Annotated in this window: 55 protein-coding genes and 1 pseudogene; 27 read left to right on the top strand and 29 right to left on the bottom strand. The window is 44.7% G+C overall.

The window, feature by feature from the left end:
• The 10 genes from A3762_RS14495 to A3762_RS14455 all read left to right on the top strand — a co-directional run.
• Positions 1 to 849: site-specific integrase (locus tag A3762_RS14495; protein ID WP_156493475.1), on the top strand; the 849-nt coding region annotated here is incomplete at its 5' end.
• A gap of 5 nt (positions 850 to 854) precedes the next feature.
• Positions 855 to 1,688, top strand: a complete 834-nt coding sequence (locus tag A3762_RS14490; RefSeq protein WP_068756243.1) for a hypothetical protein — start codon at positions 855 to 857, stop codon at positions 1,686 to 1,688.
• A gap of 193 nt (positions 1,689 to 1,881) precedes the next feature.
• A complete protein-coding gene (locus tag A3762_RS27650; protein WP_082869152.1) occupies positions 1,882 to 2,133 on the top strand; it encodes an AlpA family transcriptional regulator in 252 nt (83 codons plus the stop codon).
• 1 nt (position 2,134) lies between these two features.
• Positions 2,135 to 2,425: a helix-turn-helix domain-containing protein gene (locus tag A3762_RS14480; RefSeq protein ID WP_068756241.1), complete on the top strand. Its 291-nt coding sequence runs from the start codon at positions 2,135 to 2,137 to the stop codon at positions 2,423 to 2,425.
• Positions 2,425 to 3,321, top strand: a complete 897-nt coding sequence (locus A3762_RS14475; protein WP_068756239.1) for a toprim domain-containing protein — start codon at positions 2,425 to 2,427, stop codon at positions 3,319 to 3,321. Before A3762_RS14480 ends, A3762_RS14475 begins: the two co-directional genes overlap by 1 nt.
• Positions 3,318 to 5,177, top strand: a complete 1,860-nt coding sequence (locus A3762_RS14470; protein WP_082869151.1) for a DUF927 domain-containing protein — start codon at positions 3,318 to 3,320, stop codon at positions 5,175 to 5,177. The genes A3762_RS14475 and A3762_RS14470 overlap by 4 nt, the downstream gene beginning before the upstream one ends.
• A 161-nt stretch (positions 5,178 to 5,338) precedes the next feature.
• Positions 5,339 to 5,488, top strand: a complete 150-nt coding sequence (locus tag A3762_RS26540) for a hypothetical protein (RefSeq protein WP_156493375.1) — start codon at positions 5,339 to 5,341, stop codon at positions 5,486 to 5,488.
• Positions 5,489 to 5,623: 135 nt separating this feature from the next.
• Positions 5,624 to 6,655, top strand: coding sequence for a DUF262 domain-containing protein (locus A3762_RS14465; protein WP_068756237.1), 1,032 nt, complete (start codon positions 5,624 to 5,626; stop codon positions 6,653 to 6,655).
• 1 nt (position 6,656) lies between these two features.
• Complete coding sequence (locus tag A3762_RS14460) at positions 6,657 to 7,274, top strand: hypothetical protein (RefSeq protein ID WP_068756235.1); 618 nt, start codon at positions 6,657 to 6,659, stop codon at positions 7,272 to 7,274.
• Between the two features lie 1,057 nt (positions 7,275 to 8,331).
• Positions 8,332 to 8,796 (top strand): hypothetical protein, encoded by a 465-nt coding sequence (locus A3762_RS14455; RefSeq protein ID WP_156493474.1) that lies wholly within the window; start codon positions 8,332 to 8,334, stop codon positions 8,794 to 8,796.
• A 104-nt stretch (positions 8,797 to 8,900) separates the two neighbouring features.
• On the opposite strand, the gene A3762_RS14450 is transcribed toward A3762_RS14455, so the two are convergent.
• Positions 8,901 to 9,164 (bottom strand): DUF3081 family protein, encoded by a 264-nt coding sequence (locus A3762_RS14450; RefSeq protein WP_068477973.1) that lies wholly within the window; start codon positions 9,162 to 9,164, stop codon positions 8,901 to 8,903.
• A gap of 143 nt (positions 9,165 to 9,307) precedes the next feature.
• Between A3762_RS14450 and A3762_RS14445 the strand changes: the two genes are divergently transcribed.
• Together A3762_RS14445 and A3762_RS14440 are read left to right on the top strand one after the other, a co-directional pair.
• A complete protein-coding gene (locus tag A3762_RS14445) occupies positions 9,308 to 9,754 on the top strand; it encodes a DUF3429 domain-containing protein (RefSeq protein ID WP_068477597.1) in 447 nt (148 codons plus the stop codon).
• A 19-nt stretch (positions 9,755 to 9,773) separates the two neighbouring features.
• Positions 9,774 to 10,091 carry a DUF6482 family protein gene (locus A3762_RS14440; RefSeq protein ID WP_068756230.1) on the top strand — a complete coding sequence of 106 codons (318 nt, stop codon included), beginning with the start codon at positions 9,774 to 9,776 and terminating at the stop codon, positions 10,089 to 10,091.
• 32 nt (positions 10,092 to 10,123) lie between these two features.
• On the opposite strand, the gene A3762_RS26535 is transcribed toward A3762_RS14440, so the two are convergent.
• From A3762_RS26535 to A3762_RS14420, 5 genes are all read right to left on the bottom strand, one after another.
• Positions 10,124 to 10,291, bottom strand: coding sequence for a hypothetical protein (locus A3762_RS26535; RefSeq protein WP_156493473.1), 168 nt, complete (start codon positions 10,289 to 10,291; stop codon positions 10,124 to 10,126).
• A complete protein-coding gene (locus tag A3762_RS14435; RefSeq protein WP_068756228.1) occupies positions 10,288 to 10,539 on the bottom strand; it encodes a hypothetical protein in 252 nt (83 codons plus the stop codon). The genes A3762_RS26535 and A3762_RS14435 overlap by 4 nt, the downstream gene beginning before the upstream one ends.
• 254 nt (positions 10,540 to 10,793) lie before the next feature.
• Positions 10,794 to 11,549 carry a MipA/OmpV family protein gene (locus A3762_RS14430; RefSeq protein WP_068756249.1) on the bottom strand — a complete coding sequence of 252 codons (756 nt, stop codon included), beginning with the start codon at positions 11,547 to 11,549 and terminating at the stop codon, positions 10,794 to 10,796.
• Positions 11,550 to 11,678: 129 nt separating this feature from the next.
• Positions 11,679 to 13,184 (bottom strand): AbgT family transporter, encoded by a 1,506-nt coding sequence (locus A3762_RS14425; protein WP_068477971.1) that lies wholly within the window; start codon positions 13,182 to 13,184, stop codon positions 11,679 to 11,681.
• Positions 13,185 to 13,358: 174 nt separating this feature from the next.
• Positions 13,359 to 15,122: an ABC transporter transmembrane domain-containing protein gene (locus tag A3762_RS14420; RefSeq protein WP_068756226.1), complete on the bottom strand. Its 1,764-nt coding sequence runs from the start codon at positions 15,120 to 15,122 to the stop codon at positions 13,359 to 13,361.
• Between the two features lie 445 nt (positions 15,123 to 15,567).
• Between A3762_RS14420 and A3762_RS14415 the strand changes: the two genes are divergently transcribed.
• The 3 genes and pseudogenes from A3762_RS14415 to A3762_RS27645 all read left to right on the top strand — a co-directional run bounded on the left by A3762_RS14415 (position 15,568) and on the right by A3762_RS27645 (position 17,668).
• Positions 15,568 to 16,047, top strand: a complete 480-nt coding sequence (locus A3762_RS14415) for a helix-turn-helix domain-containing protein (RefSeq protein ID WP_068756224.1) — start codon at positions 15,568 to 15,570, stop codon at positions 16,045 to 16,047.
• A 122-nt stretch (positions 16,048 to 16,169) separates the two neighbouring features.
• A pseudogene (locus tag A3762_RS28390) lies at positions 16,170 to 17,168 on the top strand (MASE1 domain-containing protein).
• The gene (locus A3762_RS27645) at positions 17,060 to 17,668 is read left to right on the top strand and encodes a GGDEF domain-containing protein (protein WP_231878819.1); all 609 of its coding nucleotides are present in this window, start codon (positions 17,060 to 17,062) and stop codon (positions 17,666 to 17,668) included. Before A3762_RS28390 ends, A3762_RS27645 begins: the two are co-directional and overlap by 109 nt.
• On the opposite strand, the gene A3762_RS14395 is transcribed toward A3762_RS27645, so the two are convergent.
• The 6 genes from A3762_RS14395 to A3762_RS14370 all read right to left on the bottom strand — a co-directional run bounded on the left by A3762_RS14395 (position 17,655) and on the right by A3762_RS14370 (position 24,052).
• On the bottom strand, positions 17,655 to 18,623 hold the full coding sequence (locus A3762_RS14395) for a fatty acid desaturase family protein (RefSeq protein WP_068756215.1): 969 nt from the start codon (positions 18,621 to 18,623) through the stop codon (positions 17,655 to 17,657). The two genes, A3762_RS27645 and A3762_RS14395, sit on opposite strands and share 14 nt — an antisense overlap.
• A 50-nt stretch (positions 18,624 to 18,673) precedes the next feature.
• Positions 18,674 to 19,030 (bottom strand): aspartate 1-decarboxylase, encoded by a 357-nt coding sequence (gene panD, locus A3762_RS14390; RefSeq protein ID WP_068756213.1) that lies wholly within the window; start codon positions 19,028 to 19,030, stop codon positions 18,674 to 18,676.
• Positions 19,031 to 19,104: 74 nt separating this feature from the next.
• Positions 19,105 to 19,440 (bottom strand): zinc ribbon domain-containing protein YjdM, encoded by a 336-nt coding sequence (locus A3762_RS14385; RefSeq protein WP_068756211.1) that lies wholly within the window; start codon positions 19,438 to 19,440, stop codon positions 19,105 to 19,107.
• Positions 19,441 to 19,574: 134 nt separating this feature from the next.
• Positions 19,575 to 21,737 (bottom strand): acetyl-CoA hydrolase/transferase C-terminal domain-containing protein, encoded by a 2,163-nt coding sequence (locus A3762_RS14380; RefSeq protein WP_068756209.1) that lies wholly within the window; start codon positions 21,735 to 21,737, stop codon positions 19,575 to 19,577.
• Between the two features lie 196 nt (positions 21,738 to 21,933).
• Positions 21,934 to 22,278: a carboxymuconolactone decarboxylase family protein gene (locus A3762_RS14375; protein WP_068756141.1), complete on the bottom strand. Its 345-nt coding sequence runs from the start codon at positions 22,276 to 22,278 to the stop codon at positions 21,934 to 21,936.
• Positions 22,244 to 24,052 (bottom strand): thiamine pyrophosphate-binding protein, encoded by a 1,809-nt coding sequence (locus A3762_RS14370; RefSeq protein ID WP_068756207.1) that lies wholly within the window; start codon positions 24,050 to 24,052, stop codon positions 22,244 to 22,246. The genes A3762_RS14375 and A3762_RS14370 overlap by 35 nt, the downstream gene beginning before the upstream one ends.
• Before the next feature lie 183 nt (positions 24,053 to 24,235).
• Here A3762_RS14370 and A3762_RS14365 point away from each other — a divergent pair, with 183 nt between their 5' ends.
• Positions 24,236 to 24,862: a TetR/AcrR family transcriptional regulator gene (locus A3762_RS14365; RefSeq protein WP_068477951.1), complete on the top strand. Its 627-nt coding sequence runs from the start codon at positions 24,236 to 24,238 to the stop codon at positions 24,860 to 24,862.
• Between the two features lie 16 nt (positions 24,863 to 24,878).
• Here the strand turns inward: A3762_RS14365 and A3762_RS14360 are convergent, their stop codons facing one another.
• A complete protein-coding gene (locus tag A3762_RS14360; RefSeq protein WP_068756205.1) occupies positions 24,879 to 26,057 on the bottom strand; it encodes an FAD-binding oxidoreductase in 1,179 nt (392 codons plus the stop codon).
• On the bottom strand, positions 26,050 to 27,633 hold the full coding sequence (locus tag A3762_RS14355; protein WP_068756202.1) for an NAD(P)/FAD-dependent oxidoreductase: 1,584 nt from the start codon (positions 27,631 to 27,633) through the stop codon (positions 26,050 to 26,052). Before A3762_RS14355 ends, A3762_RS14360 begins: the two co-directional genes overlap by 8 nt.
• A 168-nt stretch (positions 27,634 to 27,801) precedes the next feature.
• On the opposite strand from A3762_RS14355, the gene A3762_RS14350 reads away from it, so the two are divergent.
• Both A3762_RS14350 and A3762_RS14345 read left to right on the top strand, forming a co-directional pair.
• Complete coding sequence (locus tag A3762_RS14350) at positions 27,802 to 29,283, top strand: cryptochrome/deoxyribodipyrimidine photo-lyase family protein (RefSeq protein WP_068756201.1); 1,482 nt, start codon at positions 27,802 to 27,804, stop codon at positions 29,281 to 29,283.
• A 196-nt stretch (positions 29,284 to 29,479) separates the two neighbouring features.
• Positions 29,480 to 30,205 carry a PEP-CTERM sorting domain-containing protein gene (locus A3762_RS14345; RefSeq protein ID WP_068756151.1) on the top strand — a complete coding sequence of 242 codons (726 nt, stop codon included), beginning with the start codon at positions 29,480 to 29,482 and terminating at the stop codon, positions 30,203 to 30,205.
• Positions 30,206 to 30,227: 22 nt separating this feature from the next.
• Here the strand turns inward: A3762_RS14345 and A3762_RS25995 are convergent, their stop codons facing one another.
• From A3762_RS25995 to ahpC, 7 genes are all read right to left on the bottom strand, one after another.
• On the bottom strand, positions 30,228 to 30,356 hold the full coding sequence (locus A3762_RS25995; RefSeq protein WP_231878817.1) for a DUF2256 domain-containing protein: 129 nt from the start codon (positions 30,354 to 30,356) through the stop codon (positions 30,228 to 30,230).
• 22 nt (positions 30,357 to 30,378) lie between these two features.
• The gene (locus A3762_RS14340; RefSeq protein WP_068756199.1) at positions 30,379 to 31,947 is read right to left on the bottom strand and encodes a cryptochrome/photolyase family protein; all 1,569 of its coding nucleotides are present in this window, start codon (positions 31,945 to 31,947) and stop codon (positions 30,379 to 30,381) included.
• Complete coding sequence (locus A3762_RS14335) at positions 31,940 to 33,400, bottom strand: deoxyribodipyrimidine photo-lyase (RefSeq protein WP_068756197.1); 1,461 nt, start codon at positions 33,398 to 33,400, stop codon at positions 31,940 to 31,942. The genes A3762_RS14340 and A3762_RS14335 overlap by 8 nt, the downstream gene beginning before the upstream one ends.
• A 173-nt stretch (positions 33,401 to 33,573) precedes the next feature.
• Positions 33,574 to 34,215, bottom strand: a complete 642-nt coding sequence (locus A3762_RS14330) for a PEP-CTERM sorting domain-containing protein (RefSeq protein ID WP_197469272.1) — start codon at positions 34,213 to 34,215, stop codon at positions 33,574 to 33,576.
• Between the two features lie 206 nt (positions 34,216 to 34,421).
• Complete coding sequence (locus tag A3762_RS14325; protein WP_197469271.1) at positions 34,422 to 35,084, bottom strand: cupin domain-containing protein; 663 nt, start codon at positions 35,082 to 35,084, stop codon at positions 34,422 to 34,424.
• Positions 35,085 to 35,177: 93 nt separating this feature from the next.
• Entirely contained in the window at positions 35,178 to 36,782 is a 1,605-nt protein-coding gene (gene ahpF, locus A3762_RS14320) for an alkyl hydroperoxide reductase subunit F (protein ID WP_068477917.1), read from the bottom strand.
• Positions 36,783 to 37,346: 564 nt separating this feature from the next.
• Entirely contained in the window at positions 37,347 to 37,910 is a 564-nt protein-coding gene (gene ahpC, locus A3762_RS14315; protein WP_068756191.1) for an alkyl hydroperoxide reductase subunit C, read from the bottom strand.
• A gap of 159 nt (positions 37,911 to 38,069) precedes the next feature.
• On the opposite strand from ahpC, the gene A3762_RS14310 reads away from it, so the two are divergent.
• A complete protein-coding gene (locus A3762_RS14310; protein ID WP_068477914.1) occupies positions 38,070 to 38,978 on the top strand; it encodes a hydrogen peroxide-inducible genes activator in 909 nt (302 codons plus the stop codon).
• Here A3762_RS14310 and A3762_RS14305 read toward each other — a convergent pair.
• Entirely contained in the window at positions 38,961 to 41,264 is a 2,304-nt protein-coding gene (locus tag A3762_RS14305) for an EAL domain-containing protein (protein WP_068477913.1), read from the bottom strand. The two genes, A3762_RS14310 and A3762_RS14305, sit on opposite strands and share 18 nt — an antisense overlap.
• 245 nt (positions 41,265 to 41,509) lie before the next feature.
• Here A3762_RS14305 and A3762_RS14300 point away from each other — a divergent pair, with 245 nt between their 5' ends.
• On the top strand, positions 41,510 to 42,550 hold the full coding sequence (locus A3762_RS14300; protein ID WP_068477912.1) for an AraC family transcriptional regulator: 1,041 nt from the start codon (positions 41,510 to 41,512) through the stop codon (positions 42,548 to 42,550).
• A gap of 10 nt (positions 42,551 to 42,560) precedes the next feature.
• Here A3762_RS14300 and lnt read toward each other — a convergent pair whose 3' ends face one another.
• The 3 genes from lnt to A3762_RS14285 form a co-directional block, all read right to left on the bottom strand.
• Positions 42,561 to 44,126 carry an apolipoprotein N-acyltransferase gene (lnt, locus tag A3762_RS14295; protein WP_068756189.1) on the bottom strand — a complete coding sequence of 522 codons (1,566 nt, stop codon included), beginning with the start codon at positions 44,124 to 44,126 and terminating at the stop codon, positions 42,561 to 42,563.
• 15 nt (positions 44,127 to 44,141) lie between these two features.
• Positions 44,142 to 44,891: a hypothetical protein gene (locus A3762_RS14290; protein ID WP_156493471.1), complete on the bottom strand. Its 750-nt coding sequence runs from the start codon at positions 44,889 to 44,891 to the stop codon at positions 44,142 to 44,144.
• Positions 44,892 to 45,002: 111 nt separating this feature from the next.
• Complete coding sequence (locus tag A3762_RS14285) at positions 45,003 to 46,307, bottom strand: pectin acetylesterase-family hydrolase (RefSeq protein ID WP_068756184.1); 1,305 nt, start codon at positions 46,305 to 46,307, stop codon at positions 45,003 to 45,005.
• A gap of 307 nt (positions 46,308 to 46,614) precedes the next feature.
• Between A3762_RS14285 and A3762_RS14280 the strand changes: the two genes are divergently transcribed.
• The 4 genes from A3762_RS14280 (at position 46,615) to A3762_RS14265 (ending at position 50,799) form a co-directional block, all read left to right on the top strand.
• Positions 46,615 to 47,670 carry an AraC family transcriptional regulator gene (locus A3762_RS14280; protein WP_068756182.1) on the top strand — a complete coding sequence of 352 codons (1,056 nt, stop codon included), beginning with the start codon at positions 46,615 to 46,617 and terminating at the stop codon, positions 47,668 to 47,670.
• Between the two features lie 129 nt (positions 47,671 to 47,799).
• Positions 47,800 to 48,276: an arsenate reductase ArsC gene (locus tag A3762_RS14275; RefSeq protein WP_231878818.1), complete on the top strand. Its 477-nt coding sequence runs from the start codon at positions 47,800 to 47,802 to the stop codon at positions 48,274 to 48,276.
• 24 nt (positions 48,277 to 48,300) lie between these two features.
• Entirely contained in the window at positions 48,301 to 49,317 is a 1,017-nt protein-coding gene (arsB, locus tag A3762_RS14270; protein WP_068477903.1) for an ACR3 family arsenite efflux transporter, read from the top strand.
• A gap of 276 nt (positions 49,318 to 49,593) precedes the next feature.
• The gene (locus A3762_RS14265) at positions 49,594 to 50,799 is read left to right on the top strand and encodes a fasciclin domain-containing protein (RefSeq protein WP_068756172.1); all 1,206 of its coding nucleotides are present in this window, start codon (positions 49,594 to 49,596) and stop codon (positions 50,797 to 50,799) included.
• A 153-nt stretch (positions 50,800 to 50,952) separates the two neighbouring features.
• On the opposite strand, the gene A3762_RS14260 is transcribed toward A3762_RS14265, so the two are convergent.
• Genes A3762_RS14260 through A3762_RS26530 form a run of 4 tightly spaced genes read right to left on the bottom strand, consistent with a single transcriptional unit; the run spans position 50,953 to position 53,405 of the window.
• Positions 50,953 to 51,261 carry a response regulator gene (locus A3762_RS14260; protein ID WP_068756169.1) on the bottom strand — a complete coding sequence of 103 codons (309 nt, stop codon included), beginning with the start codon at positions 51,259 to 51,261 and terminating at the stop codon, positions 50,953 to 50,955.
• Between the two features lie 46 nt (positions 51,262 to 51,307).
• A complete protein-coding gene (locus A3762_RS14255; RefSeq protein WP_068756167.1) occupies positions 51,308 to 52,135 on the bottom strand; it encodes a DAHL domain-containing protein in 828 nt (275 codons plus the stop codon).
• On the bottom strand, positions 52,135 to 53,148 hold the full coding sequence (locus A3762_RS14250; protein WP_068756165.1) for a cytochrome-c peroxidase: 1,014 nt from the start codon (positions 53,146 to 53,148) through the stop codon (positions 52,135 to 52,137). Before A3762_RS14250 ends, A3762_RS14255 begins: the two co-directional genes overlap by 1 nt.
• Positions 53,115 to 53,405 (bottom strand): hypothetical protein, encoded by a 291-nt coding sequence (locus A3762_RS26530; RefSeq protein WP_156493470.1) that lies wholly within the window; start codon positions 53,403 to 53,405, stop codon positions 53,115 to 53,117. The genes A3762_RS14250 and A3762_RS26530 overlap by 34 nt, the downstream gene beginning before the upstream one ends.
• Positions 53,406 to 53,673: 268 nt before the next feature.
• On the opposite strand from A3762_RS26530, the gene A3762_RS14245 reads away from it, so the two are divergent.
• From A3762_RS14245 to A3762_RS14235, 3 genes are all read left to right on the top strand, one after another.
• Positions 53,674 to 54,066, top strand: coding sequence for a hypothetical protein (locus tag A3762_RS14245; protein ID WP_156493469.1), 393 nt, complete (start codon positions 53,674 to 53,676; stop codon positions 54,064 to 54,066).
• Positions 54,035 to 55,318: a hypothetical protein gene (locus tag A3762_RS14240; RefSeq protein ID WP_068756163.1), complete on the top strand. Its 1,284-nt coding sequence runs from the start codon at positions 54,035 to 54,037 to the stop codon at positions 55,316 to 55,318. The genes A3762_RS14245 and A3762_RS14240 overlap by 32 nt, the downstream gene beginning before the upstream one ends.
• A gap of 14 nt (positions 55,319 to 55,332) precedes the next feature.
• The coding region (locus A3762_RS14235; protein WP_068756161.1) for a diguanylate cyclase domain-containing protein at positions 55,333 to 57,329 on the top strand (1,997 nt) is incomplete at its 3' end.

The following is a 57,329-nucleotide window of genomic DNA, read 5'->3' as shown; positions in this document are numbered from 1 at the left end:
TATATTGATAACTACATGACCCCCTACATCGGCAAGCGACCAATAAAAGAAATCACCGCACCAGAATTATTGGCGGTTTTACGCCGAAAGGAATCACAAGGTTATATTGAAACCGCAAACCGCATGAAGCAGATCGCCGGGCAAATATTCAGATATGGCATCGCCACTGGCAGAGCCGAGCGCGATCCATCGCGCGATCTTGTTGGTGCATTGGCTAAACCAAAAGAGAAACACTTAGCCTCAATAACAAAACCATCGGAAGTGAAAGTATTACTTAATGCCATTGATAGTTTTCAAGGATCTAAGGTCGTTGAAGTCGCACTTAAGTTATCGCCATTACTATTTGTGCGCCCTACTGAATTACGCCACATGGAATGGGACGAACTAGATCTTGATGATGGCCTTTGGTCCATTCCCGCCGAAAAAATGAAACTACGCGAGCCGCACTTAGTACCGCTATGTACCCAAGCCATCGCCCTGCTTGAGGAAATACAACCTTTAACTGGCAGAGGTAAATATGTTTTTCCTAATGCACGCGGGCCAAGCAGACCATTAAGTGACAACGGCGTGAGGGTCGCACTTAGAACACTTGGCTTTACGAATGAGCAAATGACGCCGCACGGATTTAGAGCGATGGCGCGAACTATTTTGGACGAAGTTTTATCGTTCCGAGTGGACTGGATCGAGCACCAATTAGCACACGCAGTAAAAGACTCAAATGGTCGAGCATATAACCGCACTACGCACATAGATGATCGCAAAGGAATGATGCAGACATGGGCCGACTATTTGGACAGCCTGAAAAATGATGACAACGTGATCGTTGCGAACTTCAAACACAGAGCATAATAAAAATGATGGAAACACCCTACTTCAATCTATTTGAATTGGCCGAGAAATGGTCCAAAGACTATGACGAGTCAATCACCGTGAAAGACATTCTGAAACTTGGATCGAGCAATAAGCTGGTGATACAACTATCTGCACGAGGACTATTCAGGCACTACAACAATCACCCGGACCTTTTCATAAGTTATGACGAAATCGACTTAGCCGAGCCCGAAGAAACCACTACAGTTGCAGAAATATCGCCAAAGAGATTTGAACCATTGGCCGAGAACATTCTGCAAACTCTTGAAGATCTAAAAGTAACCGATGACACCGTTATCGAGTTTGAAGCCATTCATGTAGATAACACAGACTACAACAGGCAATATGAAAAGCAGCGGATTGGTTTAGAAAAAATGCAGGCCCTATCTGAAAAAATGGGAGCAGAACTTACCGAAAAATTATTCACCACAAAAGACATTGTGAGCGTACAAACGCTATTCAATAAAGCGGGAAAAATACGCTTTTCGTTAGCCGACCTTTACGTCATGGCCGATGAAGTCGCTCGCTACGAAAACAAAAAAGACGGTGTAATGACATTGCCGCAAGCATTATCCGGACTACCTGAATCGATCCAGATTGCCGCCGATGTTTACGAACAATGTTGGCATGACCTACCAAGTGAGATGAAACGTCCATCGAAAAAAGATTTGCATGACTATATTGAATCGCGCCATAAGATTAACCAAAAAAGCGTAATTGATGCGATCATCAAAGTATCAGTAGCCGATGACATGAAACTTGGCGGCAAGCCCGCCGAGAACGAAATAGACGAGTGGAAACTTAAAAAACACCGCTAATTTTGCTTTTGGGTTATACCCTAGAAAAGCCAGTAATGGCGCGACATTCAGATTGGGTCACTACCCAAAACACACTTTGGATCATTACCCAAAGACTCAATCAAAACACCTCAAATCAATAGCGTAATTCCTCGAAAGGCCGCAACTGTTCGTAAACAGCGGCCTATGTTCACCAACAATCGAGGTCGCAATCATGGCAACACCTACCTACCTGATGCGCCAACCCGAAGCCTGCAAGACTTTAGGAATTGGCCGCACCACTTTTTACAACGATATAAACAACGAGCGAATGACGCCCGGCATCGCAGTAACTTCACGCACTAAGGCATGGCCGAGTGATGAGGTCATCGCAGTTCAAAAGGCGCGTATTGCTGGCAAAAGCACAGATGAGATCAAACAGCTGGTGCGGGAGCTAATCGAGAAAAGACAATCGGAGGCGGCATAGCATGAAAAAAACAAACGCCCCGGAGGGCGCAGCGCAAAATAATTCTACATTAGCCCAACGAACTCGACTACTAGCCGAACTCATAGATCGTGACGCACTTGGTGTTACGACCATTTATGCACGCGAACAATTGGACGTAATGAGCCCTGCACCGCGCATCATGGAATTGCGAAAAAGAGGTTTTGAGATCCTAACAATTTGGACCACAGAAGAAACCGCGCAAGGCAATCAACATCGCATCGCACGTTATGTATTAACCAGCACCAACGGAATGAGCATGGAGGCCTGCTAATGAACACGAATATCTTTGATTTTGCTGATGCAGCACGAGCACAGGCGGGACTAATTATCGAACAACCCGAACCTGATGGACAGATTCACCGCGTGCATATTGCAGGCGACAAGCGAGGAACTAAAAACGGCTATTACGTTCTCCACGAATCGCGTAATTGTTTGAGAGCATTTTTTGGAGACTGGAAAACTAATCAAACATTCAAGTGGAACTGTGCAAATTATGAACAAACCACTTTTACCGAGAGACAGCGATTCGACAGAGAGATTGACGCGTATCGTGCGAAGCGTAAAGCCGAGCAAAAACGGGCAGAACGCGAAGCAGCAGACCACGCAGCAACGATTGTAAGCCAGTGCTATGAAGCAGACCCTAATCACCCCTACATAGTCGAAAAAGGCCTGATAACAGCCAATTTAAAGCAGCATGGCGACAACATCGTCATTCCACTATGTGACACAAGAGGAATGATCCATAGCGTGCAGACAATCTATCCTGATGGATCTAAGCGATTCCTAAAGAACGGAGCAATCAAGGGTCACTTTTGGCTATGTGCAGCAGAATCATTACCGAGTGAGGGTCGCTTGTTTATATGCGAGGGCGCAGCAACGGCATTAAGCATATACGCCACCACTGGAGAGCCAGTAGCCGCCGCCATGAACGCAGGTAATCTTGAGGCAGTAGCAATTGCTATAAGACACCGTAAACCTGATTTGGAGGTCATCATCATGGCCGACAATGACCATCATCTTGATTACAACATTGGACTTGAAAAAGCGCGCGATGCAGCTGGCCGAGCAATGTGCCGCTACTTAGTTGCACCAGTGCCGTGCTCACTACCTGATTGCAAGTGCACAGACTTCAATGACGCGATGACCTGCACGGAGGCCGAACTATGAGCCGAACTAATAAAAAAACAGGGGTAACAGAGGTAATCGAGGTAATAGCCCCTGAAAACACTGGACACGAGCCAATTACCCCAACGAAAAACAAAGAGGTAATTAGGGTAACTACAAAGCAAAAAGCAGCCGATATTGTTGCTGGTGAACTAAAGCCAGAATCAATATCACGCCCCTGCTATCGCGTTTATGAACATAAAACGAAAACAGCTGATGGTACTTTCAATGCAGGCACTTGGTTTCATGGAGAGAAAACTCGCGACAATGGCAATCCGGTAAAAACTGATACTTGTATTTGTGGCCCGCTGCATATCATCGCAAGCACCGCCGACAAGCACGGTTCAAATTTTGGCTTACTACTGAAATTAAAAAACCGCCGAGGTGAATGGCGGGAATGGGCCATGCCGATGCACATGCTGGCAACGGATTGTGCAGAGCTACGCCGTGAGTTATTGGATATGGGATTAAAGCTCGACACTAATAATCGACAATCATTGCCGAGATATCTGCAATCGTTTGAACCAATAAAACGCATGACCTCAGCGAGCATAACAGGCTGGCACAATGAAGATCTTTTTATTCTACCGACCCGAAACATTGGTCATGGCGATGCGATATTCCAAAGCGAATATGCAACGTATGACGATTATGTTGTCAGCGGCACGCTTGAACAATGGCAACAATCTATTGGTGCACTGATGACGGGAAACCCGCTTTTACAGCTGGCAATCGGAGCCGCACTATCTGGACCCCTGCTCTACCTGATAAAACGACAAGGCGGAGGTTTTCACTTTTATGGTGACTCCAGCACTGGCAAGACAACATTGGTCGAAGCGTCATGCTCAGTATGGGGTCATGGAGAGGATTTTAAACGCACATGGCGCAGCACCGGAAACGGACTTGAGGGCATCGCAGAGCAGCGCAACGACACCGCATTGATACTTGATGAACTTGGCGAAGCAGATCCGCGAGAGGTAGGAAATATTGTCTACTCACTTGGCAACGGAACAGGCAAAAGCCGAGCTAATCGCAGCGGAAATGCGCGACCTGCAAAACGATGGAGATTGATATTTATATCAACTGGCGAGCGTACATTGGCCGACATAATGAACGATGCAGGCAAGCGTAAACAGGCGGGTCAGGAATTACGATTTATCGAATTAAGCGCAAACCGCGCACATGGTTGTTGGGATAGCCTGCACCAGATGGAGGACGGAGCAAAACTATCAGATGCGATCAAGAACGCGTGCAGAGCTCACTACGGCACGTTAGGGCCTGCTTTTATTTCTGCACTGATATCTGATGACCTAAGCGATCTTAGCACCTCAGTAAACCTTATACGCGATTCAATGACCCCTGATGGAGGACAGGAACAACGAGCAGCAGAGCGATTCGCTATTGTTGCCACAGCATTAGAACTTGCCGCCAAGTATGAATTGCTACCGCTAAAGATGGGCGAGCCTACCGCAACCATGATCGAGTTGTTTAATCATTGGCGACAACATCGGCAAAACAAAAACGCAGAAACTAGCGCGATCATCGAGCAGATTGCAGATTTTATAAGTCGCAATGGAGATACCATGTTTTCAAACATTGATGACAGTTCGCATGACTACCCTATCCGGGATCGAGCAGGCTGGTGGAGAGATGAAAACGGACAACGTATCTGGATCTTTACGAGCGAGGGACTTAAACGCGCAGCCAACTGCACTAATATCAACCGCATCATCAAAGCATTGAATGATACTAATTTGATTGCAGTGCACGACATTGGCAAGAGCTCAAAGGCAACAACAATTCAAGGATCGACAAAACGCCTATATCACATCGCAAGCATTGATAAAGGGGAAGCATGAACGCCGCCGAATATTTAGCATAAGCATTACGACAAGCGCAGGCTACCAATTACCCCGATTACCCCAACGAAAATGGAGAGGTAATCGCTGAAAAGCCAGTAATAACGGGGCCTACAACCTCAATTACCCCGAAAAACAACAAAGTCCAAAGTAGTAACGCAATGACCACCGCATATAAGGTGATGGTCGATGGACACCCGATTGACGTAATTGACACTGCTAACAAAGACCGAGCCGAGTTTAATCAGTCCATGAAAGATAGATTTGGCGACAGATATCAGGGGCTTTATATCAAAGCAGAGGTGAAGTAATGAACAACCACATCGTGCAGATCAAACATCAAGAGCAGATCCGAGCTGCAATCCGAAAGGTCGAACACGCGATTAAGTTTGCACCTTGGGATAGAAAAACTAGATAATTAAGAATCTAAAATAGGAAGTAATAGAATGGCAAAAATACAATTATCACAACGGATGTACAGCATCTTAGATATTTCTAGGCTTCTCAAAAGCGGCGAGCTATCTATTCAGCCAAAATACCAACGAAGAAGAACAGCTTGGCCTATCAATGCAAAGACTGCTTTGCTGGACACAATACTCAATAACTTTCCTTTACCCCCTATATATCTTAGAGATTATGTAGATGATTCAGGTAAAAGGAGAAAAGAGATAATCGATGGTCAGCAGAGAATATCTACCATTATTGAGTTCTATGATAACGAGTTTACATTATCAAAAAATATATTTGATGAAGACTTTTATGGTCGCACTTTTAGCGAGCTTCCATACGAAGAACAACAAATGATAGAAGATTTTGAGATTTCCTTTATTTCGATTAGAGGCGCATCAGATAGCGATATTATATCCATTTTCTCAAGACTAAACTCATTTAGCTTGCCTTTGAATGGCCAGGAAAAGTTGAACTCGTTGTATGCAGGCGAGATTAAAAGATTAATTTATGATTTGGCATCAGAGTACAATACATTCTGGACAGAATTCAAAATCCTAACCCCTGCTGTGATTGCAAGAATGGCTGACGCAGGATTAGTTTCAGATATTTTATACACTGTAATTTATGGAAGAAAGTCTGCCAGTTCAAAGCTAATTGAAAAAATGTATAAAGAATTTGATGATGAGTTTCCGCAAAAACATGAGTTTGAAAAGAACTTTAATCAAACAATTAGCATGATGGGCATGCTCTTTGAATCAAATCATATAAGAAATGTTTTTAAACCTAAGTTTATGTTTTATTCATTATTCTTAGTTATATATGCCCGCCTATTTGGTTTTACAGGCGCTGAAAAAGAAAAGACTGGAAAGATCGATATAGAAAAAACAAAAGTCCAGATGGAAGAGTTTTGCGTTCAGTATTTACAGGCGGATTTTGATCCTGCTATGAAGGCTAAGTTTAAACAAGCAACCGGAAACGTAGCACAAAGAGAGTTTAGGCATGAGGAAATTTCTAAGCTGGTAGTTTAGTATGCCTTACTCATTAACGAAAATATTCAATTCTTTCAAGGCTGATGTGGAAGAGCTTGAAAGAATTGTTCATGCACTTTCTTCACAGCCTGAAAGCATTGAAAGGGATACCCATATAGAAGGTTGCTTTATTAGGCTAGTGGTAAGTTGGGAGTGCTTTGTAGAAGAGTATTTTTTGCGCTGCATGTGTACTGCAAACACTAGAAGCAATAGATTAATTAGACCGCACGGCTCATCATCCCGAAATGTAAACGAAGCATTTAAAAAAATAAATAAACATAGAAAAGATAGAGATAAAGAGTTTACTGATTGGTTAGACTCAAAATTGCTTCAACAGAGAATAGACGATTACTTTAGAAGAAATTCAAGAGTCCAAAATATTTGTGAATCTCCTGACAAAATGTATGAGTTGCGAGTGATAAGAAATGCTATCGCACACCGATCACCATCAGCCATTGCAAAATTTGAAAAGCATGTAAAAGACCAAATGGGTTATTTGGCTGCATTAAACCCAACAATGGCTTCCTTGCTTATTCAACAAAAGAGAAATAGTAACGATTTAATATTCACTATTCTCTCACGATATTTTTATTCTCTTGCTGATAGGTTAACTAAGTAGTGCGCCTAACAAGTTTGTGCACAGTAGTTAATTTCCGTTACAACTTTTGCCATTGCTTCGCAAAGGTTCCACTACAGTCAAGCTTATGACAAAGAGTTAATAACGTGTGCTTTACCGATTAAACCCGACGAAGGTTCTCGTGACTCTCGAGAGCTTCCTCTTTCGCTTTTGTCTATTTGCGCACCAAAGTCTTAGGCTGTTTGATCAAGAGTAAATAATCCGAATCTCTATATTTCACTCAATCCCAACACGCATCGATAACCCAAGTCGATCCAAGTATTGTGCATAACAGACACAACATTACGGGATCGTTTGACGATCATATTGATTGCTAAAGTACACAACGTATTGATCACAAGAAGACAGGGGCGGAGGGTCGCGCGAATTATCAATAAGTGCAGACCGGACCCCATATAATCACGCAAACGAAATGAGTAAAAAACATTTCCGATATCAAATTCTGAAAGCCCCACTAGTTTGAAGTCTCACTTTCTCGATCTCTATTTTTAGCTGGGAGCAACCATAGGCAGGGGGGATAGCCCCAAAATATAAAAGTCGCCCTACTACCTATCACCATATAAATACACGTTAGCTATTGGTGAGTTCTCGCGCGCGCGCGAGACAGGGGGTAAAAACTCAGAGTTATGATTTGAATGAAACTCAGATAGGCGCAGAAAACTAAACCATCTTCTTTGGCATATCCCCCCGTCCAACAACCTACAAATAGAGGCACTTTTAGTGGCGTAATTAAGAACACAAAAAAATAATCTTAATAAAAACAATGCTCTTGACGCACTATTCAGGGGACGCCATCTCCACCAAACAAGCATAAGCCCCTGTATCCACGGGGGTTGAGCTTTCCTCACGTCAGAATGTCACACAAGCTGTCACACAGCTAGGACGTTTGACTATGCAACTGCCCTACACTATCGTGCGCCACGGAGCGCTCTACTAAAATCGACGCCTACACTCTTGCTTCCTTCGATTATCCCTTCGCATCTCTAGCGAGCGAGCAGCTCTCCGCTATGTAGTCCTATTAAATGAGTCAGTGGATCGAATGACCGTAAGACGAGCAAAACTAGAAGAAATACGCCAAGCAGCTAGGGTTTGGCTTCAACGTAATATCGAACATAACACCGTAGTAGAAGCACCTAAGGCACCAGCAGAAAACACACATGACTTAGAGGTTGTGGGGTTAGAACGGGAGGATAAGAGCGCTAGCATCAAGGACTCGCAAGACATCGTCGATGAACGCCAGCACGAAATGATGTTCAGCAGCGACTGTAAATACTTGAATCAGGAATTCACACTCCAAGTAACCCTAGAAGAGAATAAGGTCTTAGCATACTACCATGCCCAAGCTAACGTAGCATTCCATAAACACAGACTTGAGCCGACCGCCGACTTCGCAGCAATACCACCAATAAGCGAACGCGCGGCATCAGAGCTAATAAGCAGCCTAATTGAGAAGTATCTCAAAGAGAAGAAAAGAGAAGTCGCAGCTCAGAATTACGGAGAATAGCTGCAATTACGTGAACAATTACTATGGTGATCAGATCTGCGCTAGTTGCAAATAAGTTTGGGGGTTCGAAGGTGCCTCTTGTCTTCGAACCCTTATTTCAGTTCTCAAGCGGCATCAGTTTTTGCGATCTTGCACGCTAAGTCGTACAGCTCTTCAAGCTCAATATTATTACGATAATTAGCCTGAAACTTGTTATGAAAAAAAACACTGATACTAGCCTTGGGCGTGCTTAGAACAAACGTATAACCATCAAAACTCATTTCAAGCGTTAGACCAGAATAGAAGTACCGGCCGCTCTTCTGCTCGCCGTGCTGTCTAACTTTTTCTGCAGCTAGTAAGAGTTTTCTTACCTCAATACGGTTTTCCACTGCGACTCTCCAATTAAGCATTCCATTAAGCTACTTAGGAAGGGCTCAAATGGATTCAAGACCAAAGCACGTTATACATATATAAAGTAATCGGCTGTGTTTTTACTCTCGTAGGTTTTATTGAAAAAAACAGAGTAAGATCGATGAGTAACCACGCACGCATTCAAACATTTGGCTTCGCAGGCCTGATCCCATTCATAGGCTTCAGCCTTACGATTTGGTTCGTCCCTCAAGAATCAGCAGACTCCCTGCTCGATTTCTTCCTGTCTTACTCCGTTGTCATTCTGTCTTTTTTAGCAGGTTTACTTTGGGCAATACCCGTCGTGATCGGCTCGAACTTGCGCCAGAACGGCATACTTCTCAATACGGGCATCGTTTTTAGTTTATTAGCATGGGCTAGCACAATTTTTAAACCCGCCTTACAGAGTGCGATCTTGGGCCTCAGTTTTATTGCCTTACGCTCTGTCGAGAAGAAGTTTTGCGATCATTTGTACGAAACCATGTTCGCGGTTTTGCGAGACAGACTAACAATCGTCGTCACCTTGGCACACTTATCAGCGTTCTCTTACGCCGTATTCTTAGGTTATTAAACTAGATAGGAAAATGACTATGAAGATTTCATACGAAGAGCTCGGACAATTAGAGCCCATTGAAAAAGTGATCATTCAATCAGTTGATTTGTCGCTTTATAGGGTGATGATTGAGCATCAAGGAGAGACTTATTACTTGGTCGATGGTAGTCAAATACAAACTTACCGAAGCCTTCAAGCCGCCAAAACAGCACTTAGCTTGCTGCGAATCATAAAGCTAGTGCTGCAGCACACGAGCGCCTATGACGAAATGATCGGACACCCTGAAAAGGGCTCTAACCTAATGGAGATTAAATTAGAGCACCTACACTTCGACACGCAGTCACGGGCTAATTAACAGTCTCTAAATAAACAAGGTGATAGCTATGATCAAATGCTTGCTCCCCGGATAACTTGTTCGTTGATGAGCCAAGGTTGCATACGCTCATCTTCCAATAGCTTCACTTTGAACAAGTTATAATCCACACTCTCCATTTCAATCACCGAAAATGAACTACGTGTGCCACCACTAGATGTCTCTTGGAATAGCGTTGTCATGTAGTAACTTCACCTTGTTTTACCTCAAACTCTATATTTAAGGGGTAGCCGTCGTCATTGGCGGAGGTTGATCGCCAACGAGACGCCATCTTAAATTTCATCGCACCAACTTCGTAGCGCCCTGGAGGCAAATCATTAATCGCAATATATGCATCAGAACTATTTGAGAACCATACATCGAAATTAATATCACTCGTTTCACCCAGAGATCGAACATCAAACTTCCACGTTCGACTCCAAGATTCCATTGAGGAGTTTTCATGTGATTTGGGGATAACTAGCAGCGTGCTATTTTGATGATACGGTGCAATTTGAATACTGCTACACGCAGACAGAGAGAGGATGAAAAATACAAAAACCAAACAGCGATACATCTTGGATTTTCCCGATCATTATGATTTTTTTTTGTCGTTAGCTACACAGTTAGCTGTGTAGCCAGCTCGGTATTAAGCTATCTCAAGATGATGTTACATATTAATATTCGATTCAAATAAACAATTATTTAGAAGAATCGAGTATAAGCAAAGCGGATATTGTATCCCTCGGTTTGATCTACAATGGGGCTATAGGTAATTGAATTTGAGTACCAAATATATCCCAGATCTAGGCGCGTAAAACCACCAAATAATATGGGGGTAGAGAAGTTTAAATCGGCACGATAATTCCAACCCGATCGCCCTTCATAACGCCCACGCTCAAGCGTCGCTTCGTTCTGCTCAACACCATAATAGTAATCGACAAGCTTTTGGTTCAGGTAATGAGCAGATACTTCCGGTACAAAGAAGAACGGGCCTTTATTGAATTGTCTTGATAACTGAATACTCGTCTCTGAGCCTTTATGGTGAGATAAGGTGTCGTGCATATATTCTAATTCGAGGCGGGCAATATCTTCTCGCTGCAAGCCCAAACTAAAACCTCCATCTAGTGAACGATCGCGGTCTTTCATACCCTTTAAAAAATCACTGTCGTCCGCGTCGTAACCATCAAACCTAACTGCGAGCTTAGCGTTTGCATCAAATGGGCCGTTCTCATACAGCTCATAACTGACAAAAGGCCCAAGTAAATTAAAACGCTCACCAATATATCCAATACCCGGAATTGGAATGACACGATTACGATCGCCCTTGTAGATACTTTCCGAAAACCCTACACCAATGCCATAAAACCAGCCTTCAGGCTTCGGGCGCTTACCCTCTAATTCAGCAAATGCTGGCAGAGATAAAATTAAAGAGCTAAGCAAGGTAAACACTAGACGCATAAACGATGTTCCATTGAGAAAGAAGTTTGGGAGCATTTTTATACTCTGAGAATTGAAAAAGCGATTCACGCATTCGTTATTATCTCGCGCTCTTTTTTGTATTCCGAGATCGGGTTAACGATGCGAATCTTATACACCAGGACCCAGCGGCCAACCCATGCTTAGCCACAAGCCCAATAAGCATCCCCAGCCAATCAATAAGATGATGCTGTAAGGCAACATCACCGCGGCGATATTACCAATACCAGCTTCTTTGTCATATTTCTGAGCAAAGGCCACCACTATCCCAAAGTACGGCATTAAAGGGGTGATAATGTTAGTCACGGAATCCCCCACACGATAAGCCACTTGCGTCATTTCTGGCGAAATTCCAGAAAGCATTAACATTGGAACAAAGACTGGCGCTAACAACGCCCATTTAGCCGATGCGCTACCAATCAACAAATTGATTGATGCTGTCATTACGATGAAGATCAGCAAAATAGACACAGGGCTAATGCTCAGAGTTTCAAGCCACGCAGCGCCTTTAATCGCTGTAATCATTCCAAGATTGGTCCAACCAAAGTAATTCACGAACTGCGCCGCGAAGAACATCAACACAACGTAGCCCGCCATTGTCGCCATAGTTGATTCCATTGCTTCGATCACGTCTTTGCTTGAAGAGAACTCTTTGACCGTATATCCAAAAATAGCTCCCGCTAAAGCGAAGTAGACAGAAATAATCACGACGATCCCGCCGATAAATGGAGAGACAACAATGCTTCCCGTCTCGGGGTGTCTAAGCGGCGCTGACTCGGGTAGTACAGCCAACAAAACAAGGCCTACAAACACCAAAGTAAACAGACCGACATTGCGTAAGCCTTTGCCATCGAGAGGCCCTGCTTGATCGACTTCAACATCTTCGACTTCTTCTTGGCTTTGTGATTTTTCGAGATAAGGCATCACAATTTTATTGGTCACAATTGTGCCCAAAATGCCGATCAAGAATGTTGAAGCAACCATGAAATAATAGTTCGCCGCAGGAGAGATAAAAGCTTCTTTATCCATTAATTGTGCGGCTTCGGTGGTAATACCCGACAACAATGCATCAATAGGGCCAATTAATAGATTCGCGCTAAAGCCTGCCGAAACGCCCGCAAATGCCGCCGCAATACCCGCTAATGGAGGGCGACCCGCTGCGTAGAACAGCGCACCGGCTAAAGGAATAAGTACAACGTAACCAGAGTCTGCTGCTAAAGAAGATAAAACACCTGCAACGACAACAATAAAAGTTAGCAAACTATCTGGTGCCGCTGAAACCAAACGTCTTAACAAAGTACCCAGTAAACCACTACGCTCAGCAATACCGATACCAAGCATCGCAACCAACACAACACCAACGGGCGCGAAGCTCGTAAAGTTCGTGACAGCCTTGGTTAATATGAGTCGAAGCCCTTCTCCCGATAGAAGACTTACTGCCTCGATCGTTTTGCCGGTCACAGGATTCTCAGCACTTACGCCAATCCAAGCCATGATGGCGGATAGCACAACGACAAATAAGGTCAGTAAAACAAATAGCCAAGTTGGGTGAGGCATTTTATTCCCTACCCGTTCGATGGCGTTTAGCATGCGAATCACTGGAGTAACTTCGCTCATTCGGACTTCCTCAAGCCTCCACTAGGCTTATGACTTGGTGAAAAGTTGACCAAATTAGCATAGTAGAAATGGCTAAATTTGATACAAATCAAGTCAGAAATGGCTAAATTTGATACAAATTAAGTCAGAAATGGCTTAGTGAATCGTGAGAGTGAACAAATGCAAATCGGGCGATTAGGCGTCCATAAACTGAAGCTTGGCCAAGCGCGAATATAGCTCTGAAGAGGCGAGTAATTGATCATGCGTGCCTTGTGCAACAATCTGGCCTTGATCAAAAACCAGTATCCGATCGACATGTTTAATCGTTGAAAGTCGGTGCGCAATAATTAAGGTCGTGCGATTTTCGGTTAACTCATCAATCGCTTGCTGAACGTGATATTCGCTTTCAGAATCAAGCGCACTTGTCGCCTCATCTAACAAAAGAATATCCGGATCTTTCAGTACGGCGCGCGCAATCGCAACACGCTGCTTTTGACCACCCGATAAGCGAGTGCCTTGCTCACCGAGATAGCTATCGTAGCCTTTAGGCAATGCTTCGATAAATTCATGCGCATGCGCAGCTAGGGCTGCGGCTTCTATATCTTTTTGAGAGGCATCCTCGTTGCCATACGCAATATTATGCTTAATCGTGGAAGAGAACATCACAGGCTGCTGCGAAACAATCCCTAGTCGCTTACGCAGCGCCTCAGTAGACACATCGTGAACAGATTGCCCAAATACTGACACGCAGCCTTCATTAATATCGTAAAAGCGCTGCAGCAACTCAAATATTGTTGATTTACCAGCACCAGATGGCCCAACTAGCGCCACGCGCTCCCCTTCTCGAATACTAAAGCTGACTTGATCTAAAGCTTTTACTTGAGGTCTAGCGGGGTATGAAAAAGTAACGCCATCAAATTGAATCACTGAAGCATTACTCGCCGGAAACATATCAGTACCCGACTGATAAGGAATAAGCGACTCCACAGACAGCAACTCCAAAAGGCGCTCTGTCGCACCAACGGCGCGTTGCAATTCACCATATACCTCGGAGATCGTCGCCACAGCACCGGCCATCATCAAGGCATAAAAAATAAAAGCTGCCAATTCACCACCGGTCATCGCACCGGCCAGCATGTCACTGCCGCCAACCCATATCAGAGAACTTATCGCTACAAACACCAGCAGTATCACTGTCGCAATCAGAAGCGCTCGCTGACGAATACGTTTTCGCGCGACGGAAAAAGCGAGTTCGACTTCTTTATCAAAGGCCGCACGCTCATAATTTTCACGCGTAAAACCCTGCACCGTTTTTATGTTGCGTACAATCTCACCTGCATAAGAGCCAACGTCTGCAATCGAATCTTGGCTAGCACGCGACAATTTTCGAACACGTCTGCCAAACATCAGAATAGGTAGCAAAACAAGTGGCACACCAACCAACACCAACAAGCTCAACTTCAAGTTGGTATAGAGCAACAGAATAAGTGAGCCAACAAAAGTGAGTGCGCTGCGCAGCGCCATCGAAAAAGAAGAGCCAATAATATTTTGCAGCAAACTGGTATCAGTCGTGAGACGAGACATGATCTCGCCACTACGATTCTCTTCAAAATAGGACGGATGTAATGATACTAAGTGTGAAAATACAGCAGATCGCAAATCTGCTGTCACGCGCTCCCCTAACCAAGAGACCAAATAAAATCGCGCATAGGTACCAACAGCCATCAATAGCGATAGCAAAAATACAAGCTGCACGGTATCGGACAAACCATCTAGAGAGTTAGCCACCAAGCCATCATCGACCAATAGGCGCACACCCTGCCCTATTGATAAGGTAATCGCTGCGGTAAAAATTAACGCGATACTGGCACCAACTAATGTCCACTTGTAGGGACGCATAAAGGCCCATAATTTAAGTAAGACACTCAATGACTTCTTCGGTGCTTTTTGGTTTGCCATATAAAAATTTGCTTAGAGACGATTAGGAAGAAAAGAATAGTACGAAGATAGTTGAAGGATGGGAACACAAATAAAAAAGCGGGCGCACTCAGGGTTGTATGTACGCCCGAACTACTGAACTCATAAACATCTAACCTTATAGCATCAATTCATCCATATCATGCTCATTGAGATCTAGATCCGATGCATTCAAGGTAAAGTCCTGATCAAAAAATCTCAAAATCAAACTAAATAAACTCATCGCAGTTACCTCATTTAATCAATAAGTTTCACTAACTTTGCGCAATGTAATATTGATACTGCGTCTACAACTGCAAGGCATTAGCCTTCATATAGTTCCATATTGGAACCTTGACTCACAATATAGGTTCTAAAATGGAACTTTTCAACCTATAATTTACGAAATTGAACAATTAATACTCTGATTTCACTAAGAGAAGCATCTATGAAGTGGGAAGACGTCGATTCGCAAAACTGTTCTATGGCTCGTGGTCTAGCTATTTTTGGCGACCGCTGGACGCTGCTAATTATTCGCGAGTGCTTCCGTCGAGTTAGGCGTTTTTCAGATTTTCAAAAGTCCTTAGGCATCACCAAACACCGCTTATCTGATCGACTTACAAGACTCGTTGATGAAGGCATACTCACCAAAGTTCCTTACGATGACTCTGCAAAGCGATTCGAATACCGTTTAACCGACAAAGGCTTAGAGCTCTATCCCATTCTGATGAGCGTTGCGCTCTGGGGAGATAAGTGGCTTTCAGACGAAGACGGAGCGCCCGTTATTTATCGACATAAATCATGCGGAGAGATCACTCAACCAAAATTTGTGTGCGATTGTTGTGGCGACGACATTCACGCAAGAGACATCGATGCGCTTGCAGGGCCAGGAGTGACCAAAAAACTAACCTCTAATATCAAGGCTTAAGGCTGATTATTTTTTAGACAAATGACCTAACTCAAGCAAAGCATGTTATTCACTTGAGCAATCAAAGGGGCACTGCTCCAATAGATTAGAAAGTTAGCAACAATTTAATTGATATAACTTTCGTGCTTAAAATAGTGACCAGTTCTCTGCAAGATGCTCATGCTTCTTCCGGCATAATTTCTAAAGCTTGGCTTCGAGACATTCGTTTATCCGAAGTTCTCGTCATCGCTACCATCTACGTTGTTTTTGCACGACTAGGACAAACATTCGCTATTGAGCCCTCCAATGTAACGCCCGTTTGGATACCTTCTGGCGTGCTGATGGCAGTAGCCTTACGATACGGCCCCCACATATGGCCAGGCGTTTTCTTAGGTGCGTTTTTAGGAAACATTTGGGCTTATTTTTCCACTAAATCATTCTCTACCATATTTAATGCGATTGCCTCTGCGTCGATGAATGGTTTGGGCGATGTCATCAGCATTGTTGTGGCCGCGGAGTTAATAAGACATTTTGCAAGAAGCGAAGAAATCCTCGCCTCGCAACGCACACTTGCCTATTACTTATTCTACGGTGCGATACTCGGCCCATTTGCGAGCGCCCTGTTTGGTAGCTCTGGTTTATAGCTCTTCAACCACATAAGTAGCGAAACATATGCAGAAGTGTTGCTAACATGGTTTATGGGCGATAGCGTGGGCGTTTTAATATTTACGCCTTTCGTATTGTCTTGGTTATACGCAGAACCACGTTTCAATACTTCTGCAAAGCTTGCCCTGCTAGGGGCAACACTCTACAGCCTACTGCTAGCCGCACTGGTATTTGATGTGCTTCAAGTAAAATGGCACCTAGATTATGGAATCTTCGCGCTAGTGCCATTTCTCGTTGCCATTTTGTTCCGCTATGGGCAGCGACTTATTTTTACAGTACAAGTTGCTGTACTTTCGCTGGCGGTCATCGCGACTTGGTCTGGTTCAGGGCCTTTTGTCGCGGCCACAACATGGGAAAGTCTCATTCAATTGCAGAGCTTTGCTGCAGCCTTTTCGATCATCTTGTTTCTAGTCGCCATTTTAAATTTAGAAAAAAGCTCGAACGAAGCTTATTTAGAAAACGTACTAAAAAGCTAGAAGAGTTATACAGGAAAGATGCCCTAACAGGCCTTTGGAATCGCTATCGTATTAAAGAATTTCTACACCTTGAGCTTGAGCGACTCAAACGCGATCACATGCCATTCGGAGTACTTTTTATAGATATCAATGATTTTAAAATCATCAATGATACGCATGGTCATCTAGAAGGTGATCGTATTCTCTGCGAGTTATCAGAGCTAATATTGCACAACGTCAGAGAGATTGATGTTGCTGGTCGATGGGGTGGTGAAGAATTTATCATCATTTCAAGCAACACCAATCAAGACAATATCCGGGTTATTGCAAACAAACTCTTATCCGAGGTAAGAAAAAATGATTTCGGTTTACCCGAAAAAGTGACTATAAGTATTGGAGGAACGATTGGTCAGCATGATGACACTGAGTTGAGCATCATCAATAAGGCTGACCAAGCTTTGTATGAGTCAAAATACTGCGGGAAAAATACTGCGTCGTTTGAATTTACTAAGCCGCGCTAGCGATGCGAAGTATCTCTCGATACCCTCCCGTATCAACACAGGATTCTGGTTTGTCTTGATAAAAGCCACGCTCTTTCAAAACATGATGCAAGCGAGGTAAGTTGTAACTCGGCACGCTCGGCAAGAAATGATGCTCACAGTGGAAGTTCACAAAGTTAGGTGCAAAGAAAGCACGTTCCCACAAAGAAACAATTGTTGTACGCGTCGTATCACGAACATCGTCAGAGGCCAGTGCAGGCATGGCACCATGTTCTGCGATCTGACGGACACGAATAACAAACGGATAAAAAAAGATATAACCAACCCACCACATAAGATACAAAGCTGGATGGCCCAAAGCCGTAAACACAGCAATCCAGAGACCATGCAGCACAATTGCGTCGCGAAAATTGCGCAAAGTAACACCATCGCCTTTTTGAACGCTATCTTGATTGACCCCTAATGAAACGGCATTACCAGCACGATTAGGCATGACATAAAACAACACACCATAGAGCATTTTTAGTCCAGAAAAACCCGTAAAATCGCGCAATATTTTGCGACGTAAGCTACTCCCAGTTACTGGGTATTGTTTGATATTACCGACGTCTGGGTCGTCATCCGTACCCGTTTTGGAGTGGTGAATAAGATGGTAAGTGCGGTAAAACTCTAGGGGTACCAGCATGGTCATCCCCGCAAACCAATGCCCAAAGAAACGATTCATCCAAAGCTTGCTAAAGAAACCTTGGTGACCACACTCATGCATCAAGATGCCTAGGCCTAACTGGCGGCCGCCTAAAACAAATAAGGCAGCAAGTTTAAATAACCAATGAACCTCTGCTGCAAAGACTACAAAACAGGCAGCAATAACGGCCCAATTGACTGCAAACATCCAAAGCGCATGCAAGTCGTTCGCCTTGCGGAACTCTTTGAGTTCTTCGGAATTTAAAAACTGTTTGTAACTAAGCTTCGACATCTAAACACCCAATTCTTTTTGTTCTAGGTAAAGATGGCCCGCAGGGGCGCTTACTCTACGCTAGTAATCTGATTATCGTCATCAACAAATACAGCTTTTGGCTGATGCGCTGCACTCTCAGATGCATCGAGATAACAATAAGCGATGATGATAATCTTATCGTCAACTTGAGCAAGGCGTGCACATGCGCCATTCAAACAAATCTGGCCAGAACCTTCTTCGCCAAGGATCACATAGGTTTCAAAACGTGCGCCATTGTTAATGTTCACAACTTGCACTTTCTCATGCTCTTCAATGCCACTCGCTGCGAGCAATAAAGGGTCAATAGTGATACTACCAACATAATTTAAGTTGGCGTCTTTTACCGTGGCACGGTGAATTTTCGCTTTGAGTTTTTCAATCCACATTCTTTAATACTCCTTGGAAGACATTCTCGCTAGATAGTTATCTTTCTCTCGATATCTGATGTTATTAGAGGGGTTTAATTAGATTTTTTGACAAACTTCGACTTGAGCATCATCGGGCCTGCGCCCTCCACTTTGCAGTCAATATCATGGTCACCATCAACAAAACGCTTGATCGTGGCTTTGGTGCCCACCTTCAAGGTTGTTGAAGTACCTTTTACTTTGAGGTCTTTCACGAGCGTCACTTTATCGCCTTCAACGAGGTCATTACCGACGGCATCTTTCAGAACAGGAACATCGTCCACTTGATTGGGGTCCCACTCTAAACCGCATTCAGGACAAATCAGTAAAGATCGATCCTGATATACGTATTCAGACTGGCAACTCGGACAGTTAGGTAGTGTCTCTGACATCGTTTTGCGCCTTAGCGAGTTCGTTACGGCGCGCATAATGCCATGATTCTTTTGAATTGTGTATCCGTTCTCAACTAGCCATATCGGCTGTTCTGTTGGGTGAACAGCACAGCTCTACTGCAAATGTCAGAAAGCTAAGAAATTAAGCCAGCTTCAAGCAATTCATGAATAAGCAGTTTCTTTTCTACTTCTTCTTTCTTGCTACTAGTTTCTACTAAGGCCATACGTTCCAAGAAAGGCTTTGCTTGTTCTGAGTGATCGCCATCAGTAAAGGCTTTGAAGAGTGTTTTAAACATTTTCATTTTGTCGCTCTGAAGCGCTTTTAGCTGCTTCAAACAGGCGCCAATTTGAAGTTCTTGCTCCGTAAAATCAGTCCCCAGTGGAAATGCTGGGAACAAGCCGTTCAGACGATAATTCTCGATCACCTGATTGATTGACTCTGGTGTATTCGCCTGAAATTCTGCTGGTATCTGATAACTGGATTCGATCTTACCCGCTGCCTTTGCTTGTTCTAATAGACTTTCTTGAAAGCGTGAATCAGTAATATTCAGCATTGCCTTCATCACTTGAGCATCCGTTTTACCACGCAGATCTGCAACGCCATATTCGGTAATTACGATATCTCTCAAATGACGAGGAATTGTCGTGTGCCCATAATTGAAGACAATATTAGAACTCACTTCCCCTTTGCTCATTCGCGTTGCACGAATCAGCAATATCGAGCGTGCATCAGGCAAGGCGTGCGCCATTGAAACAAAGTTATATTGGCCGCCCACCCCAGAAACAATTTTGCCGTTATCTAATCCATCAGAAACGACCGCGCCATTAAGCGTGGCCATCAATCCCGTGTTGATGAAGCGCGCATGTTTGCGTTGTTCAACCACTAACTCTTCATTCACCATGAGCTGATTCACATGACCAACACCTGTCATGCAGATACTTAACAACTCATCTTGACTCATTTGATGCAGTGCTTCGTAAAAATCTTTCGGCCCAAGGAAGAAGCCGCCATGCATCACGATGCCTTGTTTTAATTGTCTACCTAAGCCTTCCGCTTTTAGCTGTGCAACCAATTCGGTGTCACGGACGCGCTCACCAATTGGCCTATCGTCTAGCGTGACTTGTCCATCACTCCAGTCGACACGCTCATTGAAAATACCAAACCTCTTGGCGCGGGAAACATCGCCCGCATGAATGATGTCGCCAAAGAATCCTACCTCAATCAAGGCATCGAGATGATCAGGCTTCAGTTCTTCGGTCAAACGTCTTTCGTTAATGAGTTTTTGAATGTGAACGTCTTCGTATACTTTTCGCTTCACAATGCCTTGCTGAATCAAATGCAAAAAGCCATTCACAAACATTTCACTCGAACCGTATAAGCCGGTTTTAAAGGGCGTCAGGTCACCAATTTTTTCAACAAGTTGGGCATAACCTGCAATACCTAACTCTGACAATACTTGCTGATATTTTTCAGTGTCGTTGTTACGCAACATACAAGCGTAAACAATCGCGTCACCTAACGAACCAATACCAATTTGCAGCGTACCTCCATCTTTAATCAAGGTGCTCGCATGCATACCAACCGCGAAATCAACGGGCGTGACAGGCATATTCGGCGGCGAAAACAAAGGCGTGTAATAAGCTTCGTTATCGACGATAAAATCGAAATTCTGAGGCGCAATCAGAGCATCATTCAGCATGAAGGGAAGTTTCTGATTTATTTGCGCGACCAGCTTAATGTTGCGTCCTTTCGCTTTCTCTTGTTCGATAAGAGGTAGCAGGTCAACCGTCACATCGGTGTTGCTGCTTAGCGACAAATAAGGTTTGTCTTGATAAACGCCTTGCGATACCTGTTGCGCTAGTAAGTTCGCCCCCATATCAATCATATCGCGCGCAACGTGCGTGTAATTACTCGAAATATAATGCTGCTGCGCATAGTTATTCGCGAGCATGCTTCCGGACTTAAGAAAGAACTCGCAAATTTCGATATTGTCTGGAATCTTCTGGCGCTTCAGATCCTGCACGTAATCAAGCTCTACATACCCCCCAAACAAGCGCTCAAATACGGGTTCTAAGAACCGAGATTCTAAGCCAGCAGAAGGCTTAGGTCGCTCTAACGATAAAGCAGTAATAATACGAAGATTAATAGAGGAATCAGCTTTCGCTCTCGCATACAGCGCATTCACAAACTGCGCAGGCTTTCCAATACCTAAGGGTATGCCCATCGCGATATTGCTGTTTAATGAAGAAATCACATCGTCGACGCAGGCTTCGACCTGGTTATGATGTATTGGCATGGCTCGCTCCTCGATTTATTTTTCTTCGTCGTCATGACTCAAGTCATAGTACTGTATGCGAGGAGCATTTTTATAGTGTTGATACGTATCAAGCGACCCGAGAATTTACACACTCAGGGATGAGCAACTTTGCATTAGGCACTGTTTATCAGGTATTGCTTTAAGATATTAGCTATCAGGTCTTAAGTATTGGCTATTAGGCTTCATCGGTGAGTGAGTGCAACACAAGCATGGCGTCGATCGCGCGCGGAAATCCAATATAAATACTCGAGAGCATAATCACTTCGGTTAATTGTTCTTTACTAAAACATTTGGCCAATGCCGACTCCAAATGACCTTGCAAACGCTCTGATCCCAAACTAATTAAAGCTGTAATCGCAACAACCTCTTTCAGCTGATCATCCAATACAGGGCGGTCATAGACTTTGCCCAAAGCAAAGTCGGAAATCATACCCACAAAGTCTGGCGCAAGTTCTTCAAGTTTTGCGATCACATCGCGACGATCTTCAGTTGAATGAAGGTTCTGATTTTGAGCTGTCATAATTCACTTCTTCTAATAGTTTTTGCGTGCGGCTATCTCGACCGATATAACGATTAAATTCTTCCATAAACGTTTCATCAAATACCTTCGTCGGTGTTGGATACAATCCGCATTTCACGTCAATCAGCACAGGCCCCGCTGCCTGCATAGCTTCGTCATACACAGCAGATAATTGATGCGGATCTGAGACAGATATGCCTTTTACGCCCAAAGATTGCGCAAACCCTGCCCAATCATGATCAACGATATCGGTTAAAGCGCCCGCCTCTTCCGTAAACCCTTCTGTCCGTAGTTTAGGGTTGCCATGCGCCTTATTGTTGAGCACCACAAATATCATACCGCGTAAGTTGTATCGCGCCGCTGTTTGAATTTCAATGCCTTGCATGAGCATACAACCATCTCCAACGACAGCAATGCATGTTTGATCTGGTCGAGCTATTTTCGCTCCGATACTTGCTGCAATTGCCCAACCCATCGCGCCTGAATATTTAATGATATTGAAGTACTGATGTGGGCGGATTATCTGCCAATGATGTGTCGCAAAAAAAGTATGCGCGCCGTTATCAACAAATAACTGAGTGTTCTCAGGTGCGATCTTCGATAACTCCGCAATCGCACGCGCAGGATGCAAAGGAATAGCATTCGATGAGCGCGTCGCTTTGTCGTAGTAAGAAGGTAAAAGCTGCTTCTTCGCTTCTAGCCATGCTTCACGAGCATGCTTGTTGGCATCCAGTCGTTGAACAATCTGGGCAGAGCAATCACCACTGGCCATATAACGTAATGCCTGACATGCATCGGACACAATCGCATGGTCAGCACGATAGGTTTTATTAAGGTGCCTAGCATCAATATCTATCTGAATCAAAGCGCGCTTTTCAGCTAAAGCTGGGGACCAATTCATGGTATTGATTTGTCCCAAGCGAGAACCGATCACGATCAAGCAATCAATCTCTTTGCTCATTAAGGTTTCATTAGCAAGTGCCGAACCTGCCCAGCCAAAAACACCCATAGAAAGCGGATGATCTTCAGGGAAGTCGCCTTTCGCACTCATCGTCGTAGCGACGGGAATTGAATAATTTTCTGCAAAAGCTTGGAGCTGATTAAATGCGCCTGATTTACGAACACCAGAACCTGCCAGAATCACAACATTTTTGCATCGCGAGATACAATGCATTGCCTGTGTTAATCCCGCTGTATCGCAGTCTGTTCCATCAGTGCTTTCAGCACTCGATGCATTATAAGTGAAGGGCTTTTCTTCTAACTGGATATCAAGAGGTAAGGACAAATGCCCAACACCTTGTTTCTGCCCTTTTAGTACGGGCATCAAATTTCTAATATGATTATCGAGCGCATACGCATCGACCGCTTCTTCTTGAACATCACTCACGAGTGATAACAGCTGAGTAGTTTTTAAACCCATCGCGCCAGGGTCTTGAATCGATTGACGATTGCGCCAAACTAGGGGGGAGTCGCCCGTAATAGCAAGTACGGGTACTTGATCTGCTTGGCTAGCACTCAGCCCCGTGATCATGTTGCTCGCACCAGGACCCGAGATTCCCATACATATTGAAAAGCGTCCGGCTGACCGCGCAAACCCGTCTGCCATATAGGCAGCACCAGCCTCACTTGCACACACAACCGCTTCAATACCTTCTACATCCACAAGAGCTTCAGAGAAATTATCGACATATCCACCTGGAATCATGAACACATGCGAAGCACCTTCGTCGCGAAGTGCTTGAATGGTGTAATGGCTGAGCGTCACTTTTTTCATTTGTGTTTATTCTCGTGTTACGCGCTGAATGTTCGAAGCAGCACGAAAGCTTGTTGAACGAAACTCGACGCTATCCGTTGCGACAATCGTTCTGCACTGCAAACATTTAACTCTGTATACGAACCTGATATGTTTGCGGCTCATTTTATTTTTTCAGTTCACAACGAATCATAAAGACAGCACGTGAGTAACGAAGTTCCACATAGCAACTCAAGCAATCCCAAAGCCAGCGAGAAAAATTATCATCATGGCGACCTTAAAACTGCGCTCGTCAACGCCGCTTTAGATCTGCTGACGACGCGAGGGGCAGAAGCACTGTCTTTGCGATCCTTAGCCAGCGAAGTGGGTGTCAGCCATATGGCCCCTTACGCACACTTCAAAAACAAGACTGAGTTATTTCAAGCGATCGCAGCATCAGGCTTTGAACAACTCCATGCGCGCATGGAGCAAGCCAATGTTGGCCAAGCTCCGTTAACGCTGATTCTCGATTACGGTACGCAATACATTGAGTACGCAATCAACAACCCTGCTCTGTACAAGTTGATGCTTAGCCAAACGCAAATCGCACCAGAAATGTCAGAAGATCTATCCAAGAGCAGCAAACGCCCTCATGCTCTGTTAGTCGATGCCTTTTCAAAAGCACCTCAAACCAAAGTCAGCAACAGTGTCCGCGCCCAAGGCGCATGGGCTATGGTGCACGGACTAGCCACCCTATTAATCGATGGCCATTTGAGTATTCCTGACAAGATGAGCATTCGAGATTATCTCGCTGCTACATCGACACAAGTCCAGATCAAATCCCCGCTCTAAACCGTTCGCTATAAAACTAATACAAGATTTCAATATCTGAGGTTGGGAACGCTACGCACGAGTGCACCCAACCAAACGTTTCATCCGATTTTCTGAGCTTCGCTTCAGGCGGGTTAAATACTTCGCCTTCCACCAATTTCACACGGCATAAACTGCATTCACCTGAGCGACAAGCGTTCTCAACGAAATAACCGTTACGCTCAAGGCTATTTAACAAAGGTTCGCCAACTTGTGCTTTGAACTCACCTTTGCCTCGCACCTTCACGGTCACCATCTCTTCTTCACTCACCTCGGTTGGCCAGTTTTGAATCGAACTTGGGTTCTTTGGCGGGCCATTGCATTCAATTCGAATACGCTTATCAGCAACACCCAAAGCTTTAAGCTCCGATTTACAAAAATCATTAAACGGGGTTGGGCCACAGACATAAAACATGACCTCATCAACTCCGCTTACCGCTTCATTGATAAGCTCGCCGGTTAGATATCCCGTTAACCCTTCATACCCTTCTTCTGGGCGTGATATCACTTCCGTCACATGGAAATTTTCGTGCTTTTGAGCCAGCGCGCGAAAGGTATCCTGGAATATTACGTCCTCTGCAAAGCTATTGCCGTAAACCAAATAAAAATCAGCATCTACTCCACGGCTTAAGACGCTTTCGATCATTGCTCGCGCTGGCGCACCGCCCGAACCACCCGCTAAGAAAACAAGCTTTTTGCCATGTATAATTGGGTTGTAATAGAACGTTCCGATAGGGCTCGTCGCTGAAAATGTCTGACCCACTTCAACGTCATTGAGTAAGTAGTTAGTAACAAAACCACCTTTAACAATTTTTACGGTGAGGTCGTAGTAATCACGATGTGTCGGACAAGAAGAAATGGCATACGGGCGCGCAGTTTCGACACCATCGATGTTCACGAACAAATTAATATATTGCCCGGCCTGAAATGGAGGCAATGCCCCCCTAGCGCTGCGAACACGAAACGTTTTCGTCGATGGCGTTTCTTGAAAGATCTCGGTGACTTCTAGGTTCAAACGCTTCGGATGAAGCTTTGCAATCTCAGCAGTGTTTTTACCTTTATCTTCACTAAAATCTGAGCCTATTTTCTCTCGCTCTGCGATTAACTCTCGACTCTCGACATAACCAACCAAGTTACTCAATAATTGTTCTTTGTTAGTAATATATTGGTTAGACATTGGCAGGCTCCTTCACATCTTGAGTCTGGGTTTGATCTTGCTCAGCTAAACGCTGTGCTTTTAGCTTTTTCAACACTGCTTTTGCAGTGGATTGGCCGACCATATACGTAGGTTGGAATCCACCCATGCCCTGCCAGCAGCCTGCCATGTGTAAACCTTCTACTTGATCATACCGAGGACGATGAATCTCGCCGTCTTCTGGGTTTTGAATGAAACCGTAAATCGATCCGCCCGGAGTGTTCAAGTAACGCTGCATTGTCAGTGGCGTAGCGACTTCAATTTCTTCTATGTGAGAGCGAAAGCCCGGGAAGAATTCTTCTGCTTGCTCGATAAGGTGTTCCGCAAAGGCATACTTCGTATCGGCATAGTCTTCGACCGGAACGTCATCCCACACCTTCCCATACTGCAAACACAGCAAAGACACTTGGCTCTTACCCGGAGGAGCAAAACTTGGGTCATCAACGTTATAGCAGGTGAGCATAGTCGCCACAGGAGGATTCAATGTCGCCATCGTTTCAACCATTAAATCCTCGTCCATGGTCGTCCCCATAAACGTCGAGGCGTTCTTGATGCCTAAGGTTTCCGGCGGGCAATCTAAGCCAATGTATAAGCAGAATGCTGAGGTACCGATTTCACGAGACTTGAAGTCTTGAGAGATACCTTCTGGTAACTCATCTGTATCCAGCAAATCGACAAAAGTTACGACCGAACTTGCGTTTGAAATCACTTGTTCGGTTTCGTATACGTCACCATGTTCAGTGCGAATAGCAATGACCTTGGGCTTGTCGCCCGATTTATCGGTAATAATTTGATCAACAGCCGCATTGAACTGAACTTCGCCGCCAGCTTCCAAGAACGATTCAAGCAAGGCATTTGAAAGCGCTTGTGAGCCACCTTCAATGTGCCATGGTTTAAATACGCCATAGGCATAAAGCATCATGGCGAGGTCAACAAAGTTAATGTTTCTTGGCGCTTGACCCAAATAACACCAGTAAGCAGCCAATAGAGTTTTTAATTGCTCGTCAGAAAAATGCTTATCCAAAACAGATTTAGCAGAACGCAAACCATGCTCCGCATAATGCTTGCTGTTTTTCATAAGCATGTCTTCGCTATTCATCTTGAGCGCAGCTTTAAAACCCATAAAGCTCTCAAGAACAACACGCTCACAGAGCAACATGTAATCTTTGATACCTTGTTCTTCATCGGGGAAATTTTCGATGAGAACTTCTCGAATGCCTTTCCAACTAGCAGGCAAGGTAATATCGAACTCATCTTTAATCGTCATACGATAGAGGTGGTGCTCTTCAACAAACTCCACTTTGTCCATCACACCTAATTCGTTAAAAATCTTGCGCATGATGAAAGGATTTTTTTCTGTCCCTAAACCGCTCAATTGATGCAAGGCAACTTCGAATTCAAAATCGCCTCGCACAAAAGAGGTCGCGCAACCGCCAGGAATATTGTGCCGTTCAAGCAGCAAAGTTTTCGCGCCACCTCGCGCTAGAGTCGCCGCAGCTGTCAGCCCGCCATTCCCTGCTCCAATTATAACCGCATCATATTTTTCTAGGTTCGACATACGTATAGACCATGATTATCACCTTACAATGCCGACAACTATACAACGTAAAGTTACACTATGTATACAACGTAAAGTTTTTTTTACTGATCAATTCACAAACTAGATCAATCCATTCTGATGTTTATCAGGTAAATCTTTGCATCATCCGCTTTAACACATCGGTTTATGCTTCAAGTTGTTTGGTTGAAACGCGATCTTCGCCTGCAAGATCACTTGCCTTTGGCTCGCGCAGCCGAACAAGGACCTGTTTTACTTTTGTATGTAATCGAGCCGCAACTTGTTGAGGACCCTCACTATTCAGAACGTCACTGGCGCTTTGTCAGCGAAAGCGTCAATGAGATCAATAAATCACTACAAGGATTTGGCGCCAGAGTGTTGTGTTTGCAACGCGAAGTCATTCCGGCGCTGCAAGCTATCCATAAGTCCTTCGGTTCGTTTCAGTTGTGGAGTCATCAAGAGGTTGGTTTAAAAAACACCTATGACAGAGATCTGGCCGTAAACGATTGGTGCATGGCACATAACGTGATTTGGTCTGAGGTCCCGTTATTAGGTATTCAGCGAGGACTTACACATCGACAACATTGGTATGAATCATGGCATGAACAAATCAATCAAGCGCCTGTATGCCTATCACTCTCAAATGTTCATTGGTATGCGTTCTCTAATTTGGACGAATCACTGAAAGTTGATGAGAGAAGCGATAAATGGAACTCACCGCATATCAATTTCCAACATGGTGGAGAATCAAACGCGTGGCATACTTTAAAATCGTTTCTATCTGGACGGGGACAAAACTACGCGTTCAACCTTTCTAGCCCCTTTGAGAGCATGCAGTCTTGTAGTCGGTTTTCGCCTTTTTTAGCGTGGGGCAACATTAGCTCAAAACAGGTATTTCAATACTTAGAGCAGCATAGATCACAGCGGGCATGGGGACGCACTATTAGCGGTGTGCAATCACGTCTGCAATGGCGTGATCATTTCATCCAAAAATTTGAAAGTGAGCACGACATGCAATTTCGCCCCGTCAATAAAGGGTATGAACACTATCCCTACGAGCACGATGCGCATGAAATAAATCGACGGCTCGAAGCATGGAAAACTGGCAATACAGGCTTCCCGATAGTTGACGCGAGTATGCGCGCCTTGATCAACACTGGGTATTTGAATTTTCGCATGCGTGCAATGTTGATTAGCTTTCTATCACATCAACTCAATCTAGATTGGCGTTTAGGCGCTGCCCACCTTGCAAGCGTCTTTCTTGATTTCGAACCCGGCATTCATTACCCCCAAATTCAAATGCAAGCTGGAGTAACGGGGATAAACGCTATTCGCTTATACAACCCTGTCAAACAAGCCATGGAACGAGATCCTGAGGCTCGATTTATCCAAAAGTGGATTCCAGAACTAAAAGGACTTCCAACCATTCTTCAGCAAGATCCAAGTTTAATCACTGACATGGAAGCTTTGATGTACAACTTCTCACTCAGCGCAGACTACGTTGAACCGGTTATCGATCTTGATCAGAGTATGAAAGCCGCTAGGGAAATCTTATGGGCATATCAGAAAACACCTAAAGTGCAAAACGAAGCCGCTCGTATTCTCTCGCGCCATACCATTCCTGATCGAGCACGCATGATTTCAGGCTAGAACGCAAAGCACAAACATCACACCTCTAAGCCAAACGTCGAGTTACTTTACACATCAATAATCGATTAGTTTTTATAGAAGCCTTTAAACTCCTATTAAACAAGTTTTTTTATCAAAACAGCACACATTATGCTTAATTTAAGATCCTGCTGTTTAGCAGGGAATAAAAAATTAAAAGACGTAATAGGAAATCACTATGAACTATAAAAAATTGCTTGGTCTTGCGGCGGCTACCATACTAAGCACTAGCGCAAATGCTGCGATGTTTGTGTTTGATGACACTAGCGACACTGAAACTAAATTTGTGTCTAGCATCGACTTTGGCGATTTTGAAGTAACAGCTGGCTACACCAATGGTCTAAACCTTGGCAATGCAGGCTCTTTCAGCAAAACCACTAATACATTCGCGGGTGAGGTTTACTGGGATACAAATCCAGCAAACGGCGGCCTTGGCTTAACAAGCCCATTGAATTCTAGCGATGGTCTAGATTCAAACTTTCAGAATAATGCGGGTTCAGATGAAGTCTTATTCTTCGAATTTGATACAAGCACTATTCTTGACACTGTTTGGTTCAACGGCAGTCATAAAGATCTTGTAACGGCTGATCGCAATAACAACATTTACGATGGTGGCGACGCATTGTTCAACATCTTCGCAAGTGCTGATGGCATCGACTACACCAGCGTATTCTCGCCTGCTAGCAATGGTCATTATCAACAAGCACCAATCGATCGCGACTACCTAACAACTGGCGTTGACATGGGTTACATGTACTACGCAGTCGCATCTACAGGCTGGGGTTCACACTCAAGCTATGTTGAGAAAATCAGCTACAACGCAGTTAGCGAGCCCGCTACGCTTGCACTACTAGGCCTTGGCGTACTTGGTCTAGGCGCAGCACGTCGTCGCTCAGCGAAATAGTCAGCCATGACGATAAATAAGCCTAAATCGACGCGGTATTAGGCTTATTTTTTTGTCTTTTCGCCTCGCTTGAGCAACGTTTCGAACAGTACTTAACCTGCTCCCAATCACGCTCCCACTTTTTACGCCAAGTGAAAGGCCTTTGACACATAACACAAAGCTTTGAAGGCAACTCAGACTTTTTCATTACGTTCTAGCTTGTGAAAGAAACTCTCGGCATCGCTTGCGATTAATTGTCGTTTCGCATCATCCATTTTCTCTAAGGTTCGATACGGCATAGATAAGCGCTGATTACCGCGAAGTTTGTCTTGATTGCGCGCCAAGAAATCCCAGTAAAGATAGTTAAACGGACAGGCGGATTCGCCGTTCTTATCTTTCACTTTATACGCGCATGACTGGCAATAATTAGACATCTTATTGATATAAGCACCGCTCGCCGCATAAGGCTTACTTGCCATAACACCACCGTCAGCAAACAGTATCATGCCATTTACATTAGGCAGCTCTACCCATTCGTATGCATCACCATAAACTAGTAAAAACCATTCCTGCACTTGCTTCGGTTCTATCCCAGTCAGTAATAGAAAATTACCAATCACCATTAAGCGCTGAATATGGTGCGCGTAGGCATTCTGTTTGGTCTCATTAATACATTGTGAGAGACAGTTCATCTGCGTGTCGCCAGTCCAAAAGAAGTCCGGCAAATGTCGTTGAGCATTTAGAAAATTCTGATCAACATATTTGGGCATTTCGTGCCAATACAAACCTCGCACGTATTCACGCCAGCCCAGCACCTGACGAATAAAGCCTTCTACCGCATTTAGAGGAAAATTATATTCGCGATAGGCATGTTCGACTTGAGTAATCACCTCATGAGCGGTCAGCAAACCTGCATTAAGATAAAAGCTGATATGACTATGGAACATCCAAGGCTCGTCTTGTTGCATGGCGTCCTGATAATCACCAAACAAAACTAAACGTTCTTGAATGAAGCCCTTTAAAACTTGAAGCGCTTGCTCACGTGTAACCGCATAATGGAAGTTACTAAGCTCACCAAAATGATCCTCGAACTCCGTACCAACAAGTTCTAACACTTGAGTAGTTATGTCATCTGGTTCAAACATGGTTGGGTTTGGAACCTTCGTTCCTTTAGGAAGCGATTTACGATTTTGTGCATCGTAATTCCATCTCCCTCCTTCCGGTTCACCATCTTGCAAAAGCACAGAAGTTTTCTTACGCAGCTCACGATAGAAATACTCCATCCTGAGCTGTTTTTTCCCATCAGCCCAATGCCTAAACTCATCAAGACTCGCAATAAACCGGTCGTCTTCACGAATCTCAACAGTCGCGTTATAAGCGACGAACGCCGCCTGCCAGCTCTGCATATCGTCGAGCACACGCCATTCACCTGGAAATGTCACAACGACATGCGAAAAGCTTAGCTCTGACATCGCTCGCTCGACTTCCGCTTTAAGGCTACCAGCATTGTCAGGGTCGTCGTAAGACACATAGCGCACGCGATAGCCGTCGTTCTGAAGCTCCTTAGCAAAGTGACGCATGGCAGAGAAAAGGAAGGCAATTTTCTTCTTATGATGTTTCACATAAGACACCTCTGTACGCACCTCTGCCATCAATATCAGATCATTTTGTTTGTCTATATCGCTCAAACTAGCAAGCGGGCGTGACAGTTGGTCTGCGAGGACTAAACGAAGCTTTCCTGTCTGCGTCGAAGACTCAGGCATTTGATGCGGCCTTTACGACTTCGTATGCATCAAGTGCCGCTTCACGAGACTCTTTGAGATCCACAATTGGATGCGGGTAGTCAGTACCTAACCAAACACCTGCATCTTTAAGGATGTCGGTCGGTGCTTCCCACGGCTTATGAATAAACTTCTTAGGCACCTCTGCAAGTTCAGGACAATATTTCTTGACGTATTCGCCATCACTATCAAATTTTTCGCCCTGTAATACGGGATTAAAAATGCGAAAGTAAGGTGCTGCGTCGGCGCCTGAACCAGCCACCCACTGCCAACTGGCAACATTGGCTGCAAGATCAGCATCGAGTAAACAGTCTCTAAACCATGCTTCTCCTAAGCGCCAATCACAGCGTAGGTTTTTCACCAAGAATGAGCCAACAACCATGCGAACGCGATTATGCATATAGCCCGTTTGCCATAACTCACGCATACCCGCATCGATAATCGGGATACCCGTGTTACCTGTCTGCCAAGCACGCAATTTTTCAGGAGCGTTTTCCCACGTGAACACATCAAATTTGGCGTTGAAACTATCGCTCGGAATATGCGGAAAGTGATACAAGAGGTAGTAGCTAAACTCACGCCAACCAAGCTCACTTAAATAGGTATCGAGATGTTTATCATCCTCTCGACCTTCGAATGCATGTTTAACGGCATACCAAACCTGATTCGGAGACAGCTCACCGTAGTGCAAAGAAGGGCTAAGCCGCGAGGTCCCAACGACAGACGGAATATTCCTTTGATCGCGATAGGCAAATGCTGCGCTCTCTATGTATTGCGTCAATCGATCTGACGCCCCCTGCTCGCCAGGCTGCCATTCATTTTGCATCTGTTCATACCAAGGAATGCTTGGCAATAGACCCAGCTCATCAATTGTATTTTGTTGAAGTCCCTCGGGAAGAGCGCAATCTGAGAGATCAGGGGCTGCCTTGGGTAAGCGAGGTTGCTTTGATAACAAGCAACCTTTTCGATAATAGGGCGTAAACACCTTGTACGCAGATCCTTGCTTATTTTTAATATCCCATGGCTCCCACAACAGGCTCGCTTGAAAACTTTGAACGTCTATACCAGAGGACTTAAAGTGTGTTTTAAGCTCGGTATCTCTGGCAATCTGCCAAGGCTCATAACAGCGATTCCAAAAGATTGCTCTAACATCAAGTTCCTCGGTGAGCGCACTCAAAGCTTGCTTCGCAGCGCCAGACCTCAACAATAATTGGCCATTCAGATTATCGCGCAAGCTTACTAGAGAATGATGCAGCCACCAGCGGCTCGCGCCGCCTGTTGCAAAATCGCCAGCGTCACCATCATCAAGAATAAAAAGAGGAATAATGCGTAAATTTTCTGCGCTTGCAAGTGCGCAAGCTCGCGTCAGAGCGGGGTTATCACGCAAGCGTAGATCACGCCGAAACCAACATATAACAGCACCCTTTGATGACATGGCTTCCTACTTAGTGGATATCAGATTTAAATATCCATAGAAATACATTGAGGGTAGTCGTTTAGATCAATTTCAAAAGCAAAACTCTTCAAACAGTTCTATTTATTTCAGGCATAAAAAAACCACAACCGAAGTTGTGGTTTTTTTAATTTGGAACGCGATCGAAGAAAGACTTATGCCTTACGACGTGCAAATCCTAACGCAGCCAAACCTAAACCGAACAATGCAAGCGTTGCTGGCTCAGATACAGAAACTGAAACATTTCCGTATGAATGGTTGTCAGACTCAAACGCATAACCATTACTAGTTAGTACATAACGGTCGAACACATCACCATCAGTAAAGAAGAAGTTTACGAAGCGGTTAGAAGTCCAGCTAACTTGGTTTCCGTCTGCAAGTAGATCATCAATCTGATCACCAGAGACCGACGCTACGATGTTGTTATCGTCGCTCACATCACCGTTGTAGAACGTAATGCTGTTGTAGTCATCAACCGATCCCCAAAACAAACCGAAAAAGTTGTAAGTTTCGTCAAGCAACATAGTTGCTGAACCATTTTGGTTAGGGTTTGGAACACTCAAATATTCACTGGTAATGCCAAAAGGAGGCGCACTTTGATTTGTGCCACTTGGCGTTGAGTAGACTGTGTAGTCTCCAGAGATGTTACCTACATTGCCTTCGTCAAAATCAATGATATCTAGGCTATCAGATACTGTACTTACAAATTGATTTTCGGCTTCAACAGTTGTAATCAAACCTGCTTGTGCAGATACACTCGCTGCCAATAAAGCGCTCGCTAATACTACTTTTGTCATTTTTAGCTCCGAACTATCGTCCATGAAACATTATGTTAGTTACATACGGTTACATAATACCTATTCAGAGAAACATTACTAGTTCGAAAGATATAAACGTAGCGAAACTGAGCACTATTTCACCAAGTTAATAGGCTTCTTAGCGTTTGGAGATCAAATATTAGGGGCAAAGTACTTTTACTCTGCCCCCAAACTTAAGGCTCAACTTAGATTGGCAGATGACCTGTTTTGACATAAATGGTGCAACCATCTTCTTTTGTGAAGGGGTGATGCTGGCTCATATGTGGTGAACGAATCCATGTTCCTTTCGGGTATTCACCATGCTCATCATAGAAAGTACCTTCGAGAACAAAAATTTCCTCCCCGCCCCAATGTCTATGTGGATTAAAAATAGTATTGGGAGCCCAGCGCACTAGTGCGACATGTTCCCCTTCAAACTCATGCAGGGGCATGACAGAGAGACCTTCAACTAAGCCGGGTAACCAAGCAGTTGAAGTTGTATCGATACTAAATTGCCACGTATCTCGCTGATCAAACTGCTGAAGCTTTACAAAGATCGTCGCACCTTGATCGCCAATTTTGGGTTGATGCGCCGTACCAATTGGATTGCGGGCATAGGTACCTGATGGGTACTGACCATGTTCGTCTTCAAACACACCGTCTAATACAAAAAACTCTTCGCCACCCGTATGGGTATGCGGGGAGAATTCACTATTCGCTTCGTATCGCACAATCGATGTTGCTCGCGCGACTTCATCACCAATACGGTCCAGCATCATGCGCTCGACACCGGGCATAGGTGAATCAACCCAATGATAATCTTGTGGCGCGACAACAAAACGGTCTGAAAAATCTGAGCGGAGTTCCATAGTTATTTCTTTCTATTTCTAGACATATAAAAAAGGGTCAGAGTAAACTTAATCTGACCCGCAGATTGTACTCTTATTTAAGGTAAGGATTTCTTACGCAGCTTGCGCTTGGTCAGACTTCTGCGCTTCGTAAAGTTCCTCAAGTCTCTGAGAGTTTGCAAGCAAGTATTCAAATGCACTCAATGATGCCTTCGAGCCCTCGCCCATCGCGATCACAATCTGCTTGTAAGGAACCGTACTCACATCGCCCGCTGCATAAATGCCTTTGCTTGATGTGTGGCACTTTTCATCAATAACGATCTCACCATATTGGCTTGTTTCGATCACATCTTTGATAAATGCGCTGTTAGGCACCAAACCAATCTGTACAAACACTCCATCGACTGCAACATCTTTCACTTCGTTGGTGTCACGATCAAGATATTTCATACCGTTGACCTTACCATTCGCCGCAGTGACTTCTTGCGTTGCAGCACTCTTGATAATCGTAATGTTGTCACGCGCTTGCGCTTGATCTACCAGTACTTGGTCCGCTCGCAAGGTATCTGCAAATTCAAGCACCGTCACACTCTTCACGATACCAGCCAAATCGAGTGCCGCTTCGATTCCAGAATTACCACCACCAACAACAGCAACATCTTTCCCTTTGAAGAATGGGCCATCACAATGTGGACAGTACGCCACGCCATTACCGATATTTTCTTTCTCACCAGGAACGTTTAGCTCTCTCCACTTCGCCCCTGTTGCGACAATCAAGGTCTTGGTATCGATACGCTCACCTGATGACAAGACCACGGTTTTGATCTCTTCATCGATCACTTCGCTCACACGCAAGTGCTCTTTCACCGTAATGTCGTAATCATTCATGTGATTGATTAAGTTTCCTGTTAGTTCAGGACCGGTTGTACTCGATACTGAAATGAGGTTTTCGATGCCCATTGTGTCTTTCACTTGGCCACCTAATCGCTCAGCAATCAGCGTTACTTTCAAACCTTTGCGCGCACTATAAATCGCTGAAGCAACACCTGCTGGACCACCACCGATAACAGTCACGTCTTGCAAAGGCAGTGCGTCAGACTCATCTGACTGGGCGATACTTGCATCGCGCTCCATCAATTTCTCGATCAACTGTGCGGCATCAACTTTACCATTCGCGAATAATTCGCCATTGACATAAACAGCTGGGACGCCCTGAATGTCGCGTTCTTTGATGATATCTTGGAACAAGCCTCCATCGATCATTTCGCTCGAGATATTGTCGTTAAGCAAAGCAAATTGATTCAGAGCCTGAACGACATCTGGGCAGTTGTGGCAGCTCAAACCGATGAACACTTCAAAGTGTAACTTTTCACCAACGCGCCCCACCATTTTTTGCAAAGACTCATCTAACTTTAAAGGTGTGCCAGTCGCCTGAAGCACCGCTAAGATAAGTGAATTAAATTCGTGACCACTTGGGATACCTGAGAACTGGACACCTGTGTCTTTGCCATCAACTTCAATGTAGAAGCTGATCGGACTACGTAAACCTGTGGCACGTTCTTCTAGCGAAAGAAGATCATTGGTGCCTGCAATATCAGCAAGAAACTTTTTCAGCTCCTCACGTTTTTCATGTTCGCCACTTTGAAGAACGAAAGTAAGCGGCGCCTGCATTGAGGCTGTGTACTGTTTAATTGCCTGTAGAATGTCTTGAGATAGCATGATGCTCACCTGTATGTTTCTAAAGTGGTTTTTGATTTTGTTCAGCCCGCTGTTGATTCGGGACTTAGTATTCTGATCCGAAGAGATTTGAAGATAATTTCTAGTCTTGACTCTTCTTTTCTTATCGGCGCTGGCCGACAGCAGGTCAAGGTCTTTGTTTCGCCAAAGCCCCCAACACCCCAAAGGCGACCCGGATCGCTGAAGCGATCGACGGGAAAGGCCCTTCGTTCTAAACTCTATGTGAAAGTGTATATTGCACCTTTAGACCATTGAACGATTCTTTATCTGGCAAACCGCTAGCGGCGTGATGAGAGCAGTTAGAGCGAGGCGAAGTTCACCGAGAAAGCGCAGCTTACTGTCTGGTAAGTGAGCATTGAGGGGTGGACTTCAACAAAGCTCTAACAATCGCAATAGCCGACTACATTTTTGAGATTAATTACGTCGCGAGATCAGCTAAGTCTAGGCAGAGCGTGTTAAGGAAGCGGAGCTTACTAATAGTAAGTGAGCATTCCGAAACACGCTTTAACACCGCCTTAGCAATCGCAGCAGTAACTAATCCAAAAATTAGATTTTGCCTACTAAATCTAATGATGGAGCTAGCGTCTCTTCACCTTCTTTCCATGCGGCTGGGCAAACCTGACCTGGGTTGTTACGAACGTACTGTGCTGCTTTCACCTTGCGAAGTAGGTCTTCTGCGTCACGGCCAATACCTTCCGCTGTAATTTCCATTGCTTGGATAACGCCATCTGGGTCAACGATGAATGTACCGCGATCTGCAAGACCCTGATCTTCACGCATTACTTCAAAGTTGCGCGTGATTTGACCTGTTGGGTCGCCAAGCATGTGGTATTGAATCTTGCCGATTGTGTCTGAAGAATCGTGCCATGCTTTGTGCGTGAAGTGCGTGTCAGTTGATACTGAGTAAACTTCTACACCGCGAGACTGAAGCTCTTCGTATTTGTCTGCAACGTCACCAAGCTCTGTTGGGCAAACGAAAGTAAAGTCTGCTGGGTAGAAAAAGAAGACAGACCATTTACCTTCTAGATCCTTGTCGCTCACTTCTACGAACTCACCGTTCTTAAAAGATTGCGCTACGAATGGTTTGATTTTTGTGTTGATTAGAGCCATGTCATTTTCCTCTTGAATTTAACGACAGTGTTAAAAGTAAATTGGCGTTTGCCTTAAGTTCGAAATGAAGTTTAAAGAGACTTGCAAGAACGGTAAATTTGAATAAATTTATTTATTAATTTAGTTTTTTTGAATTATAAACGCCGCGCGAGGAATACAATGATCTCTCTTAAACAACTCAATTATGCACGCGCAGTTGGACGCACCATGCAGTTCAAAAAAGCTGCGGAGGAATGCAATGTCAGCCCTTCAGCGCTGACTACGGCAATTAACGAATTAGAAAGCCAAATCGGCATGAAGGTTTTTGAACGTGATACAAAGAAGGTGCTCATTACACCAGCGGGCGAAGAATTCTTAGCACAAGCCGAGAAGATCTTAATTCAAGTAGAAGACCTACAAGCGATGGGTTCATTGAATGATGCGCCTCTCAGCGCTCCTATGTCTGTTGGGTTCATTCCAACCATTGCGCCGTTCTTACTCCCCAACCTATTAAAGAAGATCAATACCAAGCACCCAAACTTTGACCTGCGCGTAATTGAAGAACAATCGCACGTCGTCGTGGACAAAGTGCGCCGAGGAGAAATAGACGCAGCGATTCTTGCCCTTCCCTATCCTTGCGATGGTCTACTCACTTTCGAATTTTGGGAAGAAGACTTCTATTGGATTACACAAAAAGACAATGAACTGGCTGGTCTTAAAGAAATTCGTAGTAAAAACGTTGATGAGTCAAAACTCATGCTTTTGAAAGAAGGTCACTGTTTAAAAGACCATATTCTCGATGCCTGTCATCTATCAGCTTGGCAAGCAGAACACGGTTTCAGCGCGACGAGTTTAAATACTCTGGTGCAAATGGTAGCGGGTGGATTAGGCTCAACCCTCGTGCCAGAAATGGCGCTGGAGCAACTGATCAAACAGAACCCAGATCTTGCGGCAGTGCATCTCAATGAACCCGGGCCACATCGCAGTATTGCGTTGATAATTCGCCCTAACTATCCGCGTATCTCAAGCATCGAGGCTTTAAAAACTCTGTGCCGCGATGCATTAGAGCCTTTACGTCCCTCTGCGTAACATTTGGTTAAGAGATCGATCAAAATCCATGCTATTAGGCAGGTGCTGACCGATATTATGCTGCCATACCAGAAGCGTTTCTAAGCTCATCGGTTTAGCGACAAAATACCCCTGTATGAGATCAACATCTTGATCAAGAAGATAACGAAGTTGGCTTTCAATTTCGACACCTTCTGCCACGATTCGACACGATAACTGCTTGGCCAAATAGATAATCACGTCAACGATGCTGCGTCCGGCATCGCTATGCTCGAGTTCGTCAACAAAGCGCTTATCGATTTTGATCTCATTGACGGGAAGTTTTTGCAAATAGGCTAAGGACGAATATCCTGTACCAAAATCATCAATAGACAAATCAAAGCCCAAGCTTTGTAAGCGCTTCATCTGTCGCATGGCAACGTCTATTTCAGTCAGTAAAGTCCCTTCGGTAATCTCTATGGTGATTCTTTCTGGAGAGACTTCATAGCGGCTTAATACCGAGGTCACGGCCTTTTCAAAATCATCTTTTATAAACTGGCAAGCACTGATATTAACCGCGATTCTGAAGTTTTCAGCGATACTTTCATCGCGCTCCATCACCTTCACTACACTGCACACATGACGAAAAACCAGTTCTTGTAGTTGCGGCATGATGTCGAGTTTTTCTGCTAATGGAATGAACTCAACTGGAGAGATAAAACCTTTTTCTGGGTGCTCCCAACGCATTAATGCTTCGAAGCCTTTCACACGTCCTGTTTTGTCAACTTGAGGTTGGTAGTACACCGTCACTTCTTCGTTATTCAGCGCATGCTCTAAGTCATATTCTAGGTGGAGTTGTTCGATCAGGTTTTTTTGGATCGTCTCATCAAAAAACACGACGCGCTCGTTGAGCTCTTTGGCTCGGTACATCGCAGACTCAGCCTGATTGATCAATTTTTCAGGGACAACGTTCTCGCCGCCAAAAACGTTGATTCCAACTCTCGCTGAAACTCTTAGCAGTTTATCGGCCACTTTGAAGTGCTTGTCGAATACCGACAGTACTTTCGTCGCGATACTCGTTGTGTCGCGCGTCAGCGTTTTTAGAGAATCGCTCATCGCATCAAGTAAGATTACAAAGTCATCGCCACCAATACGCGCTAGAGAATCCCGATGATCCAAGACCGCACCGATACGCTTTGAGATCGCAACCACCAGAGCATCACCACCAGACATTCCTACTGAATCGTTCACACGTTTAAAATCGATCAAATCGACATATAAAATAGCGCCAAACAAGCCTTTGCTATTTGCTTTTCTCGCTTGCATCCCCAAACGTTCTTTTAGCAAACGTCTATTTGGCAAACTCGTTACCGAATCATAAAAGGAGAGCTTTCGGATCGTATCATCGGCCTTACGACGTTCTGACACATCTTGTGCGACCCAAATCACATGCCCCTTTTCAGGCTGATCTAGATCGTAAACAGGAATAGGAGAAACCCGTGCTTCAAAAATACGATTTCCCGTTTGAACATCTAGCTCATACTCATACACCATACGTTTCTGTTGATCGAGACACTCATGAATAACATTGAGCATAGCTGTGCTAATTGCAGGAGGGAGGATGTCTGACAATTTCTGCCCAAGAAGCATATTGGCAGGCAAGACTAATGATTTCATCTCACCGCCATAAATATCGACGTAATAGCCATCTTCATCGAACACGAGAACTAGATCCGGCATCGCCCTAGCAAAGCTCTCAAAGCGATGGCTGTTATGTTGTAAGGCTTTATGCAGCTGACTTGATTTCCCTTCGTTGATTTTTTTCTCTAGAACTAAACCTGCCAGATGAGAAAAGCGCTCAATCAGATCAACAAGATCTGCGTCATACTCACATTCGTGGCCGAAATAAATGGCAAAACTGCCAAGCACTGAGCCATAACTCGCCATAATCGGGACAGACCAGCATGCCCGTAGTCCCGCGCCTAAGGCTAAGCCTTTGTAATCAGCCCAGAGTGGATCCGTTTCGATACTCGACACATTCACATTCTTCGCTGTATAGGCCGCTGTTCCGCAAGACCCAACATTAGGGCCGATTTCTGCGCCATCAATCGCCTCGGAATATTCCTTGCTGATGCTAGGTGCTGCACCATGGCGTAGATGTTTCCCATCCAGAAAGAGAATGGAGCAATACGCATCTTCACGCGGAATCAGTCGCTCTATTTCTGTCGCGATGAGCTCCAAACATTCCGCCCATTGCCCGCCTAAAGCAATAAGAGAAATGATGCGCTGTTGAACATCTAACAGACGCCCTGCGTGTAAATGATGCATAAACGTTCAGCCTAAGGTTAACGATTTTTTATATTGGGCGTAACCGTAGTCCAAAATTTGAAATATTCGACCTTAAACACGCACTGAAACTATATTTTTTACTCGCTCACACAAACGACATAATGATTTTGTATTTTCATCTCCAAAGAGATAGGATTTTGGTCTCCTAAGCGTCCGAGATGTTGCGCTTGTTGTAGGGCTCGTGCAGTTCAAAACAAGAATCGTAATAGAGTGAGGACAGCATTGTGTCGACAGGGACGCACTTACAGCATCGGTGTGATGACAAAGTGATCAGCACACTCTTTATCAAGCTTTTCAAACAGACCTTAATACAACACGACCTTCCTTTCGTTGCGTCAGAAGCGTTGCGCATCGCACTCGAGAAACCACAGGGAAAGATCGATTTATTAGAAACCACTGAATGTCTAAGCACCAACTTATTAGACGCTGAAGCCGGCATCGGGCTCGCCTATGGACAGCAACTTAGTGTCATCGCAGCAGATGGTTTTGGGCAGTTGTTGATGACGAGCGAAACACTCGAAGACGCTTTCAACCACTTAAATCATTTCCGTTTATTGTTCGGCGTGCCCTGCTTATTTGAGCTAGAACCAACAAGCACAAATGTGCATAACCTGAAACTCAGTGTCACGCATCACTCCAAGCAACCGGAAGCACTAAAACACTTTATCTGCGAAGCACTACTTAGCACTATTCAACAACAGTCTTCTTGGCTCTGCGGGAAAGAGCTTCGATTCAATTGCGTAAGTCTTCCGTTTGACAAGCCTTGGCATTCGAAAATATATGAAGACTATTTTCAATGTGAAATACATTTTGAACAAAACACCCTGAGTGCCGAATTTGATTCAAATTACCTAAGCTACCCAATTCTTACGGCCAACCCTGCAATCCACCGGTGCAAACTCGCTGAGTGCAACGATGCGATAAAGAAGTGTGAAAAACGGATTTCAATTCAGAAAAGGCTCTTTGTGCTATTTGACCAACACATTCCAAACCTACCCTGCATTGATCAAGCAGCAGAACAACTTCAATTATCGAAAAGCGCATTGCATCGTAAGTTGTCTAAGGAAGACACCAGCTATCAACAAACGCTTAATAAATTTAAACAGCAAAAGTCTGTGAACCTGCTCAAGAACACCAACTACACCATTAGTGAAATCGCAGAGCGAATAGGTTTTAGCGATAGCTCTACGTTTCGTAGAGCATTCAAGACGTGGACCGGCCAGCAGCCTTCTAAACTACGCAAGCACGCTCAAACATTTCCCTAAGTCTTATCAACTATTTGGTCAATGAAGCACGCTGTTTAAAGTCGAGTTCAGAAGATTTTTTAACGCGAAATATGGCGCCGCGAGTCAAAAGAGTGAGTAAGGTTAAGCCCATGACGACACTGACAAACCAATTTCCGTAAAGTGTGTATAGGGTCTGTTCAGAGCGCCAATCAACAATAGAGGCGCGAACACCCTCTTCACCTAAAGGCACATTATTCACGACGCGACCCGCGGGATTTATCACCGCACTAATGCCGCCGTTCGTTGCACGCACAAACCACCGCCGATGTTCGATAGCCCGTAATTTGGCCATCGCCAAATGAATGTATGGCTCTTTACTCATTCCAAACCAACTATCGTTAGCAACAGAGATAATCAATTCGGCATGATTGTTTGCCACCATCTCGCGCACTAATTCAGGAATCACGGTTTCATAACAAATAGGTGTGCTTATACGACGTCCTTTAAAGGTCAGCGCCGTTAAGGAATCACCCGCTTCAAAACGTGAGTATTCCGGAAATACCTGCGCAACGAACGATTCGTGCTGTGACAAGATGGTCTCGAATGGCAAATATTCTGAAAAAGGAATCAGTATATTTTTACTGTACTGACTCGCCACTCGGTTATTTTCATCAATTAAAAACACGGCATTATGCGGACTTAAACGCCCCTGTTTGACCGATAATCGCGTGGCTCCGAAAACGATTGGCGTATCAAGATCTTGTTGAATAGGCTGAGCATCCACCGGCAGAGTACCTTGTATTGCTCGGCCGTATGCCGCTTCAGGCCAAACTAACAAATCAATCTCGTGCTGTGCGATAAGACTGCGACTAAAGGCTAGATGTTGCTGATGCGCAGTTGCACGTTGATCAGGACGAGACATGCCATAAATATCACTTTGCACAAGCCCAATAGACATTTGTTGTTGAGGCTCTGCGACAAAAGACTCTTCCTGTTGAACTTGATAAACCCCATAAAAATATAAACCTCCCACAATGCCTACCGTACTCGCAATAGACTTCATGGATGTGAAACGACGCTCTTGCAACAATACAACACAGCATGCATTTACACTGATCACACATGCACTGAGCAAATAGACGCCACCAAGATCAGCAGCTTGTGCTAGATATGGCGCCCGAACGAGTGATGCACCCAAGTAAAAAGGAAACAGATTCGCTTGCGTGAATTCAATGATGAGCAAAGCAGCCATAGAAGACAGCAATATCCCGACATTGAGTCTGCGCATCGCGACGTAGAGCAGCGCAAACACAGCAAAATGCAAGGCGATGACGAATCCATAAGCTAGCCAAAGCAAGCTTCCGGTATGGTCTTCGCCCCGAATAAATCCGTCACTAAGCGCGAGAAGCCAAGAATACCCAACGAAATAAAGAACACTGCCCATGGCAAAGCCAGTGAGCGCAGAAGAATAAAAGCGCTTGGATCTTTCAAGCGCTAGCAACAAAGGAACAAAACAAGCAAAGGCGAGTAACCAAAGCCCAAACCCGACATTCGCAAAAGCATATAGAGCACCTGAAGCGCAGGCGCTTAAAAACAGAAAAATAGAGCCTTTCATAAGAATACTCTTTTATTATATTTTGCCGAGTGCGCGATTCGCCTCCTCAGCTTGCGCTTCTAGTTTAGCTCTATATGCGTCTTTATCCGCCATCCATTCCTGCTTCTGATCGATGAATATTTGACGCTGCTCAAGTGCACGCGAGATTTTGTTCGGCATTTCCTGAAGTTTGTTCAAGTGCATCGTTCGCGCTAAAGCTTGCCCTGCATAATCATCTTCTGGGAGCACATTCCCATAGCGCTCTAAGATCTCGGTCAAAACAATTACATAGTCTTCTGATAGTTTTTCCTGATAGGCGTAGTAGTCTCGAATTTCCTGTTCGCTGGCGTGACGTGCCATCATTTTCGTTTCAATCGCTTTTAACTCAGCGCGCTTCGCTTCTCGGGCCTCAACGATTGAAGGGTCGTCAGTTTGAGCAGCCATGGTCCAATATAAATTATCTGTTGTGGCTTCGCGTACGACATCAAGATCGACCTTTGACCATGCTTCCATTTTGGCATCATAAGCCAACTCAGGATCATAATCTTGCGGCGGCATTTCAACATCACCGGCAATCACTGTATCTGTCGTTAAATACTTGGGATAGCTGCCTTGAACACCTGAAACGCGTTCATCATGCGAGTCTGGATTTGGAGAAGGCGTTGGGACCTGTTCTGTCACGGGTAAAAAACTCGGATCAACGGTATCGTCCTGATTCATTAATACAACAACGGCTGATACCCCTAATACGCTTGCCATGAAGGTTAACTTTATACTTGTTCTCATCGTGTCACCCTAATTGTTCTGTTGTTCTTAGTTTTGTGTATTGCCTTTCCTAGCATTGCACTAGGAAAGGACTTTTATCTGGGTTTACTCTGTGGAAATAAAGCTCAGAATCTAGATCGCATCACTGATCAATGGACAGTAGATACCACAACCAGGATCTTCGTTGTTGTAGTTATTGTATGGTTCAACTAAACGCCATGTTGCACCCGCAACGAAGGCATCAAGAAATGCCGCCATACCATAGAACGTACCTGGGCACTTCCACGTTTGGCCTATTGGGAACTCCCACCAGCGTTTTTTACGAATACTTGGGCAAGCGTGTGAGCCTATGAAGGTAACGATGGTTGAACAGTGGCTATCATTGATTGGACGATTCCAAGGAATCATGTAGCCATAGTTTGGCAAGGTATTCATTTGCGCAATCAAGATCTGATGATCTTCCTGCCACTTCGCCAAAATAGAGTTGTAATCCATGTTCGGGAAGAAACGCTCATAAGAGAATCGCGAGAAGTTAAAGTCGGTGCTGTAAGCCGTATAAGCAAATGAATCTTGCGGATACAAGTTTGCCGCCGCGGTATTTGCCGTGCCCATATCATCAATATTGAATGAAGCAGGCATATTCGCAAGCACAGTAGGCATGTCCCAAGACGTAATGATTGTCTCGTGCAACTGACGCGAGTTGTAGCTCGAATCGGGTGCTGGGAACAATGGTCCTGAGTCATTCAGCATATAGCCTTTGGTGAAGTCTAAACGCTGACGCACTTCATGATAAAGCGCCGAAGACGCTACACCACCAGCACTGAAGCCCGTAATCATCACTTTGTTCATTGTGCCTAGACGCGTATTTAGAAAGTCCAAGGCCGCAGTCGAGTTTGCATAGCCATTATGATGGAAGGTAATTGGTGGATTCACACCCGTCGGGTCGTCATACACCTGAACATTATTACCTACATGTACATCGCCGGTGCAATACGGCATGTAGGCGGCATCCCATCCATTTGTTGCCAAATTCTCACGACGACGGAAAGGTAAACCAGGATCGTTACCGTTCATAATGGGCGAAACGAATTTAGCCTTCGTCTCATAAATATAGTTATCGGAGAGACCATTCGGGTTTGATGCACCAAGCAGACCTAGTGCACCAGAGCAACTCTCGTAGTCCCAACACGCACCGCCTCCTTCATAGCTTATAACGAGGTTATTAGAATTCGGATTGTCATAAACCCAAAACTTGTATTGCGATCCGTCACTACACTTCGTGCCCGGAAGTTCCACTTGTTCCCAAGCAAAGTCATTTCCACCATTTACAACATCCTCAATACCAATAGCATGTGCGCCTAAAGACACACCTGCTGCCAGCGACAGGCCTAATGTTGTTTTAATGACGTGCGAAGAAAATGATTTCGTTTTTATCATTGTTTTCACCACAGTTATTAATTGATTAAAAAGTAATGTGGCATCAACTGCGAACTACGCCACGCGAGCAGTTAAAACGAAAAAGCCAGATTTGAAGAGGGCAGAAAATAACAGCTTTGCCGATTTCACCAACACAATGCCCCCTTATTGAGCTCAAAGCTCTCAAAAAAGGAAAATTGGCCGCTTTGCACACACGCAAGCGATTGCAGAATCAGAAGTGGGAAATGGATAACAGAGTTACGTTGGCGATCACATAAAAAGCGGTTTAGTATTTAGTCTATTCATGGATGTGAGCAAAGTAATAACGATGTCGATAGCAAGCCCAGAACAAAACATTGAATTCAAGCAAATAGCTAGCCTAGGTGATCAAAACTATCCGAGCTTTGAGCTTTCGCTCATTCTCAAACGACTCAAGCGACAGGGACAAACTGCTTGGTGTGAACATCTCGAAAAAGAGTTAGAACTAGACATTTTGCTCAATGAGCCATTCATACCCTCACACATTGCCCTTGATGGTTTATCACGTGTGGTTGAAGATCAATTCTTGATTGGTTTGGGTATTCATGTCGCGAGCGAATATTCACTCGCAAATTTCGGTATTTTGGGAACCGCTTTTCGTCATGCACCATCACTCTATGATGCACTCGAAATCTCACACAGCTATTACGAGCTGCTAGGCAGCTTTACTGATCTCACGATTATCCAAGATCAAGAAGAACTGACCCATCGGCTTGTAAACGTATCAGGACTGAGTGAGCGTTTACTGCACATGATATTCGAGTTAACGATCGGCGGCATGCAAGCCGTCTCGCGCGAGATCACGGGCAGTCCAGTTAAAACACGTGCTTTAAAATTCGTTCTAAAACTTACAGAGGCGGATAAAGCCTTCTATCGCAGTCACTTTGATTGCGAGATTGAAGATGACGCAAAATTCAATGAATGGGTAGTGGACCTTGCTCATCTTAAACAAGAGCTCACATACGCTTACCGTGCAAAGCATGAATTGAAAGACAGCATTGAGCAACTGAATCAACTTATGCAAACACTGAAAGATGAGTTCGCATTGGTCAACAAGTTCGACCGCTTAGTGCGAAATGACGGCGATAGCTACCCTAACTCCAAAGCCATTGCCGAAGCCATGTGTATGAGTGAACGCACCTTCCGACGAAAACTTGGAAAGATCGGTCTAAATTACAATACCTTGATGGGCAAAATTCGTTGCCAAATTGCGATCGCAATGCTTCAACAAGGCGACTTTACCAATGAAGATATTGCCTTCGAATTGGGCTTTTCAGACGCGGCAAATTTCTGCAACGCATTTAAAAAGTGGACAAAACAAACGCCCAATTTTTATCGACCTTGAGGCTTATTATCCGCATTTAGGTGAGCTAAGCTTCTTCAGCCTTGCTTCCGAGCAAACAACAACCACCTAGCAATAAAACTGTCATTAAATTTGCTCTATACTATGGTGTTTTCGTCTTTGAGAAGCACCATGATCTCCATTCTCTACATTTGCACTCATAATCGTTGTCGCAGCATTCTTAGTGAAGCAATCACCAATAAACTCGGTGATCAGAAGTTAAAAGCCTATAGCGCAGGAAGCAGCCCTAGCGGCCAAGTTCACTCCTTGAGCATTCAATATTTGCAAGAGCATGGCTATGAAACCGAAGGCTTAAAAAGCCAATCTTGGGATGAGTTCTCACCAGACTTATTAGACGAAGGGATCGATATCGCGATTACCGTGTGCGATCAAGCAGCGCAAGAGGCCTGCCCAGTTTGGTTTGGGAAACAAGTGAAACTGCACTGGGGCCTAGCAGATCCGTCAAAAATTGAAGGCAGCGAGGAAGATCAGAAAGTAGCCTTTGATGCCTGCATTAAAGAGATCGAAGCGCGCGTCCAGAAAATGCTCAGTTTTGACACAAGTGATCGCGAGTCGTTTATCGCTCAAATAAAAGAGTCTTTGGCTTAATTCAAATTTCTAAAAGGATCTACAATGGGAATTTTTGAACGCTACCTTAGCGTCTGGGTCGCCTTAAGCATTGGTGCAGGAATATTGTTAGGTGTGCTCGCACCCTCCACTTTTGAAGCGATTGCCGGATTTGAATATGCCCATGTGAATATACCTGTGGCCTTATTTATCTGGCTCATGATCTATCCGATGATGGTGCAAATCGATTTTAGTGCCGTCAAAGAGGTCGGTAAAAAACCCAAAGGTATAGTGCTGACAGTTGTCATCAACTGGTTGATTAAACCTTTCACAATGGCTGCACTTGGCTGGCTGTTCTTTAAAGTCATCTTCGCGGACATGGTTGACCCTCAAACTGCCTCCGAATATATCGCGGGAATGATATTGCTGGGCGTTGCACCCTGTACCGCCATGGTGTTTGTATGGAGCCAACTCACGAAGGGCGATCCAAATTACACATTGGTTCAAGTGTCTGTAAACGATCTCATTATGATCTTTGCCTTCGCGCCAATCGCCGCATTTTTGCTTGGCCTGAGTGACATTACTGTGCCGTGGGAAACACTATTACTCTCGGTATTACTCTATGTCGTCATTCCGTTAGTCGCAGGCGTTATCACCCGCAAGAAGCTCGATAAACCCGACAACCATGAAAAATTAGAGCAGTTCTTGAGCCATATAAAACCTTGGTCAGTCACCGGCCTGCTTGCCACTGTTGTATTGTTGTTTGGCTTCCAAGCGCAAACTATCTTGAACCAACCCTTGGCGATTGTGTTGATTGCAATCCCACTTTTGATTCAAACCTACTTCATTTTTGCCGTCGGTTACGGCGCAGCAAAAGCCTTAAAGCTTCCGCATAATGTTGCCGCACCCGCATGTTTAATTGGCACATCAAACTTTTTTGAACTTGCCGTCGCAGTCGCCATTTCACTTTTTGGCTTACACTCTGGAGCAGCCCTTGCAACGGTTGTAGGTGTATTGGTAGAAGTTCCAGTGATGTTGTCGCTGGTTGCATTCGTCAATAAAACGCGCGGATGGTTTGACTAAACCTCCAACATTGGGGTCCGAGTACTAGTACTCGGACCCCAATCCCTATCTCTCAGTATCCTCAGATCTACCCTATCCGCCTCTATCCTGCTCAGTTCTCAGTTTTCACCCTAGTTCGACAAAATACATAAACTTACTAAACCGAACAAAAAGTAAACACGTAAGGGCTCGTATCAACGTTAGTTGTGTTGAGTGGCCACTCTTATCTGGACTGCTTTGGCAGCCCGAAAATCGAAGCAGTAAAAATCGGACTTTCTCGCTAGATAGGAGTTAACAATGAAAAATTCAAAAGCTTTGCGCCTACTTTGCGCAGGCGTGGTTGCGTCTACCGTTTCTGTATCGGCAAACGCTTGGTCGTTCTTCAAATTTGGAGGCGCCGACAAACCTAAACCTACCATTACCGAAATCGTTGCTAAGAGTGGCAATGGCTTCGATCATCGCCGTTATGATAACGATATCTTATTAGCCGCGGTTCAAGCAGCTGGTCTTGCTGAAACACTTGCCAGCGAAAAGATCGACGTAACAGTATTCGCACCAAGTGACGCTGCATTTTTGCGCTTGGCTCGTGACTTCGGCTATGAAGGGAATAGCGAAGAGGGCGCATTCAACGCGATCTTCGCCACACTGCTAGGATTAACTGGCGGTGACGAAGATGCAGCCATCGATATTCTGCGTAACATTCTGCTTTACCATGTTGCTCCTGAATCACGTTCTAAATTCAGCGTCATATATGACGGCGAAGTACCAACCCTACTTGATGGTGCTAGCATCTTACCTGTTGGACTTCAGCTCATAGATAACGACCCAGAATTTAAGAATCCTAAACTGTCATTCTGGAAGCGTGGTACAAAAGCAAGCAATGGTATCGTGCACTCCATCAATCGCGTACTTATTCCACTCGACCTGCCAGCGGCAGGACAAAGTGATCTCCCAACTATCGCAGGCACAGCTATCGCAGTCAGCTCACTTGAAGGCGTCGATAGCAATCCGAATGACTTTGATATTTTGCTGCAAGGTATTCTTGCAGTTGATGCAGGCAAAGCTGCTGGCGAAGGCTTAGTTGACATCTTGAGCACCGTGCCGAGCCTAACGGTATTCGCGCCGACTGACGCTGCATTCATCCAGCTTGTAAAAGACTTAGGTGTTAATGTGAGCACAGAGCAAGAAGCTCTTGACGTTGTGCTTGCAGCGCTACCTGGTCTTACGGGGCTAGATTTAGCAACAGCACTTGAGACCGTCATTACCTATCACGTGACGGTAGGAGCCGGTGACACTGCACTGACCTTGAAAGACCTTCTTGTTGCGGATGAAATCGATACCGTGCTTGGTCCAGTCATCAAACCTGATGGCCGCACACTTGGCGATATCGAAACACGTGTCGCAGATCCAGAGTTGATCTTACGTGCTGGAAATATCTTAACAAGTAATGGTCGTATCCATCCGATTGACCGCGTATTGCTTCCTGCAGAACTAAATCTTTAATTAAGATTGAAAATCTGGGGTCAGAGTCGTTTTACTCTGACCCCAATATAACTCTCCCGCTAGATTAGCTTAATCGCGCGCGGCAATTCCTTCTGAATGCGTGTGATCTAACCATTTACTCATCAGCTCATGGAGCAACTGTGCTTCGACAGGCTAAGAAATATAATCATCCATGCCTGCTTCTAAACACATCTCCTTATCGCCTTTCATCGCATTTGCGGTCATCGCAACAATCGGCACATTACGCTTAAGCGGATTGCTTAATTGACGAATCGTTCGGCTAGCTTCATAGCCATCCATGACCGGCATCTGACAGTCCATAAAGACAAGGTCAATCGACTGTTCGTTTAAGGTATCAACGGCTTGTTTGCCATCTTCAGCCATAATCACCTCGACACCAACCGTATCAAGCATTAACTCAGCAACAGTCCGGTTGATTGCATTATCATCAACCAATAACACGCGACGTCCTGAGAAGTCATAGGTTTTTTCCTCAACATCAAACTCTTCATTCGACGAATGATAGCTCTTTCACAGCGTTCTCAGCACGACGCGACAACATCACCACGCGCACCAACAATGCCAGAATTAATGCGATCAACGACACGGCAAAACCGTTCACAGAGCGGCTATATACCGCCAATTCATTTTCGAGTTTTTGCGCTACGGTGTTGAAGGTTGATACCGAAATGAGACCATCAATACGATCGATTAAAGTTAAGGTATCGCTGTAACCTTCTAAGACTTTTTGCTTATGCTGTTTAAACGCTTCCAGTGAGGCGTCGTCACCAACATACGTCGCAGAAGTTTGGATGAGCGCTCTATCAATTGCGCCGCTATCAAAAGGCGTCGGCTTCAAAGCAAAATTAATAATATCGAGCTCTAATTTGTGCTTACCAGCATCAGATAGATTCGTTTGGGATAGCAGTTCAGTTTTACATTGAATTAAGAAACGCGTGGAATTTCGCGTCAGAGCCAATTGTGTTTTGAAGTCTTCAACACTGGACTCAAAGCGCCGAAAATCTTGCGCTAAACCAGCATCGAATTCATTTGAGATATACGGATAATACTGCTGAAGATCAGTGCGATACGTTTGCTGATGATTGGCACTTTCAAATAAACTCATCGAGACTTCATCGTAATTAAGTTCACCTGCCGATTGAAGCTTCACAAGTTGGTTATAGATGCCAATCTGATCTGCATTGAAGCCATTCCAAGAAGCTAGCAAAGCGCGCACATCTTGGCTCCGCGCCATAAACACAAGTATTCCGGCAATCAATACAAATGCCACAACACCACCGAGACTGGTTAACGAGCGACTTGAGGGGAATTTCATTATTCGTTCTCCGCCGGCATATGACGATGACTCGCATACAGATTTGGCTTCATGGGCTGTGTTTGACGAGCGTGATCATGGTGTTCTTCGTGCTCATGCTCTTTAGGTGGTATCTCATCCATTTGATGATGCTCCTGATCATGAACATCATCGTGTTGTGCCTCAGAACCGTGCTCTTGATGACTTGAATCCGCGACATTTAGCGGCTCAGTGCTTAACGTTTTCAAAAACGCCACAATATTCTCAACAGTGTTGACGTCTAAGCTCACCCCGAGTTGGTAATAGGCCATTTTGCTTACCGCATCATGCAAGGTCGGAGATGTTCCGTCATGAAAATAAGGGGCTGTTTGTGCAACATTTCTTAGGCCAGGAACACGAAACTTATAACGGTCTTTTTCGTCTCCAGTTACTAGGTATAAACCATAGTCCGATTCATGTATCTGCTCTTTGTCCGCAAAATAGTCGTGAAACAAACCAAGACGTTGGTATAAGTTACCCCCCAGATTTGCTCCTTGATGACAAGACACACAGCCCAAGTCGTTAAATGATTCGAAGCCTTTTAATTCAGGTTCAGTAAACGCAAGTTCATCACCCTGTATAAACGCATCAAAATCGCTATTCGGCGTGACCATAGTACGCTCGTAACTTAGTAATGCATCCTCAATGTTTTTCTGCGTGATACCTGCGTTGAATGCATCGGCGAAAGCTTTTACGTAATCTTGATTTGATCTAAGACGCTCAGCAACTAAATCCCAATTGCTGTTCATTTCAATAGGATTGTGGATAGGCCCTTGCAGCTGTTCGCGCAAATCTCGAGCGCGACCATTCCAGAACTGTCGAGCATTCAGGCTTACATTTAGCACTGAAGGTGGATTTACATCACCCTCAGCACCCGCAACACCTAGAGATTTTACTAAACCATCATCTCCACCGAGCGCTACAATATGACAGCTCGCACATACGACAGTGCCGTCGCTGCTCAGTTGAGGATCATGAAATAGCTTCTCGCCCAAGGCAGCGATCTTGGGATCTTCATTATGGAGTTCAGGAATAGGCCTGAACGAGGGAACTCGGAGTCTTTAAAGGTGTATTCCGCGCGATGCTCATGATTGTGTGACTCTTCATGGTGAGCATCATGTCCTTGGCTATTGTTGTGAGTGTTGTTATGGCCACTATGGTCATCATGACTAGAGCTGTCGCTGTGTCCGCATGCAGACAGCATCACGACGGTGAAATATAAAGCGATTAAACGAATAACAAACACAGCCACTGTCCACCTAATTAAGTTTGATGGCGGCTAGTATAATCAAGCTTCTTAACCCTGCCTGACTTGTTGCACTCTCATACAAAATTCCTAAAAAAAGCCTGACGTAACGTTTTGTATTTTCTTGTACACTGCGCAGTAGAGTTGTATGAGCTTGCTATAGTGAATAAATACACAGCAAAACGATAAAACAACTCTAACTAATAAAAGTAAAACTACCGTGCGACTTACAACAAAGGTGCGGCGGTACTGGCGAGTATTGATATTAGGAACATTGATAGGATTCAGTGTTTTCTCTCCTACAACACATGCCATTACTGTCATTGGTCATGCCTCGGTAGACAGAAACGAATTGCAGCTCAAGGAAGTAAGAGCGATCTTTACAATGAAAAAGCGTCTATGGTCGGACGGGCAACGCGTACAAGTCTACGTACTGAGCCAAGATCAGAAAACACATAAAGCATTCTGCAAGCAAGTATTGGGAGTCTTCCCAAGGCAGCTTGACGCCATCTGGCAGCGTCTCGTTTATTCCGGCACTGGGCAAGCGCCTGTTGCTTTATCCTCAAAAGAAGAAATGATCCAAACCATTGCAAACACTCCTGGTGCGATCGGTTACATCCAACAAGACTACGACCATGAAAATATTAAAGCCATTCGCGTACATTAGCAGCTTGTTTGCGTTGGCAAACATTGCACAAGCCGAGCAATGGTTTAGCCAAAACCAAGTTGAAGGCTTTTTAAGTCAAAGCCTCATCTATTCGAGCGACCATCACTTTTTAGCGCAATCTGATGACCAAGCTTCTGTCGATATGTGGGAAGCCGGCGCTCTATTCTCAACAAAAGTATATAAAGACCTACGTTTTTCTGGGCAATTGCTCGGACGGAAAGTCAGTGAGAAAAGCGGCAACGACTTACGTGTTGATTATGCATTTTTGAGTCATCCGCTCTATCGCAGTGAAGATAGCCAACTAACAGCCCGCTTAGGACGAATTCGTTCCTCTTTCGGCTTTTACAATGAAACCCGCGATATTCCTCATACCCGCACAGGTGTGATCATGCCGCAATCGGTGTACTACGATCAGACGCGTAATTCCTTCTACTCTGCAGATGGTGCTGAGCTGCATTGGTCGAAGTCTTTGGGTGAAAATGCGCTTAGCTTTCAAGTCTTCTACAACCAACCTGTAACCGATATGGATGAGGCGCAAGAAGCTTCGCAACTTGAGCCAAGTAATTTAAAGGGCGATTCAGGTTTATTGGCAAAACTTGCTTATGGTTCAGAGTTCAATGGTTGGCGCGCTGCCATCACTTACTATCGACCCGAATATACGATCGACCTCAACCCCTTAATTAACGTGCCAGCAAATGCGATATTGCCTGGATCACCTGACTTGAATAATGTGCAAATTTACGCAGATGATTCTTCGTTCTATTCCGAAACAGTTCTGACTTCATTAGAATACAACGCCTTTGAATGGGCTGTGACCGCTGAATACTCGCGTCATAAGTTTCAGTCGAACATTAATTTAGATCTAGCCCAGACAATCGCGGGATCTTCAGCATTGACGTCTTTGAATGCCACCTACCCAGGTGTAATTCAGCAATATACGCAAAATACGATTCGATACCTTGGTTATGAAGAGTCGTTTTATATTCAAGGTTTATATCGCTGGAGTGATCAACACGAAACCTATGTACGTTATGACTACAACAAACAACGCGATGTCAGCTTTGCTGATCCACGCGGACACTTTGTAGATGTTAACATCGGTCAAACATGGAGACCGAGCGAAGATTGGCTCATCCGAGGCGAACTGCATTACATAGACGGATGGTCTCGTTTATTTAACCGCGACAACATGAACATCAGTCGCAATCGATATTGGCACGCAGCCATGCTGCAAATTGCCTACCGCTGGTAAAAGGATCTACCGCATTGAAACAAACACAAAAACCACAATTTAGCATTAAGTGGCAAGCTTTCGGCCTAACTAGCCTCGTACTAGCGGTGCTGTTTGTGTTTGTTTTATTGGTCCTCACTAATGCGACATCTAGTCAGTTCAACGTGGCGATGAATACAATCTTCGAGCGCAATCAAAAACAATTTCAAGCCTTGCTAGATGTCGAAGGCCAAAAGATATCGCAGCTGTCTTTATTCACCGCACGGAACCAAGGTCTCGCGAAGTTATTGGCAACTGAAAACAGTCAATCCATTGAAAATGCGCTATCTGATCTCAGCTGGAATCTGCAAATTGAATACGGCATCGATAAAGTCATGCTCTACGACGCACAAGGTTTTGAGCTTTCAACAACAGCCGAAATGAACGAGCAGATCTTCGCGCAATCAATTCTCAGAAAAGAACAGCATGACTGGCGACTGCAGTGCAATGCGCAGTGTTATGTTGTCGCTGGCGCCCCTATTCTTTACGAGGGCGATGTGGTGGGTGTCGTCGCGCTGAGCGAACCTTTGACCAATGTTCTTTTAAAGTTCTATCAGATTAACGAAATCAATACAGCCTTGTTATCTGAACGTTATGAACGCTACACCTATGTCGAGCATCTACCTGAATGGAGCCATAACCTTGTTGCGCTGACTAACCCAAGCCTAACGCGCGACATTATCGATCTAGCTCTAGCGGACTTGCGCTTTAGTGATCTTAGCGCCAAAGAAAACTTCATTGAGGTCAATGATCGAACCTACCACATGCGTAGCTTTGAACTAGGCGAAAATACCTTGCTAACTATTCGTGATGTAAGCGAAGGAAAAGCGATTGTTGAACACACGCTTGCCAACATGCGGTGGATGCTGATGATTTGTCTTATCGTTGCGGAATGCTTATTACTCTTGGTGCTTTGGCGACCAATGACACGCTTGCGTCGCACAACGAACATTCTTCCGTCGCTGGCTAGCCGCAATTATGCGCAAGCTAAAAAAGACTTCGATAAACTGGGTGCGAGTCGCTTCGTCAATGACGAAGCAGACATTCTACGTATCACCGCATCGGGACTATGTGATGAGTTAGAAAGCATGCGCGAGCAGCTCGAAACCCGTGCGAGTGAACTCGAAAAACGAGGTCGCGAGTTAGAGCTTGAACGTGACTTTGTAAATCAGTTATTCAATACCATGCACGCAGCCATCATTATTCAAGATGGCGATGGTTATATCCGTCAAACAAATCACTACACGCAATCAATAACTGGTTTCTCGCAAGAAAAACTCAATGGAATGCATTTCGCAAAACTCTTAGACCCGAGCGAAAACTTTGATGAAATCATCAAGCATGTCAAAGACATCTCACAATCAGATTCCGGCGAATTTCAGCACGAAGCTGCGGTTATCACACATGACCAACACCTCCGTTTTCTGGCTTGGCGCCACGCCCCTTTAATCAATCAAAAAACAGGCTCACGCCAAGTGTTATCGATTGCCGTAGACATTTCGGGGCGCATCGAAGCTGAGACTGAATTAGCGTGGCTTGCGCGCCACGACACTTTGAGCGGCTTGCACAATCGGCATGCATTTGAAGAAGAGCTCGCCAAATGCTTTGCTAATTTTCATGACAACAGCCATCAATTTGGTGTGATGTTTGTTGATTTAGATGATTTCAAATCGATCAATGATACCTACGGCCACCACAAAGGTGACGAGATGATTCGAGCGGTTGCAAATACCTTAAAAGATTGTAGCCGTGATACAGATTTTGTAGCGAGAATGGGTGGTGATGAGTTTGCGCTAATCGTACGCAACTTCCATCGCTATGATCTTGAGCGCATCGCTGAACGCATGCTTGAACAGCTCTCTAGCATCGTACTAGAACCGCAAATTCATTGTTCGGCCAGTATAGGCGTCGCGGTACATAGCGCCTTGATTCCATCGCCTGATGTGTTAATCAGCGACGCGGACACCGCCATGTACGCAGCGAAAGAAGCGGG

Source organism: Oleiphilus sp. HI0125, assembly GCF_001635355.1.
Note: the sequence above shows the minus strand (reverse complement) of the source record. Positions and strands in the feature narration are given on the sequence as shown.

Coding starts and splice junctions, on each gene's coding strand:
- A3762_RS14475 (WP_068756239.1), top strand. CDS start 2,425: ATGAACACGAATATCTTTGATTTTGCTGATGCAGCACGAGCACAGGCG.
- A3762_RS14325 (WP_197469271.1), bottom strand. CDS start 35,084: ATGGAACTCCGCTCAGATTTTTCAGACCGTTTTGTTGTCGCGCCACAA.
- A3762_RS14380 (WP_068756209.1), bottom strand. CDS start 21,737: ATGCCAATACATCATAACCAGGTCGAAGCCTGCGTCGACGATGTGATT.
- ahpF (WP_068477917.1), bottom strand. CDS start 36,782: ATGCTATCTCAAGACATTCTACAGGCAATTAAACAGTACACAGCCTCA.
- A3762_RS14385 (WP_068756211.1), bottom strand. CDS start 19,440: ATGTCAGAGACACTACCTAACTGTCCGAGTTGCCAGTCTGAATACGTA.
- A3762_RS14340 (WP_068756199.1), bottom strand. CDS start 31,947: ATGCCTGAGTCTTCGACGCAGACAGGAAAGCTTCGTTTAGTCCTCGCA.
- A3762_RS14355 (WP_068756202.1), bottom strand. CDS start 27,633: ATGTCGAACCTAGAAAAATATGATGCGGTTATAATTGGAGCAGGGAAT.
- A3762_RS14465 (WP_068756237.1), top strand. CDS start 5,624: ATGGCAAAAATACAATTATCACAACGGATGTACAGCATCTTAGATATT.
- A3762_RS14360 (WP_068756205.1), bottom strand. CDS start 26,057: ATGTCTAACCAATATATTACTAACAAAGAACAATTATTGAGTAACTTG.
- A3762_RS14425 (WP_068477971.1), bottom strand. CDS start 13,184: ATGAGCGAAGTTACTCCAGTGATTCGCATGCTAAACGCCATCGAACGG.
- A3762_RS14370 (WP_068756207.1), bottom strand. CDS start 24,052: ATGAAAAAAGTGACGCTCAGCCATTACACCATTCAAGCACTTCGCGAC.
- A3762_RS14330 (WP_197469272.1), bottom strand. CDS start 34,215: ATGACAAAAGTAGTATTAGCGAGCGCTTTATTGGCAGCGAGTGTATCT.
- A3762_RS14310 (WP_068477914.1), top strand. CDS start 38,070: ATGATCTCTCTTAAACAACTCAATTATGCACGCGCAGTTGGACGCACC.
- A3762_RS14265 (WP_068756172.1), top strand. CDS start 49,594: ATGAAAAATTCAAAAGCTTTGCGCCTACTTTGCGCAGGCGTGGTTGCG.
- A3762_RS14280 (WP_068756182.1), top strand. CDS start 46,615: ATGTCGATAGCAAGCCCAGAACAAAACATTGAATTCAAGCAAATAGCT.
- A3762_RS14255 (WP_068756167.1), bottom strand. CDS start 52,135: ATGAAATTCCCCTCAAGTCGCTCGTTAACCAGTCTCGGTGGTGTTGTG.
- A3762_RS14470 (WP_082869151.1), top strand. CDS start 3,318: ATGAGCCGAACTAATAAAAAAACAGGGGTAACAGAGGTAATCGAGGTA.
- A3762_RS14480 (WP_068756241.1), top strand. CDS start 2,135: ATGAAAAAAACAAACGCCCCGGAGGGCGCAGCGCAAAATAATTCTACA.
- A3762_RS14350 (WP_068756201.1), top strand. CDS start 27,802: ATGCTTCAAGTTGTTTGGTTGAAACGCGATCTTCGCCTGCAAGATCAC.
- arsB (WP_068477903.1), top strand. CDS start 48,301: ATGGGAATTTTTGAACGCTACCTTAGCGTCTGGGTCGCCTTAAGCATT.
- lnt (WP_068756189.1), bottom strand. CDS start 44,126: ATGAAAGGCTCTATTTTTCTGTTTTTAAGCGCCTGCGCTTCAGGTGCT.
- A3762_RS14395 (WP_068756215.1), bottom strand. CDS start 18,623: ATGTCGAAGCTTAGTTACAAACAGTTTTTAAATTCCGAAGAACTCAAA.
- A3762_RS14275 (WP_231878818.1), top strand. CDS start 47,800: ATGATCTCCATTCTCTACATTTGCACTCATAATCGTTGTCGCAGCATT.
- A3762_RS14240 (WP_068756163.1), top strand. CDS start 54,035: ATGAAAATATTAAAGCCATTCGCGTACATTAGCAGCTTGTTTGCGTTG.
- A3762_RS14430 (WP_068756249.1), bottom strand. CDS start 11,549: ATGCGTCTAGTGTTTACCTTGCTTAGCTCTTTAATTTTATCTCTGCCA.
- A3762_RS14335 (WP_068756197.1), bottom strand. CDS start 33,400: ATGTCATCAAAGGGTGCTGTTATATGTTGGTTTCGGCGTGATCTACGC.
- A3762_RS14460 (WP_068756235.1), top strand. CDS start 6,657: ATGCCTTACTCATTAACGAAAATATTCAATTCTTTCAAGGCTGATGTG.
- A3762_RS14375 (WP_068756141.1), bottom strand. CDS start 22,278: ATGACAGCTCAAAATCAGAACCTTCATTCAACTGAAGATCGTCGCGAT.
- A3762_RS14435 (WP_068756228.1), bottom strand. CDS start 10,539: ATGGAATCTTGGAGTCGAACGTGGAAGTTTGATGTTCGATCTCTGGGT.
- A3762_RS14420 (WP_068756226.1), bottom strand. CDS start 15,122: ATGGCAAACCAAAAAGCACCGAAGAAGTCATTGAGTGTCTTACTTAAA.
- A3762_RS14305 (WP_068477913.1), bottom strand. CDS start 41,264: ATGCATCATTTACACGCAGGGCGTCTGTTAGATGTTCAACAGCGCATC.
- A3762_RS14455 (WP_156493474.1), top strand. CDS start 8,332: ATGACCGTAAGACGAGCAAAACTAGAAGAAATACGCCAAGCAGCTAGG.
- A3762_RS14285 (WP_068756184.1), bottom strand. CDS start 46,307: ATGATAAAAACGAAATCATTTTCTTCGCACGTCATTAAAACAACATTA.
- ahpC (WP_068756191.1), bottom strand. CDS start 37,910: ATGGCTCTAATCAACACAAAAATCAAACCATTCGTAGCGCAATCTTTT.
- A3762_RS14440 (WP_068756230.1), top strand. CDS start 9,774: ATGAAGATTTCATACGAAGAGCTCGGACAATTAGAGCCCATTGAAAAA.
- A3762_RS26540 (WP_156493375.1), top strand. CDS start 5,339: ATGACCACCGCATATAAGGTGATGGTCGATGGACACCCGATTGACGTA.
- A3762_RS14415 (WP_068756224.1), top strand. CDS start 15,568: ATGAAGTGGGAAGACGTCGATTCGCAAAACTGTTCTATGGCTCGTGGT.
- A3762_RS14290 (WP_156493471.1), bottom strand. CDS start 44,891: ATGAGAACAAGTATAAAGTTAACCTTCATGGCAAGCGTATTAGGGGTA.
- A3762_RS25995 (WP_231878817.1), bottom strand. CDS start 30,356: ATGTGTCAAAGGCCTTTCACTTGGCGTAAAAAGTGGGAGCGTGATTGG.
- A3762_RS14345 (WP_068756151.1), top strand. CDS start 29,480: ATGAACTATAAAAAATTGCTTGGTCTTGCGGCGGCTACCATACTAAGC.
- A3762_RS14445 (WP_068477597.1), top strand. CDS start 9,308: ATGAGTAACCACGCACGCATTCAAACATTTGGCTTCGCAGGCCTGATC.
- A3762_RS26535 (WP_156493473.1), bottom strand. CDS start 10,291: ATGACAACGCTATTCCAAGAGACATCTAGTGGTGGCACACGTAGTTCA.
- A3762_RS27650 (WP_082869152.1), top strand. CDS start 1,882: ATGGCAACACCTACCTACCTGATGCGCCAACCCGAAGCCTGCAAGACT.
- panD (WP_068756213.1), bottom strand. CDS start 19,030: ATGTGGATTGAAAAACTCAAAGCGAAAATTCACCGTGCCACGGTAAAA.
- A3762_RS14490 (WP_068756243.1), top strand. CDS start 855: ATGATGGAAACACCCTACTTCAATCTATTTGAATTGGCCGAGAAATGG.